Annotated in this window: 54 protein-coding genes and 1 pseudogene (1 of these 55 cut by a window edge); 25 read left to right on the forward strand and 30 right to left on the reverse strand. The window is 73.3% G+C overall.

Annotated elements, in window-relative coordinates:
• Window positions 1–286: 286 nt before the first annotated feature.
• Window positions 287–598 (forward strand): ArsR/SmtB family transcription factor, encoded by a 312-nt coding sequence (locus AC07BF_RS18165; RefSeq protein ID WP_063348348.1) that lies wholly within the window; start codon window positions 287–289, stop codon window positions 596–598.
• Window positions 599–657: 59 nt separating this feature from the next.
• On the opposite strand, the gene AC07BF_RS18170 is transcribed toward AC07BF_RS18165, so the two are convergent.
• Complete coding sequence (locus AC07BF_RS18170; RefSeq protein ID WP_363581425.1) at window positions 658–1,566, reverse strand: class I SAM-dependent methyltransferase; 909 nt, start codon at window positions 1,564–1,566, stop codon at window positions 658–660.
• Between the two features lie 112 nt (window positions 1,567–1,678).
• On the reverse strand, window positions 1,679–2,677 hold the full coding sequence (locus AC07BF_RS18175; RefSeq protein ID WP_478333587.1) for an NAD(P)/FAD-dependent oxidoreductase: 999 nt from the start codon (window positions 2,675–2,677) through the stop codon (window positions 1,679–1,681).
• 225 nt (window positions 2,678–2,902) lie between these two features.
• On the opposite strand from AC07BF_RS18175, the gene AC07BF_RS18180 reads away from it, so the two are divergent.
• Genes AC07BF_RS18180 through AC07BF_RS18190 form a run of 3 tightly spaced genes read left to right on the forward strand, consistent with a single transcriptional unit; the run spans window position 2,903 to window position 4,694 of the window.
• Entirely contained in the window at window positions 2,903–3,958 is a 1,056-nt protein-coding gene (locus AC07BF_RS18180) for an aldo/keto reductase (protein ID WP_363581429.1), read from the forward strand.
• 59 nt (window positions 3,959–4,017) lie between these two features.
• Window positions 4,018–4,293: a type II toxin-antitoxin system Phd/YefM family antitoxin gene (locus AC07BF_RS18185; protein WP_363621209.1), complete on the forward strand. Its 276-nt coding sequence runs from the start codon at window positions 4,018–4,020 to the stop codon at window positions 4,291–4,293.
• A complete protein-coding gene (locus tag AC07BF_RS18190; protein WP_363581432.1) occupies window positions 4,290–4,694 on the forward strand; it encodes a PIN domain-containing protein in 405 nt (134 codons plus the stop codon). Before AC07BF_RS18185 ends, AC07BF_RS18190 begins: the two co-directional genes overlap by 4 nt.
• A 75-nt stretch (window positions 4,695–4,769) precedes the next feature.
• Here the strand turns inward: AC07BF_RS18190 and AC07BF_RS18195 are convergent, their stop codons facing one another.
• The 3 genes from AC07BF_RS18195 to AC07BF_RS18205 form a co-directional block, all read right to left on the reverse strand.
• Entirely contained in the window at window positions 4,770–5,339 is a 570-nt protein-coding gene (locus AC07BF_RS18195; RefSeq protein WP_478333588.1) for a GNAT family N-acetyltransferase, read from the reverse strand.
• A gap of 138 nt (window positions 5,340–5,477) precedes the next feature.
• Complete coding sequence (locus AC07BF_RS18200; RefSeq protein WP_363581436.1) at window positions 5,478–5,900, reverse strand: DUF350 domain-containing protein; 423 nt, start codon at window positions 5,898–5,900, stop codon at window positions 5,478–5,480.
• Window positions 5,901–6,021: 121 nt separating this feature from the next.
• A complete protein-coding gene (locus AC07BF_RS18205; RefSeq protein WP_363581438.1) occupies window positions 6,022–6,510 on the reverse strand; it encodes an LURP-one-related/scramblase family protein in 489 nt (162 codons plus the stop codon).
• Window positions 6,511–6,601: 91 nt separating this feature from the next.
• Here AC07BF_RS18205 and AC07BF_RS18210 point away from each other — a divergent pair, with 91 nt between their 5' ends.
• Window positions 6,602–7,111, forward strand: coding sequence for a GNAT family N-acetyltransferase (locus tag AC07BF_RS18210; protein WP_363581440.1), 510 nt, complete (start codon window positions 6,602–6,604; stop codon window positions 7,109–7,111).
• Window positions 7,112–7,133: 22 nt separating this feature from the next.
• Here AC07BF_RS18210 and AC07BF_RS18215 read toward each other — a convergent pair whose 3' ends face one another.
• On the reverse strand, window positions 7,134–7,391 hold the full coding sequence (locus AC07BF_RS18215; RefSeq protein WP_363621201.1) for a hypothetical protein: 258 nt from the start codon (window positions 7,389–7,391) through the stop codon (window positions 7,134–7,136).
• A gap of 123 nt (window positions 7,392–7,514) precedes the next feature.
• Between AC07BF_RS18215 and AC07BF_RS18220 the strand changes: the two genes are divergently transcribed.
• Complete coding sequence (locus AC07BF_RS18220; protein ID WP_400804461.1) at window positions 7,515–9,344, forward strand: NHL domain-containing thioredoxin family protein; 1,830 nt, start codon at window positions 7,515–7,517, stop codon at window positions 9,342–9,344.
• Between the two features lie 66 nt (window positions 9,345–9,410).
• On the opposite strand, the gene AC07BF_RS18225 is transcribed toward AC07BF_RS18220, so the two are convergent.
• Window positions 9,411–10,721, reverse strand: a complete 1,311-nt coding sequence (locus AC07BF_RS18225) for a M18 family aminopeptidase (protein WP_363581446.1) — start codon at window positions 10,719–10,721, stop codon at window positions 9,411–9,413.
• Between the two features lie 399 nt (window positions 10,722–11,120).
• Window positions 11,121–12,950 (reverse strand): acyl-CoA dehydrogenase, encoded by a 1,830-nt coding sequence (locus AC07BF_RS18230; RefSeq protein WP_478333589.1) that lies wholly within the window; start codon window positions 12,948–12,950, stop codon window positions 11,121–11,123.
• Window positions 12,951–13,164: 214 nt separating this feature from the next.
• On the opposite strand from AC07BF_RS18230, the gene AC07BF_RS18235 reads away from it, so the two are divergent.
• Together AC07BF_RS18235 and AC07BF_RS18240 are read left to right on the forward strand one after the other, a co-directional pair.
• Window positions 13,165–13,668, forward strand: a complete 504-nt coding sequence (locus tag AC07BF_RS18235; protein ID WP_063348360.1) for an SseB family protein — start codon at window positions 13,165–13,167, stop codon at window positions 13,666–13,668.
• Window positions 13,669–13,794: 126 nt separating this feature from the next.
• Entirely contained in the window at window positions 13,795–14,745 is a 951-nt protein-coding gene (locus AC07BF_RS18240) for a pirin family protein (protein ID WP_400327410.1), read from the forward strand.
• A gap of 87 nt (window positions 14,746–14,832) precedes the next feature.
• On the opposite strand, the gene AC07BF_RS18245 is transcribed toward AC07BF_RS18240, so the two are convergent.
• The 3 genes from AC07BF_RS18245 to AC07BF_RS18255 all read right to left on the reverse strand — a co-directional run bounded on the left by AC07BF_RS18245 (window position 14,833) and on the right by AC07BF_RS18255 (window position 17,494).
• Entirely contained in the window at window positions 14,833–15,654 is an 822-nt protein-coding gene (locus tag AC07BF_RS18245) for a protein phosphatase 2C domain-containing protein (RefSeq protein WP_363581452.1), read from the reverse strand.
• 356 nt (window positions 15,655–16,010) lie between these two features.
• Window positions 16,011–16,631: a TIGR03086 family metal-binding protein gene (locus tag AC07BF_RS18250; RefSeq protein ID WP_363581454.1), complete on the reverse strand. Its 621-nt coding sequence runs from the start codon at window positions 16,629–16,631 to the stop codon at window positions 16,011–16,013.
• Entirely contained in the window at window positions 16,628–17,494 is an 867-nt protein-coding gene (locus AC07BF_RS18255; RefSeq protein ID WP_363581456.1) for an alpha/beta hydrolase, read from the reverse strand. The genes AC07BF_RS18250 and AC07BF_RS18255 overlap by 4 nt, the downstream gene beginning before the upstream one ends.
• Before the next feature lie 174 nt (window positions 17,495–17,668).
• Here AC07BF_RS18255 and AC07BF_RS18260 point away from each other — a divergent pair, with 174 nt between their 5' ends.
• The gene (locus AC07BF_RS18260) at window positions 17,669–18,310 is read left to right on the forward strand and encodes a TetR/AcrR family transcriptional regulator (RefSeq protein WP_363581458.1); all 642 of its coding nucleotides are present in this window, start codon (window positions 17,669–17,671) and stop codon (window positions 18,308–18,310) included.
• Window positions 18,311–18,317: 7 nt separating this feature from the next.
• On the opposite strand, the gene AC07BF_RS18265 is transcribed toward AC07BF_RS18260, so the two are convergent.
• Both AC07BF_RS18265 and AC07BF_RS18270 read right to left on the reverse strand, forming a co-directional pair.
• A complete protein-coding gene (locus AC07BF_RS18265) occupies window positions 18,318–19,646 on the reverse strand; it encodes an amidase (protein WP_478333590.1) in 1,329 nt (442 codons plus the stop codon).
• 30 nt (window positions 19,647–19,676) lie between these two features.
• Entirely contained in the window at window positions 19,677–19,907 is a 231-nt protein-coding gene (locus tag AC07BF_RS18270) for a hypothetical protein (RefSeq protein ID WP_363581462.1), read from the reverse strand.
• A gap of 208 nt (window positions 19,908–20,115) precedes the next feature.
• Here AC07BF_RS18270 and AC07BF_RS18275 point away from each other — a divergent pair, with 208 nt between their 5' ends.
• The gene (locus tag AC07BF_RS18275) at window positions 20,116–21,084 is read left to right on the forward strand and encodes an LAETG motif-containing sortase-dependent surface protein (RefSeq protein ID WP_478333591.1); all 969 of its coding nucleotides are present in this window, start codon (window positions 20,116–20,118) and stop codon (window positions 21,082–21,084) included.
• A gap of 103 nt (window positions 21,085–21,187) precedes the next feature.
• Here AC07BF_RS18275 and AC07BF_RS18280 read toward each other — a convergent pair whose 3' ends face one another.
• Complete coding sequence (locus tag AC07BF_RS18280) at window positions 21,188–21,826, reverse strand: ATP-binding protein (protein WP_400804451.1); 639 nt, start codon at window positions 21,824–21,826, stop codon at window positions 21,188–21,190.
• A 229-nt stretch (window positions 21,827–22,055) separates the two neighbouring features.
• On the opposite strand from AC07BF_RS18280, the gene AC07BF_RS18285 reads away from it, so the two are divergent.
• The 11 genes from AC07BF_RS18285 to AC07BF_RS18335 all read left to right on the forward strand — a co-directional run bounded on the left by AC07BF_RS18285 (window position 22,056) and on the right by AC07BF_RS18335 (window position 34,498).
• Complete coding sequence (locus AC07BF_RS18285; RefSeq protein ID WP_363581468.1) at window positions 22,056–22,886, forward strand: hypothetical protein; 831 nt, start codon at window positions 22,056–22,058, stop codon at window positions 22,884–22,886.
• A gap of 206 nt (window positions 22,887–23,092) precedes the next feature.
• Window positions 23,093–23,848, forward strand: coding sequence for a YcnI family copper-binding membrane protein (locus AC07BF_RS18290; RefSeq protein ID WP_363581470.1), 756 nt, complete (start codon window positions 23,093–23,095; stop codon window positions 23,846–23,848).
• Window positions 23,849–23,927: 79 nt separating this feature from the next.
• Window positions 23,928–24,596, forward strand: coding sequence for an SCO family protein (locus AC07BF_RS18295; RefSeq protein ID WP_363581472.1), 669 nt, complete (start codon window positions 23,928–23,930; stop codon window positions 24,594–24,596).
• Window positions 24,593–25,114 carry a copper chaperone PCu(A)C gene (locus tag AC07BF_RS18300; RefSeq protein WP_363581474.1) on the forward strand — a complete coding sequence of 174 codons (522 nt, stop codon included), beginning with the start codon at window positions 24,593–24,595 and terminating at the stop codon, window positions 25,112–25,114. The genes AC07BF_RS18295 and AC07BF_RS18300 overlap by 4 nt, the downstream gene beginning before the upstream one ends.
• A gap of 13 nt (window positions 25,115–25,127) precedes the next feature.
• Window positions 25,128–27,152 (forward strand): copper resistance CopC/CopD family protein, encoded by a 2,025-nt coding sequence (locus tag AC07BF_RS18305; protein WP_363581476.1) that lies wholly within the window; start codon window positions 25,128–25,130, stop codon window positions 27,150–27,152.
• Window positions 27,153–27,157: 5 nt separating this feature from the next.
• Window positions 27,158–28,495, forward strand: coding sequence for an iron uptake transporter deferrochelatase/peroxidase subunit (gene efeB / locus AC07BF_RS18310; protein ID WP_363628056.1), 1,338 nt, complete (start codon window positions 27,158–27,160; stop codon window positions 28,493–28,495).
• Window positions 28,496–28,620: 125 nt separating this feature from the next.
• Entirely contained in the window at window positions 28,621–29,556 is a 936-nt protein-coding gene (gene pheA, locus AC07BF_RS18315; RefSeq protein ID WP_363581480.1) for a prephenate dehydratase, read from the forward strand.
• 537 nt (window positions 29,557–30,093) lie between these two features.
• Window positions 30,094–31,368 carry a serine--tRNA ligase gene (gene serS / locus AC07BF_RS18320; protein WP_363581482.1) on the forward strand — a complete coding sequence of 425 codons (1,275 nt, stop codon included), beginning with the start codon at window positions 30,094–30,096 and terminating at the stop codon, window positions 31,366–31,368.
• Window positions 31,369–31,415: 47 nt separating this feature from the next.
• On the forward strand, window positions 31,416–32,291 hold the full coding sequence (locus AC07BF_RS18325; RefSeq protein WP_363581484.1) for an HAD family hydrolase: 876 nt from the start codon (window positions 31,416–31,418) through the stop codon (window positions 32,289–32,291).
• A gap of 140 nt (window positions 32,292–32,431) precedes the next feature.
• A complete protein-coding gene (locus AC07BF_RS18330) occupies window positions 32,432–33,163 on the forward strand; it encodes a FadR/GntR family transcriptional regulator (RefSeq protein WP_063351236.1) in 732 nt (243 codons plus the stop codon).
• 66 nt (window positions 33,164–33,229) lie between these two features.
• Window positions 33,230–34,498, forward strand: a complete 1,269-nt coding sequence (locus tag AC07BF_RS18335) for a CynX/NimT family MFS transporter (RefSeq protein ID WP_478333592.1) — start codon at window positions 33,230–33,232, stop codon at window positions 34,496–34,498.
• A 48-nt stretch (window positions 34,499–34,546) separates the two neighbouring features.
• On the opposite strand, the gene AC07BF_RS18340 is transcribed toward AC07BF_RS18335, so the two are convergent.
• The 4 genes from AC07BF_RS18340 to AC07BF_RS18355 form a co-directional block, all read right to left on the reverse strand.
• Window positions 34,547–35,266 carry an ABC transporter permease gene (locus tag AC07BF_RS18340; RefSeq protein ID WP_063348377.1) on the reverse strand — a complete coding sequence of 240 codons (720 nt, stop codon included), beginning with the start codon at window positions 35,264–35,266 and terminating at the stop codon, window positions 34,547–34,549.
• A gap of 130 nt (window positions 35,267–35,396) precedes the next feature.
• On the reverse strand, window positions 35,397–36,314 hold the full coding sequence (locus tag AC07BF_RS18345; RefSeq protein WP_363621121.1) for an ABC transporter ATP-binding protein: 918 nt from the start codon (window positions 36,312–36,314) through the stop codon (window positions 35,397–35,399).
• Window positions 36,315–36,339: 25 nt separating this feature from the next.
• A complete protein-coding gene (locus AC07BF_RS18350; protein ID WP_400804438.1) occupies window positions 36,340–37,242 on the reverse strand; it encodes an ABC transporter permease in 903 nt (300 codons plus the stop codon).
• On the reverse strand, window positions 37,226–38,188 hold the full coding sequence (locus AC07BF_RS18355; RefSeq protein ID WP_363581494.1) for an ABC transporter ATP-binding protein: 963 nt from the start codon (window positions 38,186–38,188) through the stop codon (window positions 37,226–37,228). The genes AC07BF_RS18350 and AC07BF_RS18355 overlap by 17 nt, the downstream gene beginning before the upstream one ends.
• A gap of 355 nt (window positions 38,189–38,543) precedes the next feature.
• Here AC07BF_RS18355 and AC07BF_RS18360 point away from each other — a divergent pair.
• Window positions 38,544–38,765, forward strand: a pseudogene (locus tag AC07BF_RS18360) (LLM class flavin-dependent oxidoreductase); the annotation flags it as partial.
• A 59-nt stretch (window positions 38,766–38,824) separates the two neighbouring features.
• On the opposite strand, the gene AC07BF_RS18365 reads toward AC07BF_RS18360, so the two are convergent.
• From AC07BF_RS18365 to AC07BF_RS18375, 3 genes are all read right to left on the reverse strand, one after another.
• On the reverse strand, window positions 38,825–39,286 hold the full coding sequence (locus AC07BF_RS18365) for a PIN-like domain-containing protein (protein WP_478333593.1): 462 nt from the start codon (window positions 39,284–39,286) through the stop codon (window positions 38,825–38,827).
• Complete coding sequence (locus tag AC07BF_RS18370; RefSeq protein WP_363581498.1) at window positions 39,283–39,930, reverse strand: DUF433 domain-containing protein; 648 nt, start codon at window positions 39,928–39,930, stop codon at window positions 39,283–39,285. Before AC07BF_RS18370 ends, AC07BF_RS18365 begins: the two co-directional genes overlap by 4 nt.
• A gap of 335 nt (window positions 39,931–40,265) precedes the next feature.
• The gene (locus AC07BF_RS18375) at window positions 40,266–40,544 is read right to left on the reverse strand and encodes a hypothetical protein (RefSeq protein WP_478333594.1); all 279 of its coding nucleotides are present in this window, start codon (window positions 40,542–40,544) and stop codon (window positions 40,266–40,268) included.
• 119 nt (window positions 40,545–40,663) lie between these two features.
• On the opposite strand from AC07BF_RS18375, the gene AC07BF_RS18380 reads away from it, so the two are divergent.
• Together AC07BF_RS18380 and AC07BF_RS18385 are read left to right on the forward strand one after the other, a co-directional pair.
• The gene (locus AC07BF_RS18380; protein ID WP_363581504.1) at window positions 40,664–41,551 is read left to right on the forward strand and encodes an LLM class flavin-dependent oxidoreductase; all 888 of its coding nucleotides are present in this window, start codon (window positions 40,664–40,666) and stop codon (window positions 41,549–41,551) included.
• A gap of 428 nt (window positions 41,552–41,979) precedes the next feature.
• The gene (locus AC07BF_RS18385; RefSeq protein ID WP_478333595.1) at window positions 41,980–43,230 is read left to right on the forward strand and encodes a hypothetical protein; all 1,251 of its coding nucleotides are present in this window, start codon (window positions 41,980–41,982) and stop codon (window positions 43,228–43,230) included.
• A 61-nt stretch (window positions 43,231–43,291) separates the two neighbouring features.
• Here AC07BF_RS18385 and AC07BF_RS18390 read toward each other — a convergent pair whose 3' ends face one another.
• From AC07BF_RS18390 to AC07BF_RS18400, 3 genes are all read right to left on the reverse strand, one after another.
• Window positions 43,292–44,317, reverse strand: a complete 1,026-nt coding sequence (locus AC07BF_RS18390) for a hypothetical protein (RefSeq protein ID WP_363581508.1) — start codon at window positions 44,315–44,317, stop codon at window positions 43,292–43,294.
• Window positions 44,314–45,783 (reverse strand): phenylacetate--CoA ligase family protein, encoded by a 1,470-nt coding sequence (locus tag AC07BF_RS18395; protein WP_478333596.1) that lies wholly within the window; start codon window positions 45,781–45,783, stop codon window positions 44,314–44,316. Before AC07BF_RS18395 ends, AC07BF_RS18390 begins: the two co-directional genes overlap by 4 nt.
• Window positions 45,784–46,069: 286 nt before the next feature.
• Window positions 46,070–46,270 (reverse strand): hypothetical protein, encoded by a 201-nt coding sequence (locus tag AC07BF_RS18400; protein ID WP_478333597.1) that lies wholly within the window; start codon window positions 46,268–46,270, stop codon window positions 46,070–46,072.
• Window positions 46,271–46,469: 199 nt separating this feature from the next.
• Here AC07BF_RS18400 and AC07BF_RS18405 point away from each other — a divergent pair, with 199 nt between their 5' ends.
• Window positions 46,470–47,315, forward strand: coding sequence for an HAD family hydrolase (locus AC07BF_RS18405; RefSeq protein ID WP_363581514.1), 846 nt, complete (start codon window positions 46,470–46,472; stop codon window positions 47,313–47,315).
• Between the two features lie 32 nt (window positions 47,316–47,347).
• Here AC07BF_RS18405 and AC07BF_RS18410 read toward each other — a convergent pair whose 3' ends face one another.
• The 6 genes from AC07BF_RS18410 to AC07BF_RS18435 form a co-directional block, all read right to left on the reverse strand.
• Complete coding sequence (locus AC07BF_RS18410; protein ID WP_363581516.1) at window positions 47,348–48,238, reverse strand: phosphate ABC transporter ATP-binding protein; 891 nt, start codon at window positions 48,236–48,238, stop codon at window positions 47,348–47,350.
• A gap of 38 nt (window positions 48,239–48,276) precedes the next feature.
• Window positions 48,277–49,188, reverse strand: coding sequence for a class E sortase (locus AC07BF_RS18415; RefSeq protein WP_400985461.1), 912 nt, complete (start codon window positions 49,186–49,188; stop codon window positions 48,277–48,279).
• Entirely contained in the window at window positions 49,185–51,050 is a 1,866-nt protein-coding gene (locus AC07BF_RS18420) for a substrate-binding domain-containing protein (protein WP_363581520.1), read from the reverse strand. Before AC07BF_RS18420 ends, AC07BF_RS18415 begins: the two co-directional genes overlap by 4 nt.
• A 38-nt stretch (window positions 51,051–51,088) precedes the next feature.
• Window positions 51,089–52,384 (reverse strand): phosphate ABC transporter permease PstA, encoded by a 1,296-nt coding sequence (gene pstA / locus AC07BF_RS18425; RefSeq protein WP_400985462.1) that lies wholly within the window; start codon window positions 52,382–52,384, stop codon window positions 51,089–51,091.
• A 43-nt stretch (window positions 52,385–52,427) separates the two neighbouring features.
• Window positions 52,428–53,459 carry a phosphate ABC transporter permease subunit PstC gene (gene pstC / locus AC07BF_RS18430; RefSeq protein WP_363628045.1) on the reverse strand — a complete coding sequence of 344 codons (1,032 nt, stop codon included), beginning with the start codon at window positions 53,457–53,459 and terminating at the stop codon, window positions 52,428–52,430.
• 375 nt (window positions 53,460–53,834) lie between these two features.
• Window positions 53,835–54,772, reverse strand: partial view of a hypothetical protein gene (locus AC07BF_RS18435; protein ID WP_400985464.1) — the end only. It continues 1,642 nt past the right edge of the window; only the last 938 of its 2,580 coding nucleotides appear in the window; its start codon lies off the right edge, out of view — the gene reads right to left on this strand; it ends in the stop codon at window positions 53,835–53,837.

The raw sequence follows: 54,772 nt of genomic DNA on the forward strand, positions 1-54,772 counted from the left end.
CCACCCCCCCCCCCCCCCCCCCCCCCCCCCCCTCCCCCCACCCACCCCCCCCCACCCCCCCCCCCCCCCCCCCCCCTCCCCCCGCCCGACCCCCCCCCCCCCCCCCCCCCCTCCCCCCTCTCCCCCCCCCCCCCCCGCCACCCGGCTTACACCGAGGGAAATCTGACGCGCCATCACCGATGGTTCGTCCAGGTCATCGGCACCCCACCGGGCGGCACCGCACTGCCCCACTGACCGGCGTCGGCTCGCCGAGGCCCTGCTGTCACACGCCGGTACGCTTCCAGCCATGGATGTTGACCTGGTCACCGCCCTGCGGGCGATCGCCAACCCGACGCGCCTGCAACTGCTGGCATGGTTGCGCGAACCCGAACGCCACTTCCCCCTGGAGGAAGCGGTCGCCGACCCGCGCGAGGTCGGCGTCTGCGTCAGCCACATCCAGGCCAAGGCCGGCCTCGCCCAGTCCACCGTCTCCGCCTACCTCGCCGAACTCCAGCGCGCCGGCCTCGTCCGCGCCACCCGCATCGGCAAGTGGACCCACTACCGCCGCGACGAGGCCCGCATCGCCGCCCTCATCACCGCTCTCGGCCACACCCTGTAGGCCCCTGCCTGCAGGCCCCTGCCTGTAGGCCTCTGCTGCGGCCGGGGCGGTTGCGGCCGTCAGCCGGCCTTGCGGGCGGTGTGGACGGTCATGGCCGAGAGGAAGAAGGCGTCCGGGCGGTTCAGGATGCCGGTGGGGGTGTCCTCGGCGAGGAGGGCGTCGAGGGTGGTGCGGTCCTCCGGGGCGAGGTTGTCGGCGAGCTGGTCGCGCAGACGGGCGAGTTGGGTGTGGAGGTGCTCGCGGGCGGGGCGGGCGAGCGGGGCCGGGTGGTCGATCAGGAAGGTGCGGGTGCCGCTGGGGGTCAGGCCGGAGCGGGTGAGCATGGCCGGCCAGTCCTCCACCTCTTCGATGGCGCCGGGCAGTTCGGCGCGCATGGTGCTGAAGCCGTCCTCGTGCACGGCGTCGAGCCGGGCCTGGAAGCCGGGCCGGCCGAGGCCGAAGTCGCGCGGCAGGTAGCGCAGCGGCAGGCCGCGTTCGGCGACGGCCAGCAGGCCGCCGGGCCGGAGCGTCGCGGCGAGGGAGGTCAGGGCGGCCTGCTGGTCGCCGAGGTGGTGGATCGCGTTGCCGGACCAGATCAGGTCGGCCTCGCCGAGCTTGCCGAACTCGGCGGGCAGGTCGGCCTGCTGGGTGCTCAGACGGCCGCCGGAGCGGGCTCGGGCGCGCTCCAGCAGGGCGGCCGACTGATCGACGGCGACCGTCTCGGCCTCGGGGAAGGCGTCCGCGAGCAGTCCGGCGATCACCCCGGGCCCGCTGCCGACGTCGAGGACCCGCCGCACCCCGCCGGGCTCGGCGTGCAGGGACCGCAGCCACTGCGCGGCCCCGGTGATGGCGGGGGCGCGCAGTTCGGCCTCCCGCTCCAGGTGGGCGGCGAGGGCGTCCCAGTCGAAGTCGGCGGCGGGGACGTCGCCGTGGTGGTGCCCGTGCTGGTGGCCCTGGCCGTGCTGGTGCTGGTGCTGGTGTTCGGACATCGTGGGTTCTCCGATCGCGGATGACGGAAGGTCGGACGGGTGACGCCGGTCGAACGGGTGACGCGGGCGGATGGGTGACGCCGGACGAAGGTGCCGGGGGAGCTTCCCCCGTTCAGGCGGGAACGGCGGCGCCGGACGCGCGGTGTTCGGCGACCGCCTGTCCGATCTCCTCCGCGACGAGGTCGTGGTCGAGGTCGAACGCCGCCGCAGCGCCCATCCCGGCGGCGACGACGGCCTGCGCCCGCGGGTCGGCGACGTTGCCGACCGCCCAGACGCCGGGGACGCTGGTGCGGCCGGCCCGGTCGGTGGTGACCCAGCCGTTCTCGTCCCGGGCGCATTCCAGGCCGAACAGCAGCGCGTCCCGGGGCACCGGCTGCGGGAAGACGAACACGGCCTCGCGCGGCACCACCCGGCCGTCGGCGAGTTCCACGCCGCGCAGCCGGTCGGCGTCCGTCACCAGCTGGGTGATCCGGCCTTCGACGACCCGGACGCCGCGGGCGGCGAGCCGCTCCCGCTCGGCCCCGGTCGGCGTGAGGGTGTGCGTGATCAGGACGACGTCCGCGGACCACTGCCGGAGCAGCAGCGCCTGGTCGACCGCGCCCGGGCCGGTACCGAGCACGCCGAGCGGGCGGTCGCGGACCTCGTAGCCGTGGCAGTACGGGCAGTGCAGCACGTCGCGGCCCCAGCGTTCGAGCAGGCCCGGGAGTTCCGGGAGCCCGTCGCGCAGACCCGTGGCGACGACCACCCGGCGTGCGTGCAGCACGGGGCCGCCCGCCAGGTGGACGGCGAAGCCCGTCCCCGCGCCTTCGGCGTCCGCGACGACCTCGACGTGGTCGGCCCGGGCGTCGATCAGGTCGACCCCGTAGCCGGCGACCTCCGCCCGGCCGACCTCCAGCAGCGCCGCCGGGGGCATGCCGTCCCGGCTCAGGTACCCGTGCATGTGGGCGGCGGGGGCGTTGCGCGGCTGGCCCGCGTCCACCACCGCCACCCGGCGCCGGGCCCGGCCCAGCACCAGCGCGGCGCTCAGCCCGGCCGCACCCGCGCCGACCACCACCGCGTCGTAGTCGTCCCGGGGGGCCGTCGGCCCTGCCGTCCTCATCGTGTCGCCCATGGCGCTCACCTCCACCGCCAGGCTGCGACCGGACCGGCCGTATCGGCAAGCTTTGTTGCCGTTTCCGCAAACGATGCACCCCGACCGGCCACCGCCCGCCCGCTCCGCGCCACGGGCCCGGACTCCCCCCGGTGGACGGGGATCCGGACCGACCCTTGCCATGGAGTGCACTCCAACTCCTAGCCTCTGACGCACCACCGACCCACCACCAGGGGGAGCAGCACCATGCGATACCGCGTCCTCGGCGGCACCGGCATCGAAGTGAGCACCTACTGCCTCGGCACGATGATGCTCGGCTCCGTCGGCAACCCCGACCACGACGACTGCGCCCGGATCATCAACACCGCGCTCGACCGGGGCATCAACTTCGTGGACACCGCCGACATGTACTCGGCCGGCGAGTCCGAGGAGATCGTCGGCAGGACGCTGGCCGCCCGCGGCGACCGCGACGAGATCGTGCTCGCCACCAAGGGGCACTTCCCGATGGGCGAGGGCCGCGGCCGCGGCGGCAACTCCCGGCGCTGGATCCTCCGGGCGGTCGAGGACAGCCTGCGCCGGCTGCGCACCGACCGGATCGACCTCTACCAGATCCACCGGCCGGACCACACCACCGACGTCGAGGAGACCCTGTCCGTCCTCGGCGACCTCGTCCGCTCCGGCAAGATCCGCGCCTTCGGCTGCTCCACCTTCCCCGCCGAACAGATCGTCGACGCGCACCACGTCGCCGAGCGCCGCGCCCTGCCGCGCTTCCGCACCGAGCAGCCGCCGTACTCGCTGCTCGCCCGCGGCGTGGAGCGCGACGTGCTGCCCGTCGTCCAGCGGCTCGGCATGGGCGCACTGACCTGGGGCCCGCTCGCCTCCGGCTTCCTCACCGGCCGCTACCGCAAGGACCGCCCGGCCGACCTGACCACCGGCCGCCCGACCATCAACCCGGGCCGCTTCGACCCGACGCTGCCCACCACCGCGGCCAAGCTGGAGGCCGTCGAGGCCTTCACCGCCCTCGCCGGGGATCTCGGCCGCACCCTCCCCGAACTGGCCGTGGCCTTCCCGCTGGCGCACCCCGCTGTCACCTCGGTGATCCTCGGCCCGCGCACCCACGACCAGCTGGAGGCTGCCCTCAAGGGCGCCGACCTGGTCCTCGACGACGCCACCCTGGACCGCATCGACGCCATCGTCCCGCCCGGCACCGACGTCTACCACCCCGACGGCGTCTGGCAGCCCCCGTCCGTCACCACCCCCGCCCTCCGCCGCCGCCCCACCACGGACCGACCGGCCGGATAGCCGAACCGGTCTCCCCCGCCAGTGCGACACGGTGCATTACGGCGCGATACACTTGCCCCATGAAGACCATCACGCAGCGCGAACTCGCAGCGCGGTCCAAGGCCGTGCTCGACGATGTCGAAGCCGGCGAGATCTACCACATCACTCGCAACGGCACCGAGATCGCCGAAGTCCGGCCGATCAGCAGTCGCCGCCGATTCGTCCCCGTCGAGGAACTCCAGCGAAAGTGGCGGAACGCGCCGGCGGTCGACGCGACGCAGATGCGCGCGGAAGCCGACGCCTTCTACGGCGATGAGGACCGGATCGGCGGCGACGACCCGTGGGAGCGGAAGTGACCGAGCGACGCCGACGCGGACTGCTCGACACCTGCGTCGTGATCGATCTGCCGCAGATCGATCCACAGCTCCTGCCGGCCGATGCCGCGCTGTCGTCCATCGTGCTGGCCGAACTCGCCCAGGGCGTCGCCATGGCCAAGGACCCGGTGCAGATGATGGCCAGGGCCCAGCGACTCGCGGACGTGGAGGCGGAGTTCGCCGCCCTCCCCTTCGACCGCGAGGCAGCTCGGCGGTTCGGCACCCTGGTCGCCCTCACGATCCAGGCCAGGCGGGACCCCCGCCCCCGCCGCATGGACCTGATGATCGCGGCGACCGCGGCCGCCCACGGCCTGCCGCTCTACACGCGGAACGCGGGCGACTTCGTCGGCCTGGAGCAGGGCGTCGACGTCATCCCCGTGTGACGAACGGCCCCGCTCCAGTGGTGCCGCCGCCACTTCCGGACGGGTCGCCGCCACCAGCCGCCCGCGGGGAGCCGGCTACTCCCTCGGGGCGGCGAAGCAGTGGACCACGACCGTGCGGTCGGCGGCCCACTGCTGTTCGCCACTGCCGAGCCAGGTCCAGCCGAGGCGGCGGTAGCAGGCGTTCGCCGGGGCCGCGGTGGCGAGGACGTCGAGGACGGGGTGGAGGCCGAGCGCCCGCGCGTGCGCCACGGCGGACGCCACCAGCTGTGCGCCGATCCGGTGGCCGCGCGCCGTGGGGGCGACGTAGAGCCGGCCGATCACGGCGGTGAGTTCCGGGCGGCCGCCGGTGCGGCGGCTCCACAGACCGGGGGCGACGTCGCCGGGGGCACTGCGGGAGAGGCCCACGTGGCCGGCCGGGCGGCCGTCCAGTTCGGCGACCCAGGCGGCGAGCAGGCCCCCGGGGGTGAGCCAGGCGACGGGGCGGTCGGGCCAGTCGGCGGGGTAGCCGTCGGTGGCGTGGACGTCGCCGAGCACCCGGACGCAGTCGGCGAGGTCGGTGACGCGGCGCCGTCGGACGGACACCCCTGCCCCGGCCTGCCGCGAGCCGGACGCGACGACGTTGGCGCGTTCTTCAAGGTCAGCCATGCCGGTACGTTACCGGCCGGGCCCCACCGCCGCAGCAGGTCGGCGACCCCGGTCGGATCCTCACCGCCACCGCCGACCGTCGGCCGACGCTCCATCAGCCGAACGCGGCCGGGCGCGCCCAGGCGCTCGGGCGGACCGTCAGGCGATCGCGGCCGACACCACCGCCGCGACCGCGATGTTGCAGCTGGCCGAGACCCAGACCGCCGGGTGCGGCTCCGGCTCGACCAGGATCGCGCCGAGCCTGCCGGGCGTCAGCAGGTCCACCGCCCAGAAGGCGACGGCCATCAGCACCAGCCCGAGCAGGCCGTAGCAGGCGGTCGAGACCAGGCCCTTGGCGAAGTCCGCGTAGGTGTACATGATCGCGGTGAAGACGATGCCGCCGATGCCCAGCAGCGCGGAGCTGAGCAGCACGGCGGCGTTGCGGTTGCGCTCGACCCAGATCTGGTGGCCGAGCCTGCCGGGCGTCAACAGGTCCACCAGGCCGACGCCGAGGAGCAGCAGCACCACCCCGAGGGCTCCGTAGGCCGCTGCCGCGCCGAGCCCGTGCAGGATGTCGTTCATCGTGGTCCCAGCCCCCGGTCCGCTCGCCGATCCCCGACCGGCCTGGTCAAGGGTTGGCAAAAGATACCCCACCGGGGCGGGCGGCGGACCGGGGAAGCAGGACCCCTGACGTCAGTGGGGATCAGTGCTCCTCGTGCACCAGGTGGTCGACGCAGGCGGCGATCGCGAGCAGCAGGCCGGTGTCGGCGCCGTCGGCGATCTCCACGCCGTAGGTGTCCCGGATCCGGAACCACTTGCGGGAGATCCGGGCGAGGTCGTCGCCGTGGTGGTTCTCGATCCGGTAGTCCTTGTCGATCAGGTTGCCGTGGATCTTCAGCTCGCCGCCGGACGCCAGCTCCACCAGGTACTTGTCGCGGAACGGGGTGAACAGCTTCTCCCGGACGGTCGCGATCACCTCGCCGTCGGCGTCCTCGATCTTCATCGCGTCGCGGACGGTGAACGCCTTCTCCTTCACCACCGCGACCACCCGCCCGTGCGCGTCCTTCAGCTCGAAGGTGTGCCGCAGCCGCAACACCTTGCCGTCCACCAGGTACGCCTTGTGGCCCCGGTCGTCCTCGATCCAGTAGTCGTCTCCGACCGCGAACAGCTTCTCCCTGACCAGGTACCGCACAGCGGCCTCCTCCGTGTCGACGTGACCCCCATTCGACCCGATCCCCCCACCCGCCGGGAAGCACCGCCACACACGGGCGTTCAATGGCGGCATGCGTCCCCACCCCGCCGCCCCGCTGCACAGCGAGCGCCTCGACCTCCTCCCGATCGGCCCCGAGCACGCCGAGGAGCTGGCCGCCGCCCTCGCCGACCCCGCCCTGCACGCCTTCACCGGCGGCTCCCCGGCCACCGCCGACGACCTGCGCGTCCGCTACGCCCGGCTCGCCGCCGGCTCCCCCGACCCCGCCGAGACCTGGGGCAACTGGGCGCTGCGGCTGCGCGCCGACGGCCGCCTCACCGGCTACGTCCAGACCACCGTCCGCCCCGGGGCCGCCGAGCTCGCCTGGGTGGTCGGCACCCCCTGGCAGGGCCGCGGCCTGGCCACCGAGGCCGCCCGCGCCCTGCTCTCCCACCTCGCCGCCACCGGCGTCAGCACCGTCACCGCCCACATCCACCCCGACCACCACGCCTCCGCCGCCGTCGCCCGGGCCCTCGGCCTCACCCCCACCGGCGAGCAGCAGGACGGCGAGACCCGCTGGCAGGCGGAGCTCCCCCGGCCCTGACCCGGACCCGGCCCTGGCGCCCTCAGTCCTCCTCGCCCGGCGCCGGATGCGGGTTGATGGCCTGCCCGTCGATCGGCTGCCCCCAGTCGTCGTCGCCCTCGGCCCCCACGCAGTACCCGGAGCCCTCCACCCACCCCCCGGCGTCCTGGCACTGCTCCGCGGTGACGTCACGCGGACCGGGCCGGGCGGCCGCCGCCGCCGAGGCGGCGCCGGCACCGGTGGCGAGCAGGACAGCGGTCGCGACCGTCAGGGCCGACCGGAGCAGGGGTGAGGTGATCATGCGGCCAACGACAGCACGACCCCCGGCCCCCACCCCGCCGACACGCCCACCACCCCCAACCGCGCCCCCACCACGACCGCCGCCCCGGAATGCCGCCCGACCACGATGCGGTTGGATACAGGCATGGCATCTCGTGCACGTGTACGCGCCCCCGAACTGGTCGGGGCAGGCGGTTGGCTGAACACCGGTGGCAAGGAGCTGACGCTCGCCGACTTCCGGGGCAAGATCACCGTCCTGGACTTCTGGACGTTCTGCTGCATCAACTGTCTGCACGTCCTGGACGAGCTGCGGGAGTTGGAGGAGAAGCACCGGGACACCGTGGTGATCGTCGGGGTGCACTCGCCGAAGTTCGTGCACGAGGCGGACCACCAGGCCGTGGTGGACGCGGTCGCCCGGTACGAGGTGCACCACCCGGTGCTGGACGATCCGGCGCTGGCGACGTGGAAGCAGTACGCCGTGCGGGCCTGGCCGACGCTGGTGGTGATCGACCCGGAGGGGTACGTGGTCGCCCAGCACGCGGGCGAGGGCCACGCGCACGCGATCGCGCGGCTGGTGGAGGAGTTGGAGGCCGAGCACGCGGCGAAGGGCACGCTGCGCCGCGGCGACGGCCCGTACGTGGCGCCGGAGCCGACTGCGGGGGACCTCAAGTTCCCGGGCAAGGCGGTCCGGCTGCCCGACGGGCACTTCCTGGTCGCCGACTCCGGCCACCACTCGCTGGTGGAGCTGGCCGAGGACGGCGAGACGGTGATCCGCCGGATCGGCGACGGGCAGCGCGGCCTGGTGGACGGCACCAGCCCCCGGTTCAGCGAGCCGCAGGGGCTGGCACTGCTGCCGGAGGGCTCGGACTACGACGTGATCGTGGCCGACACCGTCAACCACGCGCTGCGCGGGGTGCGGCTGGCGGACGGCTCCGTGACCACGCTGGCGGGCACCGGCCGCCAGTGGTGGCAGGGTTCGGCGACCGAGGGCCCGGCCCGCGAGGTGGACCTCTCCTCGCCCTGGGACGTCGCCTGGTTCGACGGCCGGGTGTGGATCGCGATGGCCGGCGTGCACCAGCTGTGGGCGTACGACCCGGCCGCCGACACGGTCGGCGTCGCGGCCGGCACCACCAACGAGGGCCTGGTGGACGGGCCCGTCGGTGAGGCCTGGTTCGCCCAGCCGTCCGGTCTGGCGGTCTCGGCGGACGGCGAGCGGCTGTGGGTGGCCGACTCGGAGACCTCCTCGATCCGTTGGCTCAGCCGATCGGAGGGGGCACGTGGAACCGGGACGGTCCACACCGCCGTCGGCACCGGCCTCTTCGACTTCGGCCACCGGGACGGCCCGGCCGCGCAGGCGCTGCTCCAGCACCCGCTGGGCGTCACCGTGCTGCCGGACGGCTCGGTGGCGGTCAGCGACACCTACAACCACGCGCTGCGCCGCTTCGACCCGGCGAGCGGCGAGGTCACCACGCTGGCCACCGACCTGCGCGAGCCGTCCGGCGCGGTCCTGGTGGACGGGGACATCGTGGTCGTCGAGTCGGCCCGGCACCGGCTGACCAGGCTGCGGCTGCCGGAGGAGGCGGTGCGGGTCGAGTCGGTCGCGCACCGCACCCGGCGGGCGGCCACCGAGGTCGCGCCGGGCGCGCTCCGGCTGGACGTGGTGTTCTCAGCGCCGAGCGGCCAGAAGCTGGACGAGCGGTACGGCCCGTCCACCCGGCTGCTGGTCAGCGCGACCCCGCCCGAGCTGCTGGTCTCCGGAGCGGGCGCGGACAGCGACCTGTCGCGCGAGCTGGTCCTCTCCGAGGAGGTCGCCGAGGGCGTGCTGCACGTCTCGGCGATGGCCGCGTCCTGCGACGACGATCCGGAGATCGAGTTCCCGGCCTGCCACGTGCACCAGCAGGACTGGGGCGTGCCGGTGAAGCTGGTCGCCGACGGCGCGCGCCGGCTGCCGCTGGTGCTCGCCGGCCTGGAGTAGCCCGTCCGGCGTGGAAGGGGCCCGGCGGAGCGCACTCCGCCGGGCCCCTTCGCCGTTGAGGGGGGATCAGCCCTCCAGGAACGCCTTGATCGCGCTGGCCAGCAGGTACGGGTCCTCGGCGCCGCACAGTTCGCGCGCCGAGTGCATGGACAGCGCCGCGATGCCGCAGTCCACCGTCTTGATGCCGAGGCGCGCCGCGGTGATCGGGCCGATGGTGGTGCCGCAGGGCATCGCGTTGTTGGACACGAAGGACTGCCACGGCACGCCGGCCTTCTCGCAGGCGGCCGCGAACACCGCCCGGCCGACGCCGTCGGTCGCGTAGCGGTTGTTGACGTTGACCTTGAGGATCGGCCCGCCGTTCGGCAGCGGGTGGTGGCCCGGCTCGTGCCGCTCGGCGTAGTTCGGGTGGACGGCGTGGCCCATGTCCGAGGAGAGGCAGATCGTCCCGGCCAGCGCCCGGGCGCGGTCCTCCGGGGTGCCGCCGCGCGCGTGGACGGTGCGGTCGAGGACGTTGCCGAGCAGCGGGCTCTGCGCGCCGGTGTCCGACTCGCTGCCGGTCTCCTCGTGGTCGAAGGCGGCCAGCACCGGGATGTACGGCAGGTCGGCGGCGTCCTCGGCGGAGGCGACGGCGGCCAGCGCGGCGGTGGCGGCGTGGACGGACAGCAGGTTGTCCAGGCGCGGGCCGGCCAGCAGCTCGCGGTCGCGGCCCAGGTAGGCGGCCGGCTGGACATCGTGCGTCATCAGGTCCCAGCCGGCCACGTCGGCGGCGTCCACTCCCGCGCGCTCGGCGACGTACGAGATCAGCGAGCCCTCGTCGACCGGGCCGAGGCCCCAGATCGGGGTGAGGTGGCGCTGCTTGTCGAGCTTCATGCCGTCGTTGACCTGGCGGTCCAGGTGGATCGCGAGCTGCGGCACCCGCAGCAGCGGCTCGTCCAGCTGGACGAGCCGCGAGCTGCCGTCCTTCAGCGCGAGGCGGCCGGAGAGCCCGAGGTCACGGTCCAGCCAGGTGTTCAGCGGGACACCGCCGTAGATCTCCACGGCGACCTGGCGCCAGCCGGCCGAGCCGGTGTCCGGCACCGGCTTGACCCGCAGGTTCGGCGAGTCGGTGTGGGTACCGACCACCCGGAACGGGGTCTCGGGGCGGGCGCTCTCCGGCAGGTACCAGGCGATCAGGGCGCCGCCCCGGATCAGGTAACGGCCGCCGGCGGCGCCGTCCCAGACGTCGGTCTCGGCGACCTGCCGGAAGCCTGCCTTCTCCAGCCGCTCGGCGGCGCTCGCGACCGCGTGGTACGGGGACGGCGAGGTGCCGAGGAACGCGATCAGATCGTCGCTGTGCGTCCGGTCGAAGAATGCCTGGCGGGCGGCGGCGGTCGACATACTGCTCCTGAGTCGAGGGAGGGCTGAAGCCGGATGGGGAGTCGGCTTCGCACCTTGAGCATATGCCCGTACACGGACAGGGAATTCGGAACCTCCCAACGGATGCAGAACGAGGACACAACCGTGAAGTGACGCCTTGCCGAACTCCGTACACCCAGAGATCCGCGCCGGTCGCGGACGGTCATCGCCATGCCGGGCCCGGCGCCTGAGGCCCCCGAACAACGGGTGCGAAACGGGCGAACTCGGCGACGGGTGCGGGGCGGACGGGCCGCAACGTCGAAGGGCCCGGCGGGAGCCGGGCCCTTCGACGTGAGGGTGCTGTCAGGCGGTCGGAGAGGTGTCACGCCCCTCGCGGCACCCCTGGGGGCACCGCGGCGGGTGACGGGTGGGGCGAGGGCCTCAGAAGGCCTCCTCCGCCAGGTCCATGATCTCGTTGTCGATGCCCTCGGCGATCAGCCGCTGCGGGGCGACGGTCGGCAGGACGTTCTTGGCGAAGAAGCGGGCCGCCGCGACCTTGCCCTGGTAGAACGGGACGTCCTTCTCCGAGGCGCCGGCCTCCAGCTTGGCCAGCGCCACCGCGGCCTGACGCAGCAGCAGCCAGCCGACGACGACGTCGCCGGAGACGAGCAGCAGGCGGGTGGTGTTGAGGCCCACCTTGTACATGTTCTTGACGTCCTGCTCGACCGAGGTGAGGTCGGCCAGCAGCTTGCCCACGATGGCGTCCAGATCACCGACGGCCTTGGCGAGCAGCTCGCGCTCGGCGGCCAGGGCGTCGCCGCCCTCGGCCGCGCCGAGGAACTTCTGGATCTGCTCGGACAGCGCGGTGAGCGCCTGGCCGCCGTCCTTGACGATCTTGCGGAAGAAGAAGTCCTGGCCCTGGATCGCGGTGGTGCCCTCGTAGAGGGTGTCGATCTTGGCGTCCCGGATGTACTGCTCGATCGGGTACTCCTGCAGGTAGCCGGAGCCACCGAAGGTCTGCAGGGACTGGGCGAGCTGCTCGTAGGACTTCTCGGAGCCGTAGCCCTTGACGATCGGCAGCAGCAGGTCGTTGAGGCGCTCGGCGGCCTCGTCGCGCTCGCCGCGCAGGCCGGCGGCCACCATGTCGTCCTGGACGGACGCGGTGAACAGGACCAGCGCGCGCATGCCCTCGGCGTAGGCCTTCTGGGTGAGCAGCGAGCGGCGCACGTCCGGGTGGTGGGTGATGGTGACGCGGGGGGCGGTCTTGTCCAGGAACTGCGAGATGTCGGCGCCCTGCACGCGCTCCTTGGCGTACTCCAGGGCGTTCAGGTAGCCGGTGGAGAGGGTGGCGATGGCCTTCGTGCCGACCATCATCCGGGCGAACTCGATGATCTTGAACATCTGGCGGATGCCGTCGACCTTCTCGCCGAGCAGCCAGCCCTTGGCCGGGTGCTTGGCGCCGAAGGTCATCTCGCAGGTGTTCGAGGCCTTGAGGCCCATCTTGTGCTCGACGTTGGTGGCGTAGGCGCCGTTGCGCTCGCCCAGCTCGCCCGTCTCCCAGTCGAAGTCGAACTTGGGGACGATGTACAGGCCCAGGCCCTTGGTGCCGGGCTTGCCGCCCTCGGGGCGGGCCAGCACCAGGTGGATGATGTTCTCGGACATGTCGTGCTCGCCCGAGGTGATGAAGCGCTTCACACCCTCGATGTGCCAGGAGCCGTCCTCCTGCTTGATCGCCTTGGTGCGGCCGGCGCCCACGTCCGAGCCCGCGTCGGGCTCGGTGAGGACCATGGTGGCGCCCCAGAGGCGGTCGGTCATCCGCTGGGCGACCTTCTTCTGCTCCTCGGTGCCCTCGTCGTGGACGACGCCGGCGAAGGCGGGGCCGGAGGAGTACATCCAGATGGCCGGGTTGGAGCCCAGGACCTGCTCGGCGTAGGCCCAGATCAGGGAGGACGGGGTGACCTGGCCGCCGATCGCCTCCGGGATGCCCAGACGCCACCACTCGGCGTCCATGTAGGTCTGGTAGCTCTTCTTGAAGGTGGCCGGGACCGGCGCGGTGTTGGTCTCGGGGTCGAAGACCGGCGGGTTGCGGTCGGTGTCGGTGAAGGACGCGGCGAGGTCGTTCTCGGCGAGGCGCGAGATCTCGCTCAGGATGTTCTTCGCGGTCTCGACGTCCATGTCCGCGAACGGTCCGGAGCCGTAGACCTGCTCGCGACCGAACACCTCGAAGAGGTTGAACTCCACGTCCCGCAGGTTGGACTTGTAGTGACCCATGGCCGTTTTCTCCGGTTCGTCGCTTCCGGGAGACCGCCGCGTTCGGGCGCCCCGTACCCACCAGTACGCATCATGATGCTACCCAGCGGTAACTTGGGCAAGCCCCTGGCGGTGAATCCGCTATGAACGTGGTCACGTCCCACAAGTCGGGACGACCAGTCCTTGTCAGGATCGACGCCCGCACGGGCGGGTGCGCTCCCGATAGCCTGTCCGTGTGTACGGATATGACCAGAACGCATACCCGGGCGACCCCTACCAGCAGCAGGCGGGTCCGCAGCCGGGCATGAACGGCATGCCCGGCCCCGACGCCTACGGCGCGCAGTCGCAGGCGTCCCAGCAGTCCCTCTACCCCGAACCCTCCCCGCCGTCGCTGGCGGACGCCGTCCGGGCGTTCACCACGGGCTCGATGGCGGTCGAGGACTTCCAGGCCATCTTCATCACCTCGAAGGTGCACTGCCCGCGCGGCGAGCGGCCCGGCTTCCTGGCGCTGCACAACACGCCGACGCCGGTGATCCCGATGTTCAGCTCGCTGAAGGAGCTGCGCCGCTACGCCGGCAAGGACTCCAAGCACTTCACCGTCACCGGCGCCGAGGTCCTGGACCTGCTGCCGACCGGCTACGGCTTCGCGCTGGACATGGAGGGCGAGCACCGGATGGTGTTCGACGCCAAGGCGGTCGAGCAGATGGTCGACTTCACCATGCGCCGCATGTACGGCTGACCCATCCTGGAGGAGGAGCCCCGCGCTCCTTCGTCGCCATATGGTTCAACTTTCAACTTGCTTGTTGTTGAGAATTGAACTAACCTCGTGGACGTAGGCCAGAGGAACCCCCCGAAGGAGGCCGACATGCCCGCCGTGACCGTCGACAACCCGCTGACCCTGCCGCGCGTCGCCACCCCGGACCCCGCCGCCACCAGCGCCCGGCCGGTCCTCACCGTCGCGACCGCACCCGAGGGCTTCGAAGGCGAGGGCTTCCCGGTCCGCCGCGCCTTCGCCAAGATCAACACCAAGTACCTCGACCCGTTCATCATGATGGACCAGATGGGCGAGGTGGAGTACGCCGCCGGCGAGCCCAAGGGCACGCCCTGGCACCCGCACCGCGGCTTCGAGACGGTCACCTACCTGATCGACGGCGAGTTCATCCACAAGGACTCGCACGGCGGCGGCGGCCACCTCGGCGGCGGCGACACCCAGTGGATGACGGCCGGCTCGGGCATCCTGCACATCGAGACCCCGCCGGAGTCGCTGGTGGCCACCGGCGGCCTGTTCCACGGCATCCAGCTGTGGGTCAACCTCCCGGCCTCCGACAAGATGGCCGCCCCGCGCTACCAGGACATCCACGGCGGCCACGTCAAGCTGCTCTCCACCCCGGACGGCGGCGCGGTCCTGCGGCTGATCGCGGGCGAGCTGGACGGCCACCGGGGCCCGGGCGTCACCCACACGCCGATAACCCTGCTGCACGCCAGCATCACCCCGGGCGCGCAGGTCACCCTGCCGTGGCGGCCGGACTTCAACGCTCTCGCCTACGTCCTCAACGGCGACGGCACCGTCGGCGCCGAGGGCCGCCCGGTCCACACCGGGCAGGCGGCCGTGTTCGGCGAGGGCGACACCATCACCATCACCGCCGACCCCAAGCAGGACTCCCGCCACCCCAACCTGGACGTGATCCTGCTCGGCGGGCAGCCGATCCGCGAACCGGTCGCCTGGTACGGGCCGTTCGTGATGAACAGCCACCGCGAACTGGAGCAGGCCATGCGGGACTTCCAGTCCGGCCGGTTCGGCCACCCGATCGACTGACGGCACCATCCCGGGCGGCCGCACCGCCCTCGGTGACGGCACCAGCTCGGTGACCGCACCGCCCCCGGCGCCTCGGCCGTCTACGCGCTACAGCAGCGCGTAGACGGCCGAGGCGTCGTCGTGCGCCTTGCCGCGCGGCCAGCGCTCGCAGGCGGCGTCCGCCCGCTCGACCTCGCGGACCTGCGCGATCAGTTCGCCCGGACCGGACTCGGCGAGCAGCCGCAGCGCGTCCGCCCAACTCCCCAGCCCGAAGCGCTCGGTGAAGCGCGAGGCGCCGTCGGTGAGCGCGGCCAGCGCGTGCAGCCGCTCCAGCCGGACGAAGCCGGTCTCCGCGTGCCCGGCCGCCTTCGGGCTGGCCGCGGCGATCCACGGACCGTTGCCCCGGTTGCGGGCGGACCGGACGGCCAGCGCGTACTCCAGGTGCAGCGCGGCCCGCTCGGCCGAGCCGGGGACGGTCGCCCAGACCTGCCGGCGCAGTTCCTCCCCACCGGGGAAGCGCTGGTTGTCCCCGATCACCTTCGGCGGTCCGTCCTTGTACTCCAGCACCAGCAGCGAGTCGCCGAGCACCAGGTACTCCAGCGACTCGCCGTGCCGGCGAGCCGCCACCACCATGGCCGCGGGGGTGTTGGGGTGGCCCAGGTCGCAGCGGCCGCCGTGCAGCGCGGCCGTCTCCACGATGGCGTCGGCCAGGCACTCGGCGATCGAGCGGTCCACCCGGTCGGTGAGCCGGGCGAGCAGGTGCACGCCCAACCGGCGGACGTACCAGGCGGTTCCGTGCCGGCACCCGGACTCCAGGCCGGCCGGCGAACTCGCACCGTCCAGCAGTACCAGCGCCTCCGGCGAGGCCGCCGCGAAGTCCTCGCTCTCGCGGTCCGGCCGCCGTGCTTCCCCTGCGAGCTGTAGCTGCATCCCGACAGTGTGGCCGCCGCCCCCGGCCCGCGCCCAGACCCCTGCGCCGGTGTGGCGCGGGCCGGTCCCCGCCGCCCGGTGGCAGCCGGGGCAATCCGGTCATACCGTCGAATAGCGACCGGACAATTCGGCCAATCAGGGCCTGTCAGGTTTGGGATCACCTTCGGGTGTCCGGGCGGCCCGGGACTGACGAGGAGCAGGAGATGTTCTGGGAGTTCATCGTGCTAGTGGCCGCCTCGACCGGCTTTCCGACCGCCGCGCTGCTCTTCCTGATCGGCGGGCCGCGCTTCCCCGACGAACAGCGCGGCGGCCGGCACGCCTGACGCCAGGCCTGCGCCCGCCCGCACCCGAAAGCTTCAGGCCTTCCAGGCCGGGTCACGCCCGAGCAGGGCCAGCGCGCGGTCGAACCGGCCGCCCGCCGCACCCGGTTCGAGGCGCGGCGCGAACGCCTTGCCCGGCACCCGGTTCTCCGGCGCGGCCGGGACGGCCCCGGCGACCGCCAGCAGGGTCGCCGCCAGCGCCTCGTCGCCGTCCACGACGGCGGTGAACGGGGCCTGGACACCGAGCGCGGCCGCGACGTCCCAGCCGTGCACCAGGGTGTCGAGCAGGTGGAAGCCGACCGCGTGCGCCAGCGGGAAGGGGCCGCCGTGCTGGATCTCCGGCAGCCAGACCTCGCGCCCGGCCGCCACGGCCTCGCGGAACGCCTCGGTGAGCTCGGCGCCCGTGCGGCGGAAGGCGCCCGCCGGGTCGTCGCCGACCGGGGCGTCGGCCCAGAGCGCGAGGTCGGGCCCGGCGCCGCGGGCGGCCGCGGCGAAGCCCTGGTGCTGGCCGACGATGTGCTCCATCAGCCGGCGCAGCGTCCAGCCCGCGCACGGGCTCGGCAGCTCCAGCTGGTCCGACCGCAGACCGTCCACCACTTCGGCGGCCAACTCCAGGGACCGGGCGTGCAGTTCGACGAGCTCTCCGGCACGGCTCATGCGGCGCTAACCTCCTGACCGGCCGACAGGAAGCCGATCGCGTTGTCGATGACGGTGGGCTCGGCGACGATCCGGCGGTGGCCGAGCCCTCGGGTGACCAGTAGTTCCAGCCGGTCACCGTACGCGGCTTTCAGGCGCCGCGCGTGCGATATTCCGACCACGTCGTCGCCCTCGTCGTGCGCCACCAGGATCGGCGGCGACACCTCCTCGGGCCGGTGCGCGGCATCGAAGCGCCGCCACGGGTCCTCGGTGCCGGCGAACAGCTCGTGCTCGATCCGGTGCCGCAGGTCCCGCTCGATCACCGGGCCGAGGCCGAGCCCGGCGCAGAACGCGCCCGGCAGGTAGGCGAATTCGCTGACCCCGGCGAGCGCGACCAGCCGCCCGGCCCGGACCCCCTCGCGCAGCGCCAGGAACGCCCCGGCCACACCCAGCGAGTGCGCCACGATCGCCTCGAACCCGCCGTAGCCGTCCTGGAGCTGCCCGGCGATGGCGCGGTACTCCAGCACCGTGGTGGCCCGGCCGCCGGAGTCGCCGTGGCCTGGCGCGTCGAAGGCGACCGGGCTCAGCCCGAGCGCGCGCAGCCGGGGCACGTAGGGGGCGAAGCGCGAGGCGCGGGAGCGCCAGCCGTGCATCAGCAGCACCGGCCGGGCGCCGTCGCCCCAGCGGTAGACGACGACGTCCTTGCCGTTCACGGTGATCCGCTCGACGGCGGCCTGCCGGTGGGTCTCCCGCTCGGCGGGGCGGACGGCGCTGCGCCGCAGCGGACGCTGGAACAGCTCGTACGCGGCGCGGCCGGCCAGCCGGGGCGCCAGGTGCGAGGTGGTGTTGAGGGCGGTGCGAACCAGTGCGAGGGCCGGGTCCATGCGGTCTCCCTGTCGGTGCGGACGGGCGTGCCGGGGTGCGGGGCCGTACTGGGCCCGGATATTAGCACGACCGTTCGTGCAGTTTCATGGGCGGGAAGTCCGCCGCCCGCCCCCGGGCTACCCTGGCGGCACGCACCGCGACGGCGACGGCGACGACGAGAACTGAGGTGGCCGATGGCCGGATCGACCACGGACGGACGGGTCCTGCGCGGCGAGGAGACCCGCCGGGCGGTGCTGCACCGCGCCGTCGCGATCGCCTCCGTCGAAGGCCTCGGCGCGCTCTCCATCGGTCGCCTCGCCACCGACCTCGGGCTCAGCAAGAGCGGCGTGTTCGCCGGCTTCGGCTCCAAGGAGGAGCTCCAGCTCGCCACCGTCCGCGCCGCCCGCCGCATCTTCGCCGACGCCGTCGTCGCCCCGGTCGCCGACACCCCGCCCGGCCTCGCCCGGGCCCGCGCCCTCTGCGAGAGCTGGCTCGCCTACTCCCGGGCCCGGGTCTTCCCCGGCGGCTGCTTCTTCTACGAGGTCACCGCCGAGTTCGACGCCCGCCCCGGCGCCGTCCGGGACGCCCTCGCCGACTGCGCCCGCGAGTGGCGCCAGGTGATCGCCGACGCCCTCGCCGAGGCCCGCGCCACCGGCGGCCTGCGGCCCGGCACCGACCTCGACGACCTCGCCTTCGCCCTGATCGCCCTCCTGGAGACGGCCAACTCGCAGGCCGTGCTGCACGACGAGGACACCCCCTACCAGCGGGCCGGCCGCCTCCTGCTGCGCCTGCTGCGCGCCGAGGCCACCGACCCGGCCGACCCGGCGCTCGCCTAGCAGGCTCCTAGGCTTTTCCGCCCAGCGCCCCTTCCAGGAAAGCCGCCTGGGCCAGCAGCCGCTCGTCGCCGCCCGCCGCGCCCACCACCTGGAGGCCCAGCGGCAACCCCTCCGCCGTCCGTCCGGCCGGCAGGCTCAGCGCGGGCAGGCCCAGGTAGCTCCACGGCAGCGACATCACCGCGTCCCCGGTGGTGTGCAGGCCCTCCGGCGCCCCGCCGGTCGCCGACGGCGCCAGCCACAGGTCCACTCCGACCTCGGCGGTCGCCCGGGCGACCCGCTCGCGCAACCGCTCCCGGGCCTGGAGCGCGGCCGCCCGGTCCTCTGCCGCGACGCCCTGGCCGACCCGGATGCTCGCCGCCGTCTCCGACCGGTACAGGCCGCCGAACCGGGCGAACCAGTCGGCGTGGCCGCGGGCCAGCTCGAAGCGGTTGATCGTCTGCAATTGCCGGGTGATCCCGGCGAAGTCCGGGAACAGCGGCACCCGGCGCACCGTCAGGCCGGCCTGCGCCAGGCGCTCCAGGCTCTCCTCGAAGACGCGCAGCGCCGCCGGCTCGGCCCGCTCCAGGTACGCGCCGTCCGGGACCCCGAGCACCGGCCGGCCCCCGGCCGCCGGCCCGCCGCGCCAGTCGTCGCCCCGCCAGTCGTCGCAGAGCAGTGCAGCCGCCAGGGCCGCCCCGGCCAGGTCGGCCGTGAACACCCCCAGGGTGTCGAAGCTCGGCGCGTTCGGGATCACCCCGGCCATCGGGATCCGCCCGTACGTGGGCCGGAAGCCCACCACCCCGCAGTACGCGGCCGGCCGGATCACCGATCCCACCGTCTGGGTGCCGACCGCCAGCGGCACCAGCCCCGCCGCGACCGCCGCCGCCGACCCGCTGCTGGAGCCGCCCGGGGTGTGCCCGGGATGGTGCGGGTTGCGGGTCGGTCCTGGCGCGCTCGCCGCGAACTCGGCGGTCACCGTCTTGCCGGCGACCAGCGCCCCGGCCGCCCGCAGCCGGTCCACCACCACGGCCTGCGGCCCCGCCAGGACCCCCGGCGGCAGCGCCGAACCGCCGTGCGTGGGCAGCCCGTCCACGTGCACGATGTCCTTGACCCCCACCGTCACCCCGTACAGCGGCGGCCGCCCGGCCGGCTCGGGGTACCGCGCGGCCAGCGCCCGCGCCTGCGCGCGCAGCCGCTCGTGCCGCCCCGGCTCCGGGACGAACGCGTGGATCAACGGATCCACCCGCTCGACCAGCCCGCAGAACCGGTCGACGTGCTCGGACAGGCCCGGTACGCCGGACCGCAGCCCGGCGGCCTCACGGGTCAACGACCTTGGCCGGGCGAGGGGTTGCTCCATGCCGATCACGGTAGACCACCCGTTGGCGCGCTACTGGTGTTCGGCCGACAGGTACGGCGTCTCGCGCAGGTAGTACGCCCCGCAGGTGTGGCAGCACAGCTCCGGCGTCTTGCCCCAGTCCACCGGCTCCCGCACCTGCGCGCCCGGGTCGAGCTCCCGGCCGCACATCGCCACGCTCTCCGCCCCCCGGACCATGTGCCACAACCGCACCCCGCCGGTCGCACCCCCGGACCCGTACTCGGCTCGCATCTGGTGCTTCATGCGGCCATCGTCCGGCCCTCCGGCCACCCCGGCAACCGGTGGCCGAACAGGCGTGCTGGGCAGCATCGATCACTTAGCGCCAAATCCGATCGAAACCAGCCATCCGCAACCGGTAGGGTTCGCGGGCGCGACCAGCGCCGACGGCCCTGCCGGAGGCCTCAAGTCGCCCGAAATCAACCCCATTTACCCCAATCTGGAGCTTCTCAACGTGCGCTCTTCTCGCCTTCTGGCCGCGTCCGCGCTGATGGCGCTCTCCTTCGGCACCACGGTCGGCGCCGTCAGCGCGAGCGCGGTCGGAGTCCCCTCCTCCCCGCCCCCCACCTCCACCACGGCCACCCCGAGCGCCCCCGCGCCGAGCACCCCGGCCCCGAGCACCACCCCGAGCGCCCCCGCCACGGCGACTCCGAGCACCACCCCCAGCCACACCGCGACGGCCACCCCCACCAACCGGCCGTCCACCCTGCCGATGCCGACCCCGACCAACAACATGCGATGCCACGGCGGCGTCTACCAGAGCCCGCTGCTCAAGGTCACCGGTTCCGGCCTGTACGGCACCACCCTGATCAAGGGCGGACCGGCCGCCGAGCTGAGCGTGACCTGGCAGAACAACAGCGGCGTCGATCTGCCCGTCGTCCACAACTCGCTCTACGTCACCGACGAGTTCGACGGGGACTACCCCGTCCAGTGGAGCACCGAGTTCTTCGACGTGCAGCTGAACACCGGCTCCGGCTGGAAGCCCGCAAAGCTCGACGACCGCGACCTCCAGTCGCCGGACATCAAGCTGGCCAAGGGCGAGAAGATCACCTACCAGGTCCGGATCGCCGCCACCGCCAAGGCCCCGGTCGGGAACTACGGCGCCAACTACGACGCCGGCTCCGACGCGTTCGACAACGACAAGGTGCCCACCCCGGCCAACGACAAGCCGAACGCCTGCACCCAGTTCTACAACCCCTTCGAGGGCAAGTTCCGGGTCGCCGAGGCCGGTGGCGCCAGCAGCACCCCCGCGGCCGCCGGCCACGGTTCGGCCTCCGCCTCGCCGTCGGCGGGCCCGCACCTGGCCGAGACCGGTGCCGACTCCAACACCCTGCCGATCGCCCTCGGCGGCGCCGCCGTCCTGGCGGCCGGCGCCGGCACCGTGTTCGTCCTGCGCCGCCGCAAGGCCGGCGCGCACAGCTGACCCCTGCACCCGGGCGAACGCCGGGGGTGCGGACCACGGTCCGCACCCCCGGCGTTCGTCGTATCAGTCCGTCGTATCAGTCCGTCGTCATCGGTTCGCCGTGTCAGGACGCTGCCCGCAACAAGGCGCCGTCCTGCCACTTGAGGATCTTGTCGAAGCTCACGATGGCGCCCCGGAGCGGGTGGTTGCGGAGCTGGACGTGGTCGGTGAGGGCGTGGATGAGGAAGAGGCCCCGGCCGGATTCGGCGGTGAGGTCCGGGAGGGTGTCGAGGTCCACGGGGCGCAGCGTGGGCGCCGTGGGGCGGGCGGGGAGGACGTGGGTGTCGTAGGGGTGGCCGTCGCGCCGGGGCTGGTGGGCGGTGAGGACGCGGGCCGGGACGGTGGCGCGGCCGCGGCGGGGGCGGCGGTGCGCGGCCGGGCGGGGCGGCGGCGGGGGGACGGGGCGGCGGCGCAGCGCCGGGGCGGGGGTGCCGACGGGGCCGGGCAGGCCGGGGCCGGAGTCGGTGACCTCGATCCGCAGGCGGTCGCCGCTGATCGAGGCGGTGACCTGGAAGCCGCCGTCGGGCCGCCCGCAGGCGCCGTGCTCGACGGCGTTGGCGCAGGCCTCGCTGAGGGCGACGCCGAGGTCGTGGGCGATCTGCGGGTCGACGCCCGCCGTCGCCATGGCACCGAGCAGGATGCGCCGGGCCAGCGGGACGCTGGCCGGGTCGCGCTTGAGGTGCAGAGTCCACCAGATGTCCACGGGAGGTCCCTCCTGGCTGCGGCTCCACATACAACTAGGTATCTCCGGGCGATTCGGCGGTGAACCGTGCCCGGGGCCCGCTGCCGCCCGTTCGGCGGATGGACTGAGGCCGTGGATTGTGCCGAGTGGCGCACTCGCCGGCCTGCACGCTGCTGCCGAACGGGGCATTCGTAGGGATTTCCCACCCTGCCCACGCGGGCGAGGTAGGCGGTGAGATGATGTCTCGGCCATGACTGCCCTCCCCGCCGCCCCGCTCCCGGGCGCCCTCGCACCGGATGCGCCGGTGGGGGCCGCCGCCTGGGACCTGCGGCTTGCCCGGGCCGTCCCGTTCGCCCTGGTGTGCACGTTGATAGCGGCTGCCGGGCACGCCCTGGCGGGTGGCGGGAACGTGCCGCCGGCCGCGTTGGCGACGGGCTTCGCCGCGGTGCTGGTGCTCGCGGTGGCCTGCGGTGGGCGGGAACGTTCGCTGACGGCCATCGCCGGTGCGCTGGGCGCGGGGCAGCTCGGGCTGCACTGCCTGTTCCACAGCTTCAACGGCCACGCCGCGATCGGCGGCATGGCCGGCATGCACCACGGCGGCTCCGGTCCGCTGACCCTGCCGACCGTGGCGGGCCGGCTGATCTGCAACGAGGCGCGCCCCGGCACGCTGGCCGGCCTGCCGGGGAGCCCGACCGCCGAGCAGCTGGTCTCCTCGGCGGGCCTGGACCCGAACGCGTACGCCGTCGCCCCGTGGTGGCAGGGCGGCGTGTTCGGGATGACGCCGTCGATGCTGGCCGGGCACCTGGCCGCCGCGCTGGTCGCGGGCTGGTGGCTGCGGCGCGGTGAGGCGGCGCTGTGGCGGCTGGTGCGGGTGACCGCGTCGGCGGCCCGGGAGCACTGGGCGGCGCCGCTGCGGTCGGCGCTGGTGCTGGTGGCGGCGCTGCTGCGCGGCCTGTTCGGCGCGGCCGGTCCGGCCCGCCGGTTCGGCGTCCGGGGCGGGGAGAGTCCGCTTCCGGCGGGTGCCGCGCTGCGGCACAGCGTGGTGCGGCGCGGTCCGCCGCTCGGGGCCTTCGCGTACTGATCCGGCTCCTGGCGCCCCGTTCGTGTCGGGCCCCGGTCGTGCGCAGCGTCCCGGGCCGGTCCCGCGTGTCCCCGACACGCCGACGGCCCCCGGTTCCGCCCCCACACGTCCCCAGCACGTCCCCACGCGCGGCCCCGCCGAGGCACGGTCTTCCCGTCGCCCGGACGCGGGCCGGTCCGCCGAGCTCCGATCGGAGACACCGCATCATGCGTTCCCTTCCCACCCGCCGTCTCGCCGCCGTCGCCCTCACCGCCGCCGCCTCCGTGGTGGCGCTGGCCGGTCCCGCGTTCGCGCACGTCACCGTGAACCCGGGTGCGGCCGCCCAGGGCGGCTACACGGCCGTCGACTTCCGGGTGCCGAACGAGAGCGACGCCGCCGGCACGGTGAAGCTGGAGGTCAACCTCCCGCTGGACCACCCGCTGGCCTCCGTCCGCACCCTGCCGCTGCCGGGCTGGACCGCGACCGTCGAGAAGGCGAAGCTCGACAAGCCGATCAAGGTGCACGGCAGCGACGTCAACGAGGCCGTCTCCAAGATCACCTGGACCGCCGACGCCGGCACCAAGATCGCCCCCGGTCAGTTCCAGGAGTTCCGGGTCTCGATCGGCCCGCTGCCGTCCGACGCCGACAGCATGGTCTTCAAGACCCTGCAGACCTACGACAACGGCGACATCGTCCGCTGGATCGACGAGTCCAAGGACGGCCAGCCCGAGCCGGCCCACCCGGCCCCCGTCCTGAAGCTCACCAAGGCCGCCGCCGGTGAGGACGCCCACGGCGGCGTCACCGCCTCCCCCTCCGCGGGCGCCCACGGCGACAGCTCCGACCACGCCGCGGCCCCGGCCGGCGCCAAGTCCAGCGACTCCACCGCCCGGGTGCTCGGCGTGGTCGGCATCGTGGTCGGCGTGATCGGCACCGCCGTCGGCGTGCTCGGCCTGCGCCGCCGGAGCAGCGGCTCCGCCTCCTGACCCACCCCGCCGGCGGGGCCGTACCCACGCCCCGGGTACGGTCCCGCCGGCGGTCCCACCCCGCACGATCGGATCTCCCATGCTCCGCACCACCCGCACCACCCGCCTGGCCGGCGCGGCCGCCGTCGCGCTCGCCGCCGCCCTGACGCTGACCGCCTGCGGCTCCTCCGGGGGCGGCTCGACCGCCGCCAAGGTCGTCCAGCAGAAGTCCGACTCGCCGTACCAGGGCACGGTGCTCACCAAGAACTTCGAGAAGCCCGACCTCCAGCTGACCGACACCTCCGGCCAGCCGTACGACCTGCGGCAGCAGACCAACGGCAAGACCACGCTGCTGTTCTTCGGCTACACCAGCTGCCCGGACGTCTGCCCGACCACCATGGGCGACATCGGCGTCGCGATGAAGGCGCTCCCGGCCGAGGAGCGGCAGAAGGTCAACGTCGTCTTCGTCTCCACCGACCCGCAGCGCGACACCCCCAAGGTGCTGCGCACCTGGCTGGACTCGATGGGCAGCGACTTCATAGGCCTGACCGGCGACCTGGCCAAGGTGAAGACGGCCGCCAGGTCGCTCGGCATCATGATCGAGGACCCGGTGGTCAACGCGGACGGCACCGTCACCTCGACCCACGGCGCGCAGGTGCTGGCCTTCCTCCCCTCGGACGACAAGGCGCACGTGCTCTACCTGAGCGGCACCGAGGAGAAGACCTACGAGCACGACCTGCCGCTGCTCGCCAAGGGGGTCGCGGCATGAAGGCCTCGACCGGCCACGCCCCGGCCGGCCGCGCGACCCTCGGCTTCCGACGGACGGCGCTCACGGGCGCGGTACTGGCGACGGCCCTGGGCGGCGGCGCCATCCTGGTCGCCTGCGGGGCAGGCGGTCAGGGCGGTGCCGGCGGCGGGGCGGCGAAGCTGAGCGTCGCCGACTCCTACATCCCGCTGCCCCCGGCCGGCGGGATGGCCGCCGGCTACCTGACCGTCCGCAACGACGGCGGGCAGGACCAGCTGGTCAAGGTGAGCAGCCCGGGCGCCGAGTCCGTCACCATGCACCGCTCGACCCCGTCGAGCATGGAGCAGGTCCCGAGCCTGGACGTGCCCGCGCACGGCGCGTTGGAGTTCGCCCGCGGCGGCACCCACCTGATGATCATGGGATGGCAGAAGGCCCCCGCCCTCGGCGACGAGCTGGAGCTCGACCTGACCTTCGCCAAGTCCGGCACCCTGTCGGTCAAGGTGCCGGTCAAGGAGCTCACCTACCGCCCCGGCCAGAGTTAAGGGGACCGCCAGCATGGAGAAGGCCGCCCACCGCCGCATCGCCGGACTGCTCGGGACGCTCGGCGCGCTGCTCGCGCTGATGCTCGCCGGCGCCGGACCGGCCGCCGCGCACGCCACCCTGGAGTCCACCGACCCGCACCAGAACTCGGTGGTCGCCACCGCCCCGCAGGCGGTCACGCTGACCTTCAGCGAGTCCGTGTCGCTGTCCAGCGACTCGGTGCGGGTGCTCGACCCGGCCGGCAAGGCGGTGGACACCGGCAACCCCGGGCATGCCGACGGCAAGGCGGACACCGCCCGGGTCGGACTGAACAGCGGGCTCGCCAACGGCACGTACACCGTCGCCTGGCGGGCCGTCTCGGAGGACTCGCACCCGATCGGCGGCGCGTTCACCTTCTCCATCGGCGCGCCCTCGGACACCTCGGTGTCCGCCACCGCGCTCCAGGGCGCCAAGGCCGACGGCCTGGTCTCCGCCCTCTACGGCACCGGGCGCACCGTCGCGTACGCGGCGTTCGCGCTGCTCGCCGGCGTCGCCGCGTTCGTGCTGATCTGCTGGCCGGAGGGCGCCGCCCGGCGCCGGATGCAGCGGCTGCTGATGACCGGCTGGGCGGCGCTGCTGGCCTCCACCGTCGCGGTGCTGATGCTGCGCGGCCCGTACGAGCGCGGTTCGGGGATCGGCAAGGCCCTCGACCTGTCGCTGGTGCGCGCCACCCTGGACGAGCGGATCGGCACCGCGCTGGCCGCCCGGCTGCTGCTGCTCGCGGCGAGCGGGGTGTTCCTGTCGCTGCTGGTCGGCCAGTTGGGGCAGCCGGCCCGGCCGGCGGTGCGGCCCGGCGGCGCCGGGAGCACGGGGAGCACGGGGAGCGCCGGAGGCGCGAGCGACGAGGAGGCCGAGGAGGCCGAGCTGCGGGAGCTGGAGCAGCGCGCCGCCGAGCGGCCTCAGCGCGAGGCCCGGCTGGGCCTCGGCGTCGCCGGGCTGGTGCTCTCGATCGCCCTGGCGGCGACCTGGGTCGGCGCCGACCACGCCTCGGTCGGCATCCAGGTCTGGCTGTCGCTGCCGCTCGGCATGCTGCACCTGATCGCGATGGCGCTCTGGCTGGGCGGCCTGGCCGCGTTGCTGGTCGCGCTGCGCGAGGGTGTCGGCGCGCAGGTCGTCGACCGCTTCTCGAAGGTCGCCTTCGGCTCGGTCGCGGTGCTGGCCGCCACCGGCGTCTACCAGTCCTGGCGCGGCCTCGGCAGCTGGGGCGCGCTGACCGGCACCGAGTACGGGCGGCTGCTGCTGGTGAAGACCGGCTGCGTGGCCGTGATGCTCGGCGCCGCCTGGTTCTCCCGCACCTGGCTGGCCCGGCTGCGCGCGGCCCCGGCCGAGGCGGCGGAGGTCGAGCCGGCCGCTGTGCCGGAGCCGGTCGGCGTCGCCGCCGCGCACTCCGAGGACCCGCTCCGGCAGGCCCAGCTGGCCCGCCAGCAGGCGGCCCGGGAGAGCGCCGGGCGCGAGCGCGGACTGACCCCGACCCGGGCCGGGCTGCGCCGCTCGGTGCTGGTCGAGGCACTGGTCGCGGTGGCGGTGCTGGTGGTCACCACGATGCTCACCAACTCCCCGCCCGGGCGGGTGGCGAGCGAGGTCAAGGCCGGTGCCGCCGCACCCGCCGCCGGACCGGCCGCCGGGGGCGCGCCCGCCCCGCAGACCGAGCCGGGCCGCACCGTGGAGCTCAAGCTCCCGTACGACACCAAGGGCCGCACCCCGAACGCCAAGGGGACGGCGACCGTCACCCTCAACCCGGCCCGGACCGGTCCGAACGAGGTGCACCTCGCGCTGACCGGCGCGGACGGGCAGCCGGTGGACGTCCCCGAGGTGCAGCTCGCCTTCACCCTGCCGGACCGCGACCTCGGCCCGCTGCCGGTGGCGCTCACCCCGGAGGGCACCGGCCGCTGGAGCGGCACCGCGCAGCTGCCGCTGGCCGGCACCTGGGTGGTGTCGGTGCAGATCCGCTCCTCCGACATCGACCAGACCACCCCGACCCAGCAGTTCAAGATCGGCTGACCGCGATGGAGCACACCTCGACGGACCGCACCACGGCGGACCGGGCCACGACGGACCGGGCCACGGTGCCGAGGCCCGCAGCACAGGGTGCTCAGGCGCCCGGCCGCGCCGGCTTCACCCGGCGGGCCCTGCTCGGCACCGCCGGCGCCGGGCTGCTGGCCGGCGCCGGAGCCGGCGCCGCCGGGGCGGTCGCCCTGGACCGCCACCCCGGCGCGGCGCCCGCCGCCGGGCCGGGCGGCGCGCTCGGCGCGGCCCGGGTGCCGTTCCACGGCGAGCACCAGGCCGGCATCCTCGAACCCCAGCAGGCCCGGGTCCAGCTGGCCGCCTTCGACCTGGCCGAGGGCGTCGGCCGGGACGGGCTGCGCGCCCTGCTCCAGCGCTGGACGAAGACCGCCGAGCGGCTGACCGCCGGGGAGCCGGCCGAGGACGCCGACAACCAGGTGGCGCTGGACGCCGGCCCCTGCTCGCTCACCCTCACCGTCGGCTTCGGCGCCGCCCTGTTCGACAAGGCCGGGCTGGCCGACCGCCGCCCGCAGGCGCTCGAACCGCTGCCGCCCTTCCCCGCCGACGCGCTCGACCCCGCACGTGGCGACGGCGACCTGTTCGTCCAGATCGGCGCCGACGACGCCCTGGTGGCCGTGCACGCGCTGCGGGTGCTGCAACGCCAGGCGGCCGGCACGGCGGCGCTGCGCTGGCAGTCGGCCGGCTTCGCCCGTACGCCCGGTGCCACCGCGCGCCCGATGACCGGCCGCAACCTGATGGGCCAGATCGACGGCACCAACAACCCCCGGCCGGGCGAGGACGGCTTCGCCGCCAAGGTGTTCTGCACCGCCGGGCCGGACCGGCCGGCCTGGCTCGCCGGCGGCTCGTACCTGGTGTTCCGGCGGATCCGGATGCTGCTGGACAACTGGGAGGCGCTGCCGACCGACCGGCAGGAGCGGGTGATCGGGCGGCGCAAGTCGGACGGCGCGCCGCTCGGCGCACCCGCCGGGGCCGGCGAGCGCACCCCCGTCGACCTGGCCGCGCAGGGCCCGGACGGCGCGCTGGCGATCCCCGCCGACGCGCACGTCCGGGTGGCCGCCCCGGCCGCCAACGGCGGGGCGGCGATGCTGCGGCGCGGGTTCTCGTACCACGACGGCCTGCTGCCCGACGGCTCGCCGGACGCCGGGCTGCTCTTCCTCGCCTTCCAGGCCGACCCGCGCAAGGGCTTCACCCCGGTGCAGCGCAAGCTGGCCCGGGGGGACGGCCTCTCCCGCTTCCTGCGGCACGAGGCCAGCGGCCTGTACGCGGTGCCGCCGGGCGTCCCGGCCGGCGGCTACCTCGGCCAGCAGCTCTTCGAGTAGCACGCCCCCGGCGGTCTCCGGTCCCGGCCACTGAAACGCTTTCCTGGCCGACGGGCGGAGTCGTTATGGTGACTTCTTCGGCAACACCCCTGCCCCGGTTCCCCCCTGTTTCCCACGGAGGCGTCATGTCGGCCACCCGCTACACCTACCTCGGTCCGGCCGGCACCTTCACCGAGGCTGCGCTGCGCACCCTGCCCGAGGCCGCGACCCGGGAGCTGGTGCCGCTGGCCTCGGTACCGCTGGTGCTGGACGCGGTGCGCGGCGGGGACGCCTCCGGGGCGTTCGTCCCGATCGAGAACTCGGTCGAGGGCGCCGTCACCGCGACCAATGACGAACTCGCCGCCGGTGCACCGCTGATGATCTACCGTGAGGTGCTGCTGCCGATCTCCTTCGCGCTGCTGGTGCGGCCGGGCACCGACCTGGCGGGGGTCAAGACGGTGACCAGCCACCCGGTGGCCCAGGCGCAGGTGCGCCGCTGGCTGGCGGCCAACCTGCCGGACGCGCAGTGGGAGTCGGCCGCCTCCAACGCGGACGGCGCCCGGCTGGTCGCCGAGGGCCGCTACGACGGGGCGTTCGCGGGCGAGTTCGCGGCGCCGATCTACGGCCTGGACCCGCTGGTCAAGGACATCGCGGACGCGCAGACCGCGACCACCCGGTTCGTCCTGGTCGGCCGCCCGGGCCGGGTCTCCTCGCCGACCGGCGCGGACAAGACCTCGATGGTGGTCTGGCTGCCGGACGACCACCCGGGCGCGCTGCTGGAGCTGCTCCAGGAGTTCGCGGTGCGCGGGGTCAACCTGATGCGGATCGAGTCGCGGCCGACCGGCGAGGGCATCGGCAACTACTGCTTCCTGATCGACTGCGAGGGGCACCTGTCCGAGCGCCGGGTGGCGGAGGCCCTGATGGGGCTGAAGCGGATCAGCCCGCAGGTGCGGTTCCTCGGCTCCTATCCGCGCGCCGACCGGCAGGTCTCCACGCACCGGCGGCCGGGGACCTCGGACGACGATTTCACGGCCGCCGCCGACTGGCTCTCCCGGTGCCTCGACGGGCGCGGCGACATCTGATCCACGCGAGGGCATCGTGACGACATCTGATCGATGCCCTTTGTCTTTCCGCCCTTTTCCAATCGTTTTCTCCCGGCCGGGCGGAAGGGGGCGGGTGACCGCACCCGTCGTCCACAGGGGCCCGCGGCGCCGGAACCCGCCATCCACAGGGGCGGGGACTATCCACAGCCGAAAGTTATCCACAGGCCTGGGGATGAGTCGACAAACCGGTATAGCCACTGCAGGTTTCGGTCGGATCATTGGTTAGCGGCGTAGAGATGACTAATCGGACCAGAGTCACCCGTGTGCCAGCAAATCACCCGTCCGAGTGCTTCAATTCCCTCACCCGAGAAGGTCAAATGAGGTTTGAAACCTCAATTCCCTGGCTTCGGTGATCGGAGGGCCAACCTCCCCTTCAATCCACAGGCACCGCCCGGATCCTGTGGATAACCCCGGCCCCGCCCGTTCCCCACAGAAGTTATCCACAGGATCCGGGCGGTTATCCCCAGGGGAAAACCCGTACCGGTGGATGAGCCTCCGCCCGGTACGCTTGGGCCTGTGATTGACCTTCGCCTGCTTCGTGAGGACCCTGACCGAGTGCGCGCCTCGCAGCGCGTCCGTGGCGAGGACGTCGACCTGGTCGACGCCCTCCTCTCCGCCGACGAACGGCGCCGGTCCTCGGGCAGTCGCTTCGACGAACTGCGCAGCGAGCAGCGGACGCTCGGCAAGCAGGTCGCCCAGGCCAAGGGCGAGGAGAAGGCCGCCCTGCTGCAGCGCACCAAGGAGCTGGCCGCCGAGGTCAAGGCCGCGGACGCCGAGCAGGGCGCGGCCAAGGAGGAGGCCGATCGCCTGCTCCGCTCGCTGGCGAACCTCATCGACCCGGCCGCCCCGGTCGGCGGCGAGGAGGACTTCGTCACCCTGGAGGAGATCGGCACCCCGCGCGACTTCGCCGCCGAGGGCTTCGAGCCGCGCGACCACGTCGAGCTCGGCCAGATCCTGGGCGCGATCGACACCGAGCGCGGCGCCAAGGTCGCCGGCGCCCGCTCCTACTACCTGACCGGCGTCGGCGCGCTGCTGGAGCTCGCCCTGGTCAACATGGCCATCGCCCAGGCCACCGCGGCCGGCTTCATCCCGATGATCACCCCGACCCTGGTCCGGCCCGCCGCCATGGACGGCACCGGCTTCCTCGGCCAGGCCGCCGAGAACGTGTACCACCTCGCCGAGGACGACCGGTACCTGGTCGGCACCAGCGAGGTCCCGCTCGCCGCGTACCACATGGACGAGATCCTCGACGCCGAGAAGCTGCCGCTGCGCTACGCCGGCTACTCGTCCTGCTTCCGCCGCGAGGCCGGCACCTACGGCAAGGACACCCGCGGCATCATCCGCGTCCACCAGTTCGAGAAGGTGGAGATGTTCGTCTACACCACTCCCGAGGACGCCGAGAACGAGCACCGCCGCCTGCTCCAGTGGGAGAAGGACTTCCTCAACGCGCTGGAGCTGCCCTACCGGGTGATCGACGTCGCCTCCGGCGACCTCGGCGCCTCGGCCGCGCGCAAGTTCGACATCGAGGCCTGGATCCCGACCCAGGGCAAGTACCGCGAGGTCACCTCGACCTCCAACACCACCGAGTACCAGGCCCGCCGGCTCGCCATCCGGATGCGCGAGGAGGGCAAGACCCGCCCGCTGGCCACCCTGAACGGCACCCTGGTCGCCGTCCCGCGCACCATCGTGGCGATCCTGGAGAACCACCAGCAGGCCGACGGCTCGGTGGTCGTGCCCGAGGCACTGCGGCCGTTCCTCGGCGGGCGGACCGTCCTCGAACCGGTCAAGTAGCACCGCGCCACCCGCACCACCCGCAACTCCCGGGAGACGTACGGCCCATGAGCACCACCAGCCCCAGCCCCGTCTCCCCCAACGGTGAGCGCCCGAGCGGTGAGCGCCCGAGCGGTGGCGACCTGCCCTACCGGCTGGTCGCCACCGACCTCGACGGCACCCTGCTGACCAGCACGGAAACCGTCTCCGAGCGCACCCGCGCCGCCCTGGCCACGGCCACCGGCGCGGGCGCGCTGCACATCGTCGTCACCGGCCGCTCCGCCGCCTGGGCCCGCCCGGTCTTCGACGAGATCGGCTACACCGGGATAGCCGTCTGCGGCCAGGGCGCCCAGGTGTACGACGCCGGCGCGCACCGGCTGCTCACCTCCCTCACCCTGGACCGCCGGCTCGCCGCGCTCGCCATCGCCAAGATCGAGGCCGAGACCGGCCCGCTGGCCGTCGCCGCCAACCAGGACGGCCTGGACGGCCAGGTGCTGGCCGGCCCCGGCTACGAGCTGCTGATCGGCTCCGACCTCCCGGTCGTCCGGGTCGACCGCGACCAGCTGCTCGACGCCCCGGTGAGCAAGCTCTACATCCAGCACCCCGGCCTGACCGACGACGCGCTCGCCGAGGCCGCCCGCCGCGTCGCCGGGGACCTGGTCGGCGTCGTGATGGCCGGCGCCGGAGTGGTCGAACTGCTGCCGCTGGGCCTGTCCAAGGCCACCGGGCTGGCCGTCGCCGCCCGCCGCCTGGGCGTCCGCGGGGCCGACACCATCGCCTTCGGCGACATGCCCAACGACGTACCGATGTTCGGCTGGGCGGCCCGCGGCGTGGCGATGGCCAACGCCCACGAGGAACTGCTCGCCGTCGCCGACGAGGTCACCGCGAGCAACGACGAGGACGGCGTCGCCGTCGTCCTGGAACAGCTCTACCCGGGCGTCTAGGCCCTCCTCCTCCCGACCTCGCCGTAGTGTTCGGCGGGGGTTCACCTCCAGTTGTAGGATGACCGGGCAAGCGGTTGTAGGATGACCGATGACCGGCGTTGACCAGCGGCGCGGTGACCGACAACGAAGGGAGTACCGGCATGACCAACGACGGCAACAGCCTCCAGGCGGCCGGACGGCGCTCCCTGGTGGACACCGCGATCGACCAGCTGCGCGAACAACTGGCCGGCGGCGTCTGGCCGGTGGGATCGCAGATCCCCACCGAGCACGAACTCGCCGAGCGGCTCCAGGTCGGCCGGAACACCGTCCGGGAGGCGATCCGGGTGCTGGTGCACGCCGGCATGCTGGTCTCCCGCCAGGGCGAGGGGACGTTCGTCCGCTCCACCAGCGACCCGGCCGCCGTCCTGCGCGGCGTCCAGCGCTCGGGCATCCGGGACGTCCTGGAGGTCCGGGCCGCGCTGGAGACCGAGGCCGCCCGGCTGGCCGCGCTGCGGCACACCCGCGAGGACGTCGAGCGGATGCGGGCCGCGCTGGCCCGCGAGGCCGAGGTGATCGCCTCGCACGCCGAGCGGACCGACCGCGAGGCCACCGTCGAGCACGACCTGGAGTTCCACACCGCCATCGTCGAGGCCGCGCACAACCCGGCGCTCACCGAGGTCTACCGCTACTTCGGTGCCTCCGTGCGCGAGTCGATGACCTCGGCCTTCGGCGACCACGACATGCCCGAGGTGGCCGTGGCCACCCACGCGGCGCTGGTCGACGCGATCGAGAGCGGCGACCCGGACCGTGCCGAGGCCGCGTGTCGTGCGCTGCTCGCCGAGCCGACCGCGGCCGTCGAGCAGCTCCTCGCGGCCATCGCGGCCCGGAAGTGACGTAGGCACCCGCCTCCCTTCCGTCCTCCGCGCCCTCTCGCACATTCACGAAAGAACAGCACACCCATGGCCGTCACCCGTGCCCAGCAGCCGGTTGCCACCACGTCCCTCCCGCTTCCCGTCCGCACCCGGCTGGCCCACCCCGCGCTGCTGCTGACCGGCATCCTGCTGGTCGCGCTGAACATGCGCGCCTGCCTGGCGGCGGTGTCGCCGATGGTCGGCGAGATCCAGCGGACCTTCGGACTCTCCGCCACCGCGAGCGGACTGATCACCACCGTGCCGGTGCTGTTCCAGGGCGTCGGCGCCCCGCTCACGCCCCGGCTGACCCGGCGGTTCGGCACCGAACGGGTGGTGCTGGGCGCGGTCCTGGTGCTGGGCGCGGGCGTGCTGCTGCGGGTGCTGCCCTCGGTGGCGGCGCTGTACGCGGGCTGCGTGGTGATCGGCGTGGCCATCGCGGTGCTGAACGTGTCGATGCCGGGCCTGGTGAAGCGGGAGTTCCCGGACCGGGCGGCGGCGATGACCGGCGTCTACTCGACCACCATGCTGGTCGGCGCGACCCTGGCGGCCGGTCTGTCGGTGCCGCTGGAGCACGCCCTCGGCGGCGGCTGGCAGGCCTCGCTGGGCACCTGGTCGCTGCTCGCGCTGATCGCCGCGGTGGCCTGGCTGCCGCAGGTGCTGCGCTCCCGGCAGGAGCGGGCGGCGGCGTCCGGGGCAGCGGCCCCTGCCGGTCCTGCGGCCGGTCGTGTGGCCGAGAAGCCGATCGAGGGCATCTGGCGCTCGCCGATGGCCTGGCAGATCAGCCTCTTCATGGGCATCTCGTCGCTGCTGGTGTACACCCTGGTCGCCTGGATGCCGACCATCCTGGCCGACCACGGCATGGACCGCGGCGAGGCCGGCCTGGTCTTCGCCTTCTCCAACCTGGTGCAGGTCGCGGGCGCCTTCCTGGTGCCGCTGCTGGCCGGCCGGATGACCCGCCAGCGCGGGCTGGCGGTGGTCATGGCCGGGCTGAACGGCCTCGGCATCGCCCTGCTGCTGATCGCGCCGGTGTCCGGCGCCTGGGTGTCGGCGACCATCCTGGGCGTCGCCCAGGGCGGTTCGCTGGGCCTGGGCCTGGCCTTCATCGTGCTGCGCACCGGCAGCGCGGCCGGCGCCGCCCAGCTGGGCGGGATGTCGCAGGCGGTCGGCTACCTGGTCGCGGCGGCGGGCCCGGTCGGCGCTGGCGCGCTGCACCAGCTCACCGGCGGCTGGACGGCCACCCTGGTGCTGATGCTGGTGCTGGCCACCGTGGTCGGCGCGGCCGGCTGGGGCGCGGGCCGCAACCGGACGCTCGGCTAGCACCTCCGCTCGGGCCGACCCCGACTGCCCCGGGTCGGCCCCGTCCGGCTACTCCTCGGCGGCCAGGGTCAGTCCGGCCAGCTTCACCGAGGCCAGCACCGTCGCCGCCACGGTGACCGCCAGCAGCAGCGGGACGGCCACCCCGAGCGAGACGTCGGCGCCGATCGCGGCGTCCCCGGCGACCGCCTCGGCCACCGACCGGCCCCACTGCTGGACGCTCAGCGTCCGGGCGCCCGACACGAAGTTGCCGATCAGCGACTCCCAGACCAGCGCGTACCCCAGTCCGGCCACCACCGCGTGCCGGGTGACCACGCCGAGCAGCAGGAACAGCGCGCTGTACGCCGCCCCGGCGACCAGCACGGCCACGGTGTAGCCGAGCGCGATGCCGTCCCTGGTGCCGATCAGCAGCAGGCCGCAGAGCAGCGTCGGGAGGGCGGCGAACACCCAGGTGGTGCCGATCGCGACGACCAGCTTGGTGGTGACGATCTTCCACCGCGGCAGCGGCTTGGCCAGCAGGTAGACGATCGAGCCGTCGTCGATCTCGGTGGCGATCACGCCGGTGCCGACGACCAGGCCGAGGATCGGCACCAGGGTGCCGAGGCCGAGCTGCCCGAGGATCTTGACGGTGAGGTCGTGCTCGTTCCCGCTGGCGGTGCCGCTCGCGACGGCCGAGATGACCAGCAGCAGGGCGGGGACCACCAGCAGCAGGAGGCCGCGGCGGCGGCCCAGCAGGCCGCGCAGGGTCAGCCTGGCGACGGTCGGGTTCATGGTCGGTCGGCCCTTTCCTGGGTCCGGTACGGGAGTTCGGTGGCTCGGACGCCGGGCCTCACGCGGACGCCGGGCCTCACGCGGACGCCGGGCCTCACGCGGACGCCGGGCCTCACGCGGATGCCCGGCCTCACGCGGACACCAGGTAGGAGAAGACGCTCTCCAGCGACTCGTCCGCCGGCGAGACGGTGTACAGCCGGATGTCCGCCTCGCGGGCGACCCGGGGCAGCAGGGTGGTGAAGCCCTGGAAGTTCACCGCCTCGATCCGCAGCGCCCGTTCCCGCGCGTCCACCTCGACACCGGTCGTGGAGCCGTCGGCGATCAGCGCGGCGGCCAGCCGACGGTCGTCGCTGGAGCGGACCAGGTAGCGGTGCGGCCGGTCGGTCATCAGCCGGCGGATCTTCCGGAAGTCGCCCGAGGCGGCGTGCCGGCCGGCCACCACGACCTCGATGTGCCGGGCCAGTTGCTCGACCTCCTCCAGGATGTGGGAGGAGAACAGCACCGTCCGGCCGTCCGCGCCGAACCGGCGCAGCAGCTCCATCAGCTGGAGCCGCTGGCGCGGGTCCATGCCGTTGAACGGCTCGTCGAGCAGCAGCACGGCCGGGTCGTGGACCAGCGCGGAGGCCATCTTGACCCGCTGCTTCATGCCCTTGGAGTACGTCCCGGTGCGGCGGTCCTTGGCGTAGGCCATCTCCACCAGGTCCAGGGCGCGCCGGGCGGCGGCGCCCGGGTCGGCGAGACCGTGCAGTTCGGCGTTGGCGAGCACGAACTCCCAGCCGGTCAGGTAGTCGTACATCGACTCCCGCTCCGGGACCAGGCCGATCTGCCGGTACACCTGCTGGTTGCGCCAGATCGGCGCGCCGTCCAGGGTGACCGCCCCGCTGGAGGGCGAGAGGAAGCCGCTCATCATGTGGATGAGGGTCGACTTGCCCGCGCCGTTCGGACCGAGCAGGCCGGTGATGCCTGGGCCGATCGTCATACTGATGTCGTTGACGGCGACCACGTTCCCGAACCAGCGGGAGACCTTGTCGATGGTGATGGTGGCCATGACGCCTCTCAAACTCCTCGGTTCATCAGACGCTGCGGTAGCGGCGCAGCAGCAGCCCGTACGAGCCGGACACCATCGCGAGGACGGCGGCGGTGAAGACGACCACGCCGAGCCCGCCGGGCGCGTGCATCCGGCCGTCCATCCCGCCGACGTCGAAGAGCTGGTTGGTCAGGCTCTCCACCAGGTCGTTCGGCGACAGCAGCGCGATCCACTGGACGGAGTCCGGGACGGTGAGCTCGGTGGCGGTGCCGATCCGGGTCAGGATCGCCACCACGGCCGTGCTGATCGCCAGGTAGCCCATGATCCCGGCCACCCCGAAGCCGCGGCGCGGGGTCGCGGCGGCGACCACCAGCGCCACCGAGGTCGGCACCAGGGAGTACAGCAGGGCGGCGACCAGGCCGGACAGGAAGTGCCCGGTGTTGTGCCCGAAGTCCAGCCCGCCGAGCAGCGCCCCGATGTAGAGGACCAGCAACGGCGCCGCCATCAGCAGGAACTGGGCGCTGACCATGGCGGCGAACTTGGCCCGGACGTAGTCGGCGCGGGTGATCGGGCGGGAGAAGTACAGCGGGACGGTGTGGTGCCGGAGATCCCGGGAGAACAGCACCGGCGCCTGCGAGGCCAGGAAGATCGACACGACCAGCACGAACGAGGACAGGTACCGCGGGTAGTCCAGCGGCAGCTCCTTCGCGCTGGTGGCGAGCGCGATCGCCACCATGACCACGGCCGGCATCGTGACCACGCCGAGCACCAGCATCGGCAGCACCTTGGACTTGCCGGAGCGCCCGAGCCCGTACGCGGCGCGCAGGCTCTGGGTGAACAGCGAGCGGGTGGCGTAGGCCCGGCCGAGCCGGGGCCCGGTGTAGCCGCGGTAGCCGATGTCGTGGATGACGCCGGTGTCGGCGGACCTGGTGTCAGGAGGCAGCGACATCGTCCGTCCCTCCCCTGTTCTCGTCGGTGAAGAGTTCGGCGACCCGGTGGCGACGCTGCTCCAGCCGGACCAGGCCGAGACCCAGTCCGGCGACGGTGTCGCGGATGGTGTCGTAGGTGTCGTCGCCGGCCAGCCGGACCAGCAGCAGGTGCGAACCCTCCGGCTGGACGGACAGCCCGGCGGCGGCCAGCCGTTCGCGGACGGCGTCGCCCGGCTCCGGGACGGCGTCCTGCGGGTGGTCCGTCACCTCGACCGCCAGGACGGCCGTCGCCTCGGTGAAGGAGGCGGTGGAGGAGGAGCGCAGCAGCTTGCCGCCGTCGATCACGACCAGGTGGTCGCAGGTGCGCTCCAGCTCGCCGAGCAGGTGGGTGGTGACCAGCACCGAGATCCCGAAGTCGGTGTGCACCCGGCGGATCAGGCCCAGCATCTCGTCCCGGCCGGCCGGGTCGAGGCCGTTGGTCGGCTCGTCCAGCAGCACCAGCTTCGGGTCGTGCACCAGCGCCTGGGCGAGCTTGACCCGCTGCTTCATGCCGGTCGAGTACCCGCCCATCGGCCGGTACCGCTCCTCGTACAGGCCGACGTGCCGCAGGGTGTCCGCGGTGCGCTCACGGGCGGCGGTGGCCGGCAGCCCCGCCATCCGCGCCATGTGCACCACGAACTCGGTCGCCGACACGTCGGGTGGCAGGCAGTCGTGTTCGGGCATGTAGCCGACCCGTTCGCGGATCTCCGGGCCCCGGGTGGCGACGTCCAGGCCGAGGACCTCGCCGCGGCCGGACGTCGCCGGGGCGAGGCCGAGCAGGATCTTGATGAGGGTGGACTTGCCCGCCCCGTTGGCCCCGACCAGCCCGACCACCCCGGGCCGCACCTCGACGGTGAGCTGGTCGAGGGCGGTGACCCGGGGGAACCTCTTGGTGAGGCCGTCCGTCTTGATGACAGCAGTGGACACCTGCTCAACGTAACGGGCCTACGCGCCAAGGGCTATGAGCTGGAATGACGAGCCCGTCTGCTGCTGCGGTATGACGCCGCGGAGGATCTCCCCTAAGGGGCGGAGCACCTCCCCCTCAGGGTCAGGACGTCCTCGTCGCCCGTGCGAGGCCGGCAACGGGGAATCCGGCGCGAGGTCCGACTCGGAAACGCCACCGGAGTCGCCGTGCCCGCGGTACCGGCCGCTTCCGATGCTCTCCGGGTCGACGTCCTCGATGTGGACGGCCTGGCCCATGCCTGACCTGTCGCACCCGCCTCGACGACCCGGCCGGGAGACGCGAAGGCCGCGCGGCCGTTCCGACGCATAGGTCGACACCATGCGACTGAGTACCGTGATCCTCCCCATCCACCGGTGGAGCGAGGGACAGAAGATCTGGCGGCGCGCCGAGGAGCTCGGGTTCCATGCCTCGTACACCTATGACCACCTGTCGTGGCGGTCGTTCCGCGACGAGCCGTGGTTCGGATCGATCCCGACACTGACCGCCGCGGCCACCGCGACCGAGCGCCTGCGGCTCGGGACGCTCGTGACATCAGTCAATCCTTCTTCATGCATCACACGCTGACCTGCGATGTTCCGCTGGTTCAGCCCCTGATGCCACTACCCCTGTGAGTCGGCGGGCCAGAACTTGGGCGGGGCGCTGGCAGGATCCACGATCCGCAAGCGGCTCTGCTGGGACGGGTCGACCGCATTCAGCGAGATCAGGCGCTGACTGTCTGCCTGGTCGAGTTCAGCCAAGGCATGGGGCAGGCCAGCGCACACGGTGGCGATAGCTGCACCGAGACCCACCAACCCGCCGTGCTTGTGATTCTGGCGGTACTCGATGCGATGCAGGCCCGACTCGGCGATGGCGACTACCTCGAGTGGACGGCTCAGTTGCTTCGTGTCATTCGTGACAACGATCTGAAAGCCGTCCGCTGCCGCACGCGCATAGAGGTCGACGTCCCTGGTTCCCGCCCACCCGCTGAGTTCGGCCACGTGCTCGACAACGTGGTGCTTCAGGAGCAGCCGCACGATCCGTGCCATGGGAAGCGACACATTCTCGTCGAGCAGCAGCTTCAAGACGCTGCCTGCCGGATTTCCGCATCCTCGTAACTGTCGACATAGTCGGCGAAGTCCGCTGCGTCGCGCGCTGCCTCTGCTGTGACGCCCGGGTAGTAGTCGCCGATCTGCTCAGGTGGCACGCCGTCCCGTAGGAGAGCAGCAACCTCTGTCGCCGGGATACGTGTCCCCTCGACGACCGGCTCGCCGCCTCGCACAGCAGGGTCAATAGACACGTGCGGCCGGGGTTCAAGGAGGTCCGGGATTCGCCGACCACCACGGTAGAAAGGCGCAAGCACGTCCACCATGTCGTGAATGACGACATTGCCCTTGCTCCGCACAAGGTCCACTGCGTGGTCCGGGTCTGCCAGGTAGATCGTGTCACCGCCCGCGACCAGCCGGTAGGCCGAGAGGTGTTCCCCTTCGTCGAGGCCCTCGCGCAACGTGCTCAGCGCCCGCCTGATCTTCTGGAGGGATGCCTCCTCGCGAAGACGGACACAGACTCGGAGAGCGACCACGTCGCGAAAGGAGTAAAGGATCGGACGAGACGTCGAGATCTCCGGCACCAGGACAGCGCCGCGCTCGCCGGTGGCCCGCCGCCAGTGCGACAGCTGCCGCAGAGTCGCACCGGACAACGCGGCAGCCAGTTTGGGCTCGTACGACATGCGGCACCTCCTTGGCTCCAGACGACAATCCGACGCTACTTCATCGTCCCGTACGGGCATCGGGCTCGCCAGCATTTCACCCGGATGAGGCCGCCGAGACGCGCCGCGCCCTCGTCCAGCCGCCGCTCAGGGCCCGCCGCCTCCAGAAGGGCGGGAGTCAACCACCGATCGAAGCGCGCGCTCTGCGCGAAGGCGACCGACTCCCCTTCAACTCGGCACTGCGCTCGATGAGATCGGTGAGCGAGCACTCGCCGTGATCCGTATCCCGAACGGCGATCGCCATGTCCTGCTTTCTCTGCAGGTGAGTTCCGAAGTGATGTGTGAGCTGCTTGGCGTCAGCCGGTCCAGTGGCGGTAAGCCTCGATCCACTCGGCGCCGTCCGGGGCAGGTGTCGGCATCGGCAGCTCCAGGATCCCGATCTCCTGTCGAACACGGCCGCGAAAGCACAGTGCGACGATCCGGCCATCCTGAGTGAGGTCGACGCCGCGCACAGTCACCTCCACTCCGAGAACCGTCGTGCCGAACGGCACCGCGAGGTTCTCCTCCAGCATGGTGAACAGACCGGTCAGCTGCTCGTCCTCGCCGTAGGCGTCGACGGTGGCCTCATCGATCATGGCCTCAAGCTCGGTCCTGCCCAATGCACCCATGGCACTACGCTAGCGGCTACGCATGTGTCGTCACTGCGGGTTGCTCGCAACCTCACCTGCCGGAGCACACGCGTAGGGTCGAGGGCATGCGCTTGAGTACCGTGATCCTCCCCATCCACCGGTGGAGCGAGGGGCAGAAGATCTGGCGGCGGGCCGAGGAGCTCGGGTTCCATGCCGCGTACACCTATGACCACCTGTCGTGGCGGTCGTTCCGCGACGAGCCGTGGTTCGGATCGATCCCGACACTGACCGCCGCGGCCACCGCGACCGAGCGACTGCGGCTCGGGACGCTCGTGACATCGCCGAACTTCCGCCACCCCGTGACGCTGGCGAAGGAGCTGATCACGCTGGACGACGTGTCCGGCGGGCGGGTCACACTGGGCATCGGCGCCGGCGGTACCGGCTTCGACGCGACGGCGATGGGCCAGGAGGCGTGGTCGCCGAAGGAGCGGGCGGACCGCTTCGGCGAGTTCCTGCCGCTGCTTGACGAGCTGCTGCGCACCGACGCCACCACCCGCGAGGGCACGTACTACTCGGCGGTCGAGGCGCGGAACGTCCCCGGCTGCGTGCAGACCCCCCGGGTGCCGTTCTACGTCGCCGCGACCGGCCCGCGCGGGCTACGGCTGGCGGCCGAGTACGGGCAGGGCTGGGTGACGTACGGCGACCCGAAGGGCCCCGCGGACGTGCCGGTCGAGCAGGCGCCCGGCGTGATCGCCGCGCAGATCGCGAAGCTGACGGCCGCCTGCGAGGCACGGGGCCGGGACGCCGGCGAGCTGGAGAAGGTGCTGCTCCAGGGCTCGACCGCCGAGAAGCCTCTGCAGTCGCTGGACGCCTTCGTGGACTGGGCCGGCACCTACCGCGACCTGGGCATCACCGAGTTGGTGATCCACTGGCCCGTCCCGGACTCGATCTTCGAGAACGACCTCGCCGTCTTCGAGAGGATCGCCACCGAGGGCCTCGCCCAGCTGGCCTGATCAAGGATTCGCTTCCCGTGGTTCGCGCCGCCGACCCACGCGAAGCAACCAGTCCGCCGGCGGCCGACGGGCCGTTGGCGGACTAGCGGCGACACTCAGCCGTCTCGGCCCTGGGCGACCACGCACTCCGTTCCGTCGGGCGTCGCGCCGACGCCCGGCGTCGGCCCACTCGGTCGGCCTTCTTGTTGCCGGGATCACGGTACCCAGACGCGTGCCGTCGACCCTGCGTTTTCACTCCGGCAGGTGAGGTTTCGAGCGACCCTCGGCGACGGCGCCCTCACGACCGCTACCGTGGCGCCATGGGTGCAGCGGGCAGGGCGGGCCGAGCTTTTGGCCGTGCTGGATGAGGGCCACCGTCGATGCCCACGGCGAGAGCCGAGCAACTCACACATCACTACTTCGGAACCGGCTTGTGGGGAGAGCAGGACATGGCGATCGCCGTTCGAGGCGCGGATCACGGCGAGCGCTCGCTCACCGACCTGATCGAGCGCTGTGCCGAGTTGAAGGGGGAGCTGGTCGCCTTCGCGCAGAGTGCGCGCTTCGACCGGTGGTTGACTCCCCTGCTGCTGGAGGCGGCCGGGCCCGAACGGCTGCTGGACGAGGGTGAGGCGGTCCGGATCACCGACCACTTCATCCTGCGCTTCCGCCTGCCGGACGGTTCGACGGTGGTGGACCGGTTCGTCGGTGGGCGGCGGGACCTGGACGGGATCGACCGGGAGATGCTGCTCGGCTGGCGGGACCCGGTCGAGGGGATCTTCGAGATCCGCCGCAAGGACGGGGATGCCCTCGTCCTGCTGAACCTGATCGACGACCTGGAGTACCGCACGTACTCGAACGCCGGACGGGCTGCTTTCCGGGGAGTGACGAAGGGAGGGTTCCTCCACGCCTGCCTGGTGCCGGTCTTCTCGGCCGACGGGACGTGGCTGATCTCCGGGGCGATGTCGTTCTACCCCAGGTCCAGCGCCACCGAGATCGCCCGGGCCGCACTCCAACTGGCCACCAGCCACCCCGAACTGGTCTTCCGCAACCCCGAGAAGATCGAGCAGGGATGGGAGTCGATGCGGGCGGACCGGGACGCGTTCGTCGAGTTCTTCGGCGGCGACGAACTGGTCCTTCCGCCCGCCGAAACCGAGGAACGGCTCAACGCCTACTACCGACACCGGCAGGAGGACACCGCCGCCGGGCGTCCCGACCGCGCCCGGGGCAGGCGGCTCCCGGGCCTCGACTTTCCGGCTTTCGAGCTGCCGCGGGACCTCGCGGACGCGGACACCATCGGAGTCATCTACGACGAGGTCGACGGGCTCAACTTCTACGCGGACTACGGGCTGTTGCGGGAGCTCTTCGCCGACCCCTCCCTCACGGGTCGCAAACCGCACCAGGACCTGCTGCGCACGTACCTGCGCGAGCAGTCGATCACGCCACTGCCGATCCGGCGACTGGCCACCGCCCACCCGGAGACCGCCGACTCGGTGTTCCGGAAGCTGCTGCGGAAACCCGGGTTCGCCTGGAGCGAGCACGGCGAGGAACTGTTGCGCCGACGCAAGCCCTGGTACTACGCGCAGGAGCCCCGGCCCGGCGTCTCCGTCGTCGGCGAGCGCCTCGGCGAACTGGCGGCCGGCGGGCGACGGCAGCGGTTCACCAGCGCACGGCGCGTGCCGGGCCAACCCCATCGCCCCTAGCCACGAACGCCGAGAACGCCGTGGCCGCCGTGGCCGCCGCCGTCAGAAGGCCGACGCCCGGTCAGAGCTGGCGCACGACGGGGAGGGTGGCCGTGCCGCGCTGGCGGGCGTCGCGGCGGGCGAGGCCGGGGGAGTTGCCGGTGCCGAGGATCCGGCCGTCGGCGATCGCGATCCAGGTGCCCGGTGCCAGCCCGGTGGGCGGGGTGAGGGACAGGGCCGACGTCACGGCGTGGTCCGGCTGGAGGCGGTCGGGGCGTGGGGCCGGCGACGCGGTGCCGGCGCGCCAGCGGGCCGTCGTCCGCTCGCCGCCCAGCCGGCGCGACCACACCACGTGCTGCACCACGATCAGGGGGCCGAGCACGGTCAGCAGGGGGAAGCCCGCCGTCAGCGCGCCCAGGGCGAACAGCGCGCTGACCGCGCTGGTCACGACCACTCCGACGACCGCCGCCAGCAACGCGGCCGTCCGCCCGAACGCCTTGGCGGCGACCAGGGGGAACAGCACGAGGAGCAGCAGGTCGCCGAGGCCCACGGCGACCGGCGGGCTGCCGCCCGTCAGGACGAGCATCGGGGCGAACGGCCTTCCCTGGACCTGGGTGACGAAGTTCGCGGTGACCTGCGTCAGGGTGGTCGCGACCAGGTCGTAGCAGGACAGGACGGCGGCCAGGCCGGCCGCGTGCGCCGATCGCATTCCGCTCTGCGTCCACAGGTTGGCCACGCCCACCACCGCGACGGCGAGCATCACGTCGGTGCAGGCGCGCACCGCGACGGGGTGGCCGCTGCACGCCGCCGTGGCTCCGGCGGCCACGAGCGCGAGGCCCCAGGCCCAGCGGCCGGAGCAGACCGGCGCCAGGGTGAACTGCACCGCCAGGCAGAGCACCAGGCCGAACAGCGCCGAGACGACCACGCCCGGCAGCTCGAGGTAGAGCAGCGGGGCCAGCACGACGCCGACGCACAGGACGGCGATGTCGCCGGAGGTGTAGACGCCCACCGGAGGCCTGGGCATCCGCACGCGGACCAGGTACCCTCCGGCCGCGGCCATCAGCAGGGCCACGCAGCAACTCAGGGCGATGAGGGGGATCGCGTTCATGCGCCGCTCCCGGCCCGGACGCCGACCGGACGGGCCGACTCGAAGGTGTGTTCCCGCAGGTCCGCGCGGACCGGACTGGACGGCGGCAGTTTCGACCGGTCGTCGTGGAGCACGATGCCGGCCAGCGGCAGCCCCGCCGCCGACGCCCGCTCCTCCAGCCTGCGGCGCAGTGTCGCCGCGGGCAGCGCCCGGACCAGGAGGTGCAGCAGCGCACCGCCGTCCGGCTCCTCGGTCAGCGTGTACCTGGCCGGCAGCGGCACGTCCGGCTCCCCCTCGACCAGGTCGAGGACGTCCCTGGTCGGCACGGAGGCGCTGAGCGGCCCCGACCAGCGGCCCAGGACGGCGGACGTGGCCGGCAGGTGCGCCCACTCGCACCCCGTCCCGCCGACGGGCAGCCGGACCAGGTCGCCGGTGGCGTACCGCAGCAGCAGGGTGCACTCCCGGTAGGGCACGAAGGGGGTGTGCACCAGCATCCCGACCTCCCCCGGCGCGGTCGGCTCCCAGGTCTGCGGGTCGAGCACCTCCAGGTGCCCGAACTCGGTGGTGTGGTGCAGATGCCCCTGGGAGCACGGCGTGCCGCCCGAGGGGAGCGTCTCCGTCATCAGGTAGGACGTGGACAACGGTGCCCCGAACGCCGCTTCGGCCCGCTCCCGCAGGGGGGCCGACAGCACCTCGCCGCCCACCCCGATGCTCTCCAGCCCGAAGTCCGCGGACCGCCACCCGCCCTGTTCGGCCTCCTGCACGAGCGCGGAGAGGTACGACGCGGAGGCGGTGAGGTGGGTGATCTGCGGGGCCTTGCCGGGCAGGCCGAGCGGTGCGGCGAGGCGTTCCAGGGCGAGCGCGGGGTCGATCGTCCCGAACTGGACGAACGAGGCGCCGACCCGGGTGGTGGACTCCTCGGCGACGACCAGTGGCAGGGTGGCCCTGGAGCAGCCCGCGTAGGCCACGGTGTGCCGGGGGCGCAGCCCAAGGGTCAGGGCCGCCGAGATGGTGCTGAGGGCGATCGTGGTCTCCAACTCGGTCCGGGAGTACCAGACCGCGGTCGGGGTGCCGCTGGTGCCGGTGGTCAGCGCCATCAGGGCGGGCGTGGCGGCGGCGGAGACGAACGCGGCGGGCAGGCCGCGCAGGGCCGCCTTCGGGGTGACGGGCACCCGCGACCAGGTCTCCGTGTCGAGCGTCTCGGGGTCGATCCCGAGGTCGTCGAAGGTCCGCCGGTAGTAGGCCGTGTGGCGGACGGCGGCGCGCGCGGTGGCCCGCAGGCTCCGCCGGGTGACCGTGCGCCGCACCTCCGGGTCGACCTGACCGGCCTGCCCCGGCAGCAGCGCCGAGTCCGCGCCCGGTTCGCCGAACTCGGCGAGCGTGCGGACCATGTCGTCGGCGATCCGCCCGAGGTCCTGGGGCCGGATCCTGCGGTTGAGCAGGATCGATGCGCCGTACCGGAGTTGACTCACCGCAGTGCCGAACACGAGACCTCCTGGAACCTGGGCCGGGGATGCTCACCCCGGCCCAGGCCGGGACGACTCGGTCAGGCCATGTGGGCGAACATGGCGGCGGTGAGGGTGCTCAGGGCGTACTTGAAGTAGTGCTTGACCATGTCAAGACCTCCTGGTGGGGCTGGCCGGCGCGGCCGAGCACGCCCCGATGACGTGCTCCGGTGCCGGCGGGTGGGGAGTGCAGTTTAGGGAATCGAACAAGCCTCGACCAGGGGTGAGACGGCATCAAATTCCTTGCCCCGAAAGGGCAGTGCCGCAGCTACGGGTGCGGGCGGGTGCGCTGGGCCGGGAGGCGGGGCTCGGGGGCGCGGCGGGCGATCTCGGCGAGGGTGTGGAAGAGGACGTCGCCGAGCAGGACCGGCTCGCGAGAGGCGCCCGGGGAAGCGCCCGAGGAGACGTCCGGGGAGGCGGCGGGCGGGATGGTCGGGGGAGGCTCGTCTCGGAGCTGGCGAGTGGGCATGGCTCTTCCTGCCGACGGGGTGGCCGTGCACACTCCTGCCCGTCGCGCCCCGGGGACACCCCGGCCGGCGGGCGAATAGGCCGGAAACGGAGCCTCGGGGGCCGAAAGGGGGCCGAAAGCCACAGGTCCGGCGGGTCGGCGGCGCCGTCCTGCGGGTCCGCGACGAGGTCCGTCCTCGCCGGTGACCGGTGCGGCACCGATGGGCGAAGATGGACCGGTGACCGAAGCCCGTACCGCCCCCCGCCTCATCGCCACCGACCTGGACGGCACCCTGCTGTGCGCCGGCGGCACCGTCAGCGAACGCACCGCCGCGGCCCTGGCGGCCGCGGAGGCGGCCGGGGTGCAGGTGGTGTTCGTCACCGGGCGTCCGCCGCGCTGGATGCAGCAGGTGAGCGCGCACATCGGCGGCCACGGGGTGGCGATCTGCTCGAACGGCGGCGCGGTGGTGGACGTGCGGCGCGGCGAGCTGCTGGAGTCGTTCCCGCTGCCGGTGGAGACCACCCTGGCGGTGGTCGAGGTGCTGCGCGCCAAGCTGCCCGGCACCGCGTTCGCCTTCGAGTACCCGGACGGGTGGGCCCGCGAGCCCGAGTACGCGGTGCCGATGTGGGGCGACGACCTGGAGCACGCGGTCGGCCCGGCGGAGAAGCTGCTGGGCGCCGGCGGGCCGGTCCGGGGCCTGTTCAAGCTGCTGGCCAAGCACCCCGACCTCGACCCGGACGCGTTCCTCACCCGGGCCCGGGAGGCGGCCGGGCACCTGGCCGAGATCACCCGCTCGGCGCCGATCCCGCTGCTGGAGATCAGCGCGCCCGGCGTCACCAAGGCCAGCACGCTGGCCCGTTGGTGCGCCGGGCACGGGATCGACCGGAGCGAGGTGGTGGCCTTCGGCGACATGCCGAACGACCTGGAGATGCTGGACTGGGCCGGCACCGCGTACGCCGTCGCCAACGCGCACCCGCAGGTGCTGGCGGCGGTGCCGCTGCACACCGTGAGCAACGAGCAGGACGGCGTCGCGGCGGTGCTGGAGGAGCTGCTGCGGCTCCCCTGAAGGCGTGCCGCCCGGGCCCTGGACAACAGGACCTAGCCGAAGCGGCCGTTCACGTAGTCGGAGGTCCGCTGGTCGCGCGGGTTGCCGAAGACCTGAGCGGTCGGCCCGGCCTCCACGATCCGGCCCGGGGTGTCGTGGGTGGCCAGGAAGAAGGCGCAGGTCTGCGAGACGCGCTGGGCCTGCTGCATGTTGTGGGTGACGATCACGATGGTGAGCCGCCCGCGCAGTTCGGCGATGGTCTCCTCGACCCTCCGGGTGGAGGTCGGGTCGAGCGCGGAGCACGGCTCGTCCATCAGCAGGATGTCCGGCGAGACCGCCAACGACCGTGCGATGCACAGGCGTTGCTGCTGCCCGCCGGAGAGCGCGCCGCCCGGGGTGTGCAGCCGGGTGGAGACCTCGTCCCAGAGCCCGGCGCGGCGCAGGCTGGTCTCCACCAGGTCCCGGCGCTCCTCCTTGGAGACCTTGATCCCGGCCAGCTTCAGGCCGCTGGCGACGTTGTCCTGGATGGACATCGCCGGGAACGGGTTGGGCCGCTGGAACACCATGCCGATCCGGCGCCGCACCTCGGCGGGGCGCCGGCCGGGACGGTAGACGTCGTCGCCCTCCAGCAGCACCTCGCCGGCGAGCGCGGCGCCGCGCACCATCTCGTGCATCCGGTTGAGGATCCGCAGGTAGGTGGACTTGCCGCAGCCGGACGGGCCGATCAGCGCGGTGACCTCGCCGGCCGGCATCGCCAGCGAGACCCGCTCCAGCACCTTGCGGGCGCCGAACCACGCGGAGACCTCCCTGGTCTCCAGCCCGGCCAGCGGCTCGCCGCCGGGGTGCGGGGCCGGCGGCAGCGGCGGGAGGGTGAGGGTGTCGGCGGCCGGGTCGGTCGCCGGGGCGTCCGCCGTGCCCAGGCCGGTGGTCGGGGTGTCGGTCATCGGTGCATCCGTCATCGGTACGGCCTTCCGGGCGCGCTTCAGTAGAGGTTGGGCAGCAGGGCCGCGGCGTTCTCGTAGACCGCCCAGAGCAGCGCGCCGAGCACCGGCGCGAGGCTCAGGTAGGCCGCCGAGGCCCGCCAGTACCGGGCCAGCAGGAGCGCGCCGAGCACCGCGCCCAGCAGCCCGAGCGACCACAGCTGCAGCGTGGCCAGCGCGCCCTTGTCGGCGGCCAGCGCCTTGTCGTACGGGACGGTCCTGGGCCGGCCGCCGGGGTTCTGCTCGGGGTCGCCGTCCAGCCGGGCGCCGACCATCACGGTCGAGCCGGGGATCCAGTCCGAGTCCCCGGTGACCAGGACGAGCCGGTTGCGGGCCGGGTCGGTGATCGGGTGGTCGCCGTCGCCGTACACGTTGACGGTGTAGGTGAACTTGCCCTGCCCGGTGGTGGCCTCGATCTTGTCGCCGACCCGGAGCCCGGACAGTTCGGCGAAGGGCGCGCCGAAGGTGGCGCCGCGGCCGAACAGCACCGCGACGCCGCCCTGGCCGGGCAGGGCGGTGTCCCGGCGGTGGCCGGGCCCGCGCATGAGGTCCCGGCCGGTGGTGCCCTCGACCACGACGGCCTGGTGCAGGCCGATCGCCGGGATGTCCAGCAGGGCCACCGGGGCGCCGTCGGCGGCGGCCCCGGTGGGGGCGACGGCCCGGGCGAGCTGGTCCCGGAAGGTCTTGTACGCGGTGGACTGGAAGTGCCGTTCCTGGACGTGCGAGAGCGTGAACAGGTAGCCGACGAAGCCCAGCACCAGCGCGGCCAGCAGGCTGGCCACCCGGGCGCCCTGGAGGAGGCGGCGCCGCGCGGGGGCGGCGGCGGGCCCGGTCGCGGGGGTCGCGGCGGGCGGGCCCGCGGGCGTGGCCGGCCGCGCGGGGGCGGCCGGCTTCTCCAGCACCGGGGCGGTCACGAGGCGCCGTCCGAGGACTTGCGCCGGCGCAGCAGCCGTCGGCCGAGCAGCGGCGGGACGAGCACCACGGCGAGCAGTTCGAGGGCGGTGAGCGTGCTCAGCGTCCAGTCCTCGGGCTTGCCGGCCACCTCGACCACGTTCGCCGCGACCTCGGTGCTGCCGCCGCGGCCGCGGGCGACCACCTGGCCGGTCTGCGGGTCGACCACGTCCTCGGTGCCCGGGTCGCCCGGTGCGGCGCCGTCCGCGTTCGGGTCCGTGCCGGCCGCGCCGTCGGCCGCCGCGGCGCCGTCCCCGGTGCCGCCGGTGCCCGCGGCGCCACCGCCCGTGCCGCCGGCGCCGCCGGCCGCACCACCGCTCGTTCCGCTGCCGGTCCGGCCCGTGCCGCCGCCGCTGCCGCCGCCCGTGCCACCCGTACCGCCGCCGCCACCGGTACCGCCGGCCGCGCCGCCGCCACTGCCGCCGCTGCTGGAACCGCCGGCGCCCGAGCCGGTCTTGACCGCCTGGCCGCCCTGCACGGTGCAGTCCAGCGGAGCGCCCTGCTTGTCGCAGGGGCTGGGCTGCGGCGCGTTCTTGAGGACGGTCAGCTCACCGGTGGAGTTGAAGGTCGGGTTGGCGCAGTTGGACAGGGTGTCCGGGTCGACCGGGCTGGCGTTGCCGGGGATGCTCCTGGTCTGCAGCAGGCCGCCCTTGACCAGGCCGCGCGGGATCGGCGAGTAGCCGAGGCCGTCCGCCTCGCCCTGGCCCTCGCACAGCACGTAGGCGAGGAAGCGGCTGAGGGCACTGCCCTTGTCGTTGTTGAAGCGGGGCGGCGGGGGCAGCGCGGCCCCGGAGCGCGGCACGATCACGTAGCTGTAGCTGGAGATCGGGTAGGAGCGCGGGTCGTCCATGGTGTAGACGCCGTCGAGGTTCTGCTGCAGGTAGTTCGGGTCGGACACCGGGGTGTTGTCGTCGACGCCGCGGATCTTCGCCGCGGTGAGCGCCACGGCGACGTTGGAGGCGGTCGGCAGCGAGTAGTAGCCGGCCTGGTTGAGCACCTTCACGACCGGCCAGTTGCTGCGCTTGGCGAAGGCGTACTCGTCGTAGCCGATGGTGCCGAGGCCGGAGGAGGCCTTGATGTAGCCGGCGACGACGTCCGAGCCGTTCTGGGCGACCATCCGGCCGGACGGCGGGAAGAACTCGGTGTAGTCACCGCAGGAGACGCCGTTGACGGAGGAGCAGTACGCGTCCCACTGGTCCTTGTGGGTGTGCTCCATCCAGCGGGTGAACTGCGCGGTGGCGCCGGAGCCGTCCGAGCGGACCACCGGGGTGATCGGCAGGTTGGGCAGCGTCTTGCCGTAGTCGGCGGTGATCTTCGGGTCGTTCCAGTTGGTGATCTTGTTGGTGAAGATGTCGACGACGGTCTGCGGCGAGAGCCGCAGGTCGCGGACCTGCTTGCCGCCGACCACCAGGTTGTACATGAAGGTGGTGCCGCCGGCGGTGATCGGCACGTACGAGAAGCCGTAGGTCGGCTGCTCCGCGCTGCCCTGGCCGTTGCGGCGGCCCGCGTCGTTCACGCCGGCGTCGGGCGTGGTGCGGAACGGCACGTCGGAGGCGGTGAAGTCGTTCTGCCCGAGGGTCCAGGAGTTGCGGCCGGCCGCCGAGCCGACCGGGTTGAAGCTGATCTGGATGCCCTGCGACCCGACGTCCTGGCGCCACTGGTCGATGGCCGGACCGGCCCAGCTGGACCCGTCCGCGCTCAGCGCGACGCTCGCCGCGAAGGCCCGGGAGCCCGGCCCCAGCATCGGCGCGGCCGCGAGCAGCAACAGGGACATCAGCAGGGCGAGCGCGCGGGCCACGGGGCGGCCGGCAGCCTCCCACGACATGGGGACTCCTCTGGGACGGAGGGTGGTTGGGTGGGTCATCAGCTGTTCCCGGGGAGTGGGAGGGCGGTGGCCGACGCATGGGAGGACGCGGTCCGCGCCAGCGCCGGACGGACGGTGTCGGACGGCCGGGCGGCTCGTGCGGCGGCCTCGGCGCGCCGCGCCTCCAGGTCGATCCGGCGCTTCTGCCGCCTGGTCAGCTCGCCCGGCTTGCGGCCGCCGAGCACGCGCGCGGTGACGAAGAGGATCAGCACCAGGACCATCAGGGTCAGTCCGGCCGCGAAGGCGCGGGCGACCATCTCGGGGTAGGGCTGCTTGACGTAGTTCCAGATGTACAGCGGCAGCGACACCTGGTGCTCGTGGAGCGGGTCGGCGTTGAACTGCGAGGTGAAGCCCGAGGTCAGCAGCACCGGCGAGGTCTCGCCGACGCCGCGCGCCATGCCGAGCACCACCGCCGTCACCAGACCGGGCCGGGCGGTGGGAAGGACCACGTTCCACACCGTGCGCCACTGGCTGCCGCCGAGCGCGTACGAGGCCTCCCGCAGGGTGCCGGGCACCAGCCGGATGACCACCTCGGCGGCCCGGGTGACGATCGGCATCATCATCACGGTCAGCGCCAGCGAGGCCGCGAAGCCGCTCTTCTCGAAACCGAAGGTGATGATGAAGACGCCGAGGATGAACAGGCCGGCCACGATGGAGGGCAGCGCGGTCATCGCCTCGACCAGCGTCCGCACCGGGCGCGCCAGCCGGCCGCCGACCTCGGACATGAAGATCGCCGCCGCGATGCCCAGTGGCACCGCGAACAGCGTTGCCAGGCCCAGCTGTTCGAGCGAGCCGACGATCGCGTTGAGCGCGCCGCCGGAGGTGATCGGGGAGAGCGCGGCGGTCCGCTCCATCGACTCGGTGAAGAAGTTGAGGTGCTGAGCCGCCTCGAAGCCGCGGCTGGCCACGTAGCCGATCTGGTCGACGATCAGCGCGACCACCAGCAGCCCGGAGCTCCAGGAGGCCACCGACACCAGCCGGTCGCGCACCATCAGCCTGCCCCACTGGAGCCGGCCGAGCGCGAAGTAGCCCGCCAGGAACAGGAGGTACCAGCAGACCAGGAAGCCGAACGCGCCACTGAACGGCAGCACCCGCTCGTACAGCGCCCAGTTCAGCGCCAGCGAGCCGACCAGTGAGCCGGCCACGGTGAACACGTCCTCGCGGGTCACACCGCCGAGCCGCACCTTGGTCTGGGAGCGCGGTGGCGCGGCCTCGGCAGGTGCCTCGGCGGAGCCGGAGGGCGTCGGACCTCCGGGCCCGGACGCGGCGACCGGTGGCAGGTCGAGCGTGGTCATCGGGTCGTCCCTTCGACGCGGTGGGTCATGTCGGTACGCCGCCTCAGTCCGCGGTGGAGGCCCCGGAGCGGGACCGGTTGATCACGAAGCCGGCTGCCACGTTGACCAGCAGGGTCAGCGCGAACAGCACCAGGCCGGCTGCCATCAGCGCGGAGAGCGAGAGCGCGTCCGACTCGCCGAAGCGCAGCGCGATGAGCGCCGAGATCGAGTTGGCGCCGTTCTCCAGGATGTGCGTGATGGTCTTGAAGCTCGGCGAGACGATCAGCGCGACCGCGATCGTCTCCCCCATCGCCCGGCCGAAGCCCAGCATGATCGCGCCGATCACCCCGCCCTTGCCGAACGGCAGGACCACCGCGCGCACCATCCCCCAACGGGTCGAGCCCAGCGCGTACGCGCCCTCCCGCTCGCCCTGCGGGGCCTGGGAGAACACCTCCCGGCTGAGCGAGGTCACGATCGGGATGATCATCAACGCGACGACCACGCCCGCGATGAAGGTGGAGGAGGTGTAGGAGGTGCCGATGTCGCCGGTGCGCACCTTGAGGAAGGGGATCGTGTCGCCGAGGTGGTTGGTCAGCCAGCGGACGAAGCCGATGATGCGCGGCTGGAGGAAGAACAGCCCCCACAGGCCGTAGATGATGCTGGGGATCGCCGCCATCAGGTCGATCAGCGAGATCAGCGCCGCCCGCAACCGGACCGGCGCGTACTCGGAGATGAAGATCGCGGTGAAGAGGGCGACCGGGACGGCGATCACCAGGGCGATGACGGCGATCAGCAGGCCGTTCGGCAGGACGGCCGCGATGCCGAAGTTGTGCGCGGCGGTCTGCCACTTCTGCTCGGTCAGGAAGGACCAGCCGACCGCGCGCAGCGCGTCCGTGCCCCGCAGGACCAGGAAGAACGCGATCATCCCCATGATCGCGAAGACTGAGAGCCCGGCGACCCGCAGCACCCCGCGGAACACCCGGTCGCCCGGGGTCGCGGGGGCGGTGATGGTGCGCGGGACGTCCCGGTCGGGCCCGTGGCCGGGTTGGCCTGGCACCCCGGCGTACGGTGCCGCGGGCTCGGCGGCGGATGTCATGGTCTGCTCTCCGTGCTCGGGTGCGGGGGACGGATCCGGTGCGTACCCATTCGGCCAGCCACAGGTGGCCGGATCGGGTCGTGCGTGTGTACGAGGGCCCAACGCGGCAACTCGGTGGCGGAGTTGGGAACTCCGAATGGCCGGACCGGACCGGCGAATGACATGTCCGTGCTGGGGCTTCTCACCCAAGTCCTCTGATGTGAAAGGTATTTGCCTTCGATCACGCGCGGCCGGACCATTGGCCGATTCCATCCCAGACGCAACGCGCGTTGGCTCCAAGCGACTTCAGCCATGCGAAAACGACTCGGCGGGGCCGAAACGGCGGCCCCGCCGAGTCGTGCTTCGGTGATTCTGTTGTGTCCCCGCGTCAGTCCGTCACGGGCGGCGGCGCAACCGCGACCAGCCCTTCCGCACCTCCGCCAGCGCCCGCGCCCCGGCGGGCGTCCCGCCCAGGAAGAGGACCGCCGGACCGCCGACCAGCAGCACCAGGCCGCCGATCAGGGCGACGGGCAGGAGCAGCCGCGCGGCGCCGGAGCGGTCGGGCGCCGGAGTACCGGCCGCGACGGGCGCGGCGGACAGCGGCTTGCCGGGCGTGCTGGGCGTCGCGCCGGGCTTGGCACCGGCACCGGCACCCGCCGCCGCTCCACCCGCCGCAGTTCCACCGGCCGCCGTTCCCGCTCCACCGGACGCGGAGCCCGCACCGGTGCCGGACAGGCCACCGGTGGAGGACCCGCCGGACCCGCCGGACGCCTGGTCCCCGGTCTCGCCGGAGGCCGCGGCCCCGCTCCCGCCGGACGCCCCGCCCTCACCGACCTGGGTGACCGGGGCGACGCCCTGCCCACCCCCCGTACCGGAGGCCGGCGTCGAACCGTCGCCGCCGGTCGCGGGCGGGTTCGGCGGCGCGGCCTGGTTGCCGGGCAGCTTGGCGTCCTGCGCCTCCAGGTGGCTGATCGCGTCCCCGGCCTGGGTCCGCTGGGCGGCGGTCAGGGCGAGGAAGCCGGGGGCGAGGTGGCCGGGCTCGTACCCGTAGACCTGGCCGGTGGTGGTCACCGCGCGCATGAACTTGGTCATCGCGGCCACCTTGCCGGCCGCGACGTCCTTGGTCGGGAGCATCGCGTACTGCACGGCGGTCAGCGGGTAGGCCTTCTGGTCACGCGAGAGGGCCGAGTCGGACGCGCCGTACGGCAGGGACTGCACGCCGGTGGCCTGGTCGACGGTCATGTCGGCGACGGCCGCCTGGAAGCCCGGGCCGTCCGGTGAGACGAAACCGCCGGCCGGGTTGAGCAGTTGGGCCTCGGGCAGCGAGTAGGCCT

The sequence above is a fragment of the Kitasatospora sp. NPDC043950 genome, from assembly GCF_056435345.1.

What these genes read in the sequence shown, in the direction of transcription:
- AC07BF_RS18200 (WP_363581436.1), bottom strand. Translation starts at nt 5,900, where the DNA reads ATGAACGACATCCTGCACGGGCTCGGCGCGGCAGCGGCCTACGGAGCC.
- AC07BF_RS18305 (WP_363581476.1), top strand. Translation starts at nt 25,128, where the DNA reads ATGGAGAAGGCCGCCCACCGCCGCATCGCCGGACTGCTCGGGACGCTC.
- AC07BF_RS18240 (WP_400327410.1), top strand. Translation starts at nt 13,795, where the DNA reads ATGCCCGCCGTGACCGTCGACAACCCGCTGACCCTGCCGCGCGTCGCC.
- AC07BF_RS18230 (WP_478333589.1), bottom strand. Translation starts at nt 12,950, where the DNA reads ATGGGTCACTACAAGTCCAACCTGCGGGACGTGGAGTTCAACCTCTTC.
- AC07BF_RS18215 (WP_363621201.1), bottom strand. Translation starts at nt 7,391, where the DNA reads ATGATCACCTCACCCCTGCTCCGGTCGGCCCTGACGGTCGCGACCGCT.
- AC07BF_RS18295 (WP_363581472.1), top strand. Translation starts at nt 23,928, where the DNA reads ATGCTCCGCACCACCCGCACCACCCGCCTGGCCGGCGCGGCCGCCGTC.
- AC07BF_RS18380 (WP_363581504.1), top strand. Translation starts at nt 40,664, where the DNA reads ATGCGCTTGAGTACCGTGATCCTCCCCATCCACCGGTGGAGCGAGGGG.
- AC07BF_RS18335 (WP_478333592.1), top strand. Translation starts at nt 33,230, where the DNA reads ATGGCCGTCACCCGTGCCCAGCAGCCGGTTGCCACCACGTCCCTCCCG.
- AC07BF_RS18255 (WP_363581456.1), bottom strand. Translation starts at nt 17,494, where the DNA reads ATGGACCCGGCCCTCGCACTGGTTCGCACCGCCCTCAACACCACCTCG.
- AC07BF_RS18340 (WP_063348377.1), bottom strand. Translation starts at nt 35,266, where the DNA reads ATGAACCCGACCGTCGCCAGGCTGACCCTGCGCGGCCTGCTGGGCCGC.
- AC07BF_RS18260 (WP_363581458.1), top strand. Translation starts at nt 17,669, where the DNA reads ATGGCCGGATCGACCACGGACGGACGGGTCCTGCGCGGCGAGGAGACC.
- AC07BF_RS18225 (WP_363581446.1), bottom strand. Translation starts at nt 10,721, where the DNA reads ATGTCGACCGCCGCCGCCCGCCAGGCATTCTTCGACCGGACGCACAGC.
- AC07BF_RS18195 (WP_478333588.1), bottom strand. Translation starts at nt 5,339, where the DNA reads ATGGCTGACCTTGAAGAACGCGCCAACGTCGTCGCGTCCGGCTCGCGG.
- AC07BF_RS18325 (WP_363581484.1), top strand. Translation starts at nt 31,416, where the DNA reads ATGAGCACCACCAGCCCCAGCCCCGTCTCCCCCAACGGTGAGCGCCCG.
- AC07BF_RS18220 (WP_400804461.1), top strand. Translation starts at nt 7,515, where the DNA reads ATGGCATCTCGTGCACGTGTACGCGCCCCCGAACTGGTCGGGGCAGGC.
- AC07BF_RS18350 (WP_400804438.1), bottom strand. Translation starts at nt 37,242, where the DNA reads ATGTCGCTGCCTCCTGACACCAGGTCCGCCGACACCGGCGTCATCCAC.
- AC07BF_RS18345 (WP_363621121.1), bottom strand. Translation starts at nt 36,314, where the DNA reads ATGGCCACCATCACCATCGACAAGGTCTCCCGCTGGTTCGGGAACGTG.
- AC07BF_RS18175 (WP_478333587.1), bottom strand. Translation starts at nt 2,677, where the DNA reads ATGGGCGACACGATGAGGACGGCAGGGCCGACGGCCCCCCGGGACGAC.
- AC07BF_RS18330 (WP_063351236.1), top strand. Translation starts at nt 32,432, where the DNA reads ATGACCAACGACGGCAACAGCCTCCAGGCGGCCGGACGGCGCTCCCTG.
- AC07BF_RS18170 (WP_363581425.1), bottom strand. Translation starts at nt 1,566, where the DNA reads ATGTCCGAACACCAGCACCAGCACCAGCACGGCCAGGGCCACCAGCAC.
- AC07BF_RS18265 (WP_478333590.1), bottom strand. Translation starts at nt 19,646, where the DNA reads ATGGAGCAACCCCTCGCCCGGCCAAGGTCGTTGACCCGTGAGGCCGCC.
- pstA (WP_400985462.1), bottom strand. Translation starts at nt 52,384, where the DNA reads ATGACCACGCTCGACCTGCCACCGGTCGCCGCGTCCGGGCCCGGAGGT.
- AC07BF_RS18250 (WP_363581454.1), bottom strand. Translation starts at nt 16,631, where the DNA reads ATGAGCCGTGCCGGAGAGCTCGTCGAACTGCACGCCCGGTCCCTGGAG.
- efeB (WP_363628056.1), top strand. Translation starts at nt 27,158, where the DNA reads ATGGAGCACACCTCGACGGACCGCACCACGGCGGACCGGGCCACGACG.
- AC07BF_RS18400 (WP_478333597.1), bottom strand. Translation starts at nt 46,270, where the DNA reads ATGCCCACTCGCCAGCTCCGAGACGAGCCTCCCCCGACCATCCCGCCC.
- AC07BF_RS18210 (WP_363581440.1), top strand. Translation starts at nt 6,602, where the DNA reads ATGCGTCCCCACCCCGCCGCCCCGCTGCACAGCGAGCGCCTCGACCTC.
- AC07BF_RS18165 (WP_063348348.1), top strand. Translation starts at nt 287, where the DNA reads ATGGATGTTGACCTGGTCACCGCCCTGCGGGCGATCGCCAACCCGACG.
- AC07BF_RS18370 (WP_363581498.1), bottom strand. Translation starts at nt 39,930, where the DNA reads ATGTCGTACGAGCCCAAACTGGCTGCCGCGTTGTCCGGTGCGACTCTG.
- pstC (WP_363628045.1), bottom strand. Translation starts at nt 53,459, where the DNA reads ATGACATCCGCCGCCGAGCCCGCGGCACCGTACGCCGGGGTGCCAGGC.
- AC07BF_RS18270 (WP_363581462.1), bottom strand. Translation starts at nt 19,907, where the DNA reads ATGAAGCACCAGATGCGAGCCGAGTACGGGTCCGGGGGTGCGACCGGC.
- AC07BF_RS18290 (WP_363581470.1), top strand. Translation starts at nt 23,093, where the DNA reads ATGCGTTCCCTTCCCACCCGCCGTCTCGCCGCCGTCGCCCTCACCGCC.
- AC07BF_RS18420 (WP_363581520.1), bottom strand. Translation starts at nt 51,050, where the DNA reads ATGTCGTGGGAGGCTGCCGGCCGCCCCGTGGCCCGCGCGCTCGCCCTG.
- AC07BF_RS18390 (WP_363581508.1), bottom strand. Translation starts at nt 44,317, where the DNA reads ATGAACGCGATCCCCCTCATCGCCCTGAGTTGCTGCGTGGCCCTGCTG.
- AC07BF_RS18385 (WP_478333595.1), top strand. Translation starts at nt 41,980, where the DNA reads ATGGCGATCGCCGTTCGAGGCGCGGATCACGGCGAGCGCTCGCTCACC.
- AC07BF_RS18245 (WP_363581452.1), bottom strand. Translation starts at nt 15,654, where the DNA reads ATGCAGCTACAGCTCGCAGGGGAAGCACGGCGGCCGGACCGCGAGAGC.
- AC07BF_RS18285 (WP_363581468.1), top strand. Translation starts at nt 22,056, where the DNA reads ATGACTGCCCTCCCCGCCGCCCCGCTCCCGGGCGCCCTCGCACCGGAT.
- AC07BF_RS18300 (WP_363581474.1), top strand. Translation starts at nt 24,593, where the DNA reads ATGAAGGCCTCGACCGGCCACGCCCCGGCCGGCCGCGCGACCCTCGGC.
- AC07BF_RS18185 (WP_363621209.1), top strand. Translation starts at nt 4,018, where the DNA reads ATGAAGACCATCACGCAGCGCGAACTCGCAGCGCGGTCCAAGGCCGTG.
- pheA (WP_363581480.1), top strand. Translation starts at nt 28,621, where the DNA reads ATGTCGGCCACCCGCTACACCTACCTCGGTCCGGCCGGCACCTTCACC.
- AC07BF_RS18375 (WP_478333594.1), bottom strand. Translation starts at nt 40,544, where the DNA reads ATGATCGATGAGGCCACCGTCGACGCCTACGGCGAGGACGAGCAGCTG.
- AC07BF_RS18180 (WP_363581429.1), top strand. Translation starts at nt 2,903, where the DNA reads ATGCGATACCGCGTCCTCGGCGGCACCGGCATCGAAGTGAGCACCTAC.
- AC07BF_RS18410 (WP_363581516.1), bottom strand. Translation starts at nt 48,238, where the DNA reads ATGACCGACACCCCGACCACCGGCCTGGGCACGGCGGACGCCCCGGCG.
- AC07BF_RS18405 (WP_363581514.1), top strand. Translation starts at nt 46,470, where the DNA reads ATGGGCGAAGATGGACCGGTGACCGAAGCCCGTACCGCCCCCCGCCTC.